The organism is Caballeronia sp. Sq4a (assembly GCF_023170545.1).
Taxonomy (GTDB): Bacteria; Pseudomonadota; Gammaproteobacteria; order Burkholderiales; family Burkholderiaceae; genus Caballeronia.
The window spans coordinates 57,317-114,987 of the sequence record NZ_CP084251.1 but is presented as its reverse complement, the minus strand read 5'-3'; the positions used below and the strand labels follow the sequence as shown (position 1 = coordinate 114,987).

Annotated in this window: 44 protein-coding genes, 2 pseudogenes and 1 CRISPR repeat array (2 of these 47 running past the window's edge); of the genes and pseudogenes, 16 read left to right on the top strand and 30 right to left on the bottom strand. The window is 64.2% G+C overall.

Going from position 1 to position 57,671, the window contains the following annotated elements; genetic code table 11:
- The 11 genes from LDZ24_RS14505 to LDZ24_RS14455 form a co-directional block, all read right to left on the bottom strand.
- Positions 1–60, bottom strand: partial view of an FAD-dependent oxidoreductase gene (locus LDZ24_RS14505; RefSeq protein ID WP_248322933.1) — the 5' end (the start) only. 1,734 nt of this gene lie to the left of the window's left edge; only the first 60 of its 1,794 coding nucleotides appear in the window; the start codon lies at positions 58–60; the stop codon falls past the left edge of the window.
- A complete protein-coding gene (locus tag LDZ24_RS14500) occupies positions 57–1,169 on the bottom strand; it encodes a DedA family protein/thiosulfate sulfurtransferase GlpE (protein ID WP_248323302.1) in 1,113 nt (370 codons plus the stop codon). The genes LDZ24_RS14505 and LDZ24_RS14500 overlap by 4 nt, the downstream gene beginning before the upstream one ends.
- A gap of 380 nt (positions 1,170–1,549) precedes the next feature.
- A complete protein-coding gene (denD, locus tag LDZ24_RS14495; protein ID WP_248322932.1) occupies positions 1,550–2,515 on the bottom strand; it encodes a D-erythronate dehydrogenase in 966 nt (321 codons plus the stop codon).
- A 37-nt stretch (positions 2,516–2,552) separates the two neighbouring features.
- On the bottom strand, positions 2,553–3,341 hold the full coding sequence (otnI, locus tag LDZ24_RS14490) for a 2-oxo-tetronate isomerase (protein ID WP_248322930.1): 789 nt from the start codon (positions 3,339–3,341) through the stop codon (positions 2,553–2,555).
- 52 nt (positions 3,342–3,393) lie between these two features.
- Positions 3,394–4,287 (bottom strand): L-threonate dehydrogenase, encoded by an 894-nt coding sequence (ltnD, locus tag LDZ24_RS14485; RefSeq protein ID WP_248322928.1) that lies wholly within the window; start codon positions 4,285–4,287, stop codon positions 3,394–3,396.
- A gap of 27 nt (positions 4,288–4,314) precedes the next feature.
- The gene (locus tag LDZ24_RS14480) at positions 4,315–5,019 is read right to left on the bottom strand and encodes a FadR/GntR family transcriptional regulator (RefSeq protein WP_248323301.1); all 705 of its coding nucleotides are present in this window, start codon (positions 5,017–5,019) and stop codon (positions 4,315–4,317) included.
- A 101-nt stretch (positions 5,020–5,120) separates the two neighbouring features.
- A complete protein-coding gene (locus tag LDZ24_RS14475; protein ID WP_248322927.1) occupies positions 5,121–5,459 on the bottom strand; it encodes a thioredoxin family protein in 339 nt (112 codons plus the stop codon).
- 212 nt (positions 5,460–5,671) lie between these two features.
- A complete protein-coding gene (locus LDZ24_RS14470) occupies positions 5,672–6,199 on the bottom strand; it encodes a chromate transporter (RefSeq protein WP_248322926.1) in 528 nt (175 codons plus the stop codon).
- Entirely contained in the window at positions 6,196–6,741 is a 546-nt protein-coding gene (locus LDZ24_RS14465; RefSeq protein WP_248322925.1) for a chromate transporter, read from the bottom strand. The genes LDZ24_RS14470 and LDZ24_RS14465 overlap by 4 nt, the downstream gene beginning before the upstream one ends.
- Before the next feature lie 80 nt (positions 6,742–6,821).
- The gene (gene panE / locus LDZ24_RS14460) at positions 6,822–7,760 is read right to left on the bottom strand and encodes a 2-dehydropantoate 2-reductase (RefSeq protein ID WP_248322924.1); all 939 of its coding nucleotides are present in this window, start codon (positions 7,758–7,760) and stop codon (positions 6,822–6,824) included.
- Positions 7,761–7,799: 39 nt separating this feature from the next.
- Positions 7,800–8,141: a hypothetical protein gene (locus LDZ24_RS14455; RefSeq protein ID WP_206469091.1), complete on the bottom strand. Its 342-nt coding sequence runs from the start codon at positions 8,139–8,141 to the stop codon at positions 7,800–7,802.
- A 284-nt stretch (positions 8,142–8,425) separates the two neighbouring features.
- Here LDZ24_RS14455 and gndA point away from each other — a divergent pair, with 284 nt between their 5' ends.
- From gndA to LDZ24_RS14430, 5 genes are all read left to right on the top strand, one after another.
- Positions 8,426–9,832: an NADP-dependent phosphogluconate dehydrogenase gene (gndA, locus tag LDZ24_RS14450; RefSeq protein WP_248322923.1), complete on the top strand. Its 1,407-nt coding sequence runs from the start codon at positions 8,426–8,428 to the stop codon at positions 9,830–9,832.
- 450 nt (positions 9,833–10,282) lie between these two features.
- Positions 10,283–12,116: a CRISPR direct-repeat array (repeat unit 28 nt; unit sequence GTTCGCTGCCGCGTAGGCAGCTTAGAAA).
- Between the two features lie 209 nt (positions 12,117–12,325).
- Positions 12,326–13,318 (top strand): type I-F CRISPR-associated endonuclease Cas1f, encoded by a 993-nt coding sequence (gene cas1f / locus LDZ24_RS14445; RefSeq protein WP_248322922.1) that lies wholly within the window; start codon positions 12,326–12,328, stop codon positions 13,316–13,318.
- The gene (gene cas3f / locus LDZ24_RS14440; RefSeq protein ID WP_248322921.1) at positions 13,315–16,836 is read left to right on the top strand and encodes a type I-F CRISPR-associated helicase Cas3f; all 3,522 of its coding nucleotides are present in this window, start codon (positions 13,315–13,317) and stop codon (positions 16,834–16,836) included. The genes cas1f and cas3f overlap by 4 nt, the downstream gene beginning before the upstream one ends.
- Before the next feature lie 90 nt (positions 16,837–16,926).
- Complete coding sequence (locus tag LDZ24_RS14435) at positions 16,927–17,088, top strand: hypothetical protein (RefSeq protein WP_248322920.1); 162 nt, start codon at positions 16,927–16,929, stop codon at positions 17,086–17,088.
- Between the two features lie 101 nt (positions 17,089–17,189).
- Complete coding sequence (locus LDZ24_RS14430) at positions 17,190–18,203, top strand: IS110 family transposase (RefSeq protein WP_248322919.1); 1,014 nt, start codon at positions 17,190–17,192, stop codon at positions 18,201–18,203.
- Between the two features lie 1,575 nt (positions 18,204–19,778).
- Here LDZ24_RS14430 and LDZ24_RS14425 read toward each other — a convergent pair.
- Positions 19,779–19,991, bottom strand: a pseudogene (locus LDZ24_RS14425) (transposase); the annotation flags it as partial.
- Between the two features lie 262 nt (positions 19,992–20,253).
- Between LDZ24_RS14425 and LDZ24_RS14420 the strand changes: the two are divergent.
- On the top strand, positions 20,254–21,474 hold the full coding sequence (locus LDZ24_RS14420; protein WP_371747457.1) for an IS110 family transposase: 1,221 nt from the start codon (positions 20,254–20,256) through the stop codon (positions 21,472–21,474).
- 82 nt (positions 21,475–21,556) lie between these two features.
- Here the strand turns inward: LDZ24_RS14420 and LDZ24_RS14415 are convergent.
- From LDZ24_RS14415 to LDZ24_RS14385, 7 genes and pseudogenes are all read right to left on the bottom strand, one after another.
- A pseudogene (locus tag LDZ24_RS14415) lies at positions 21,557–21,889 on the bottom strand (transposase); the annotation flags it as partial.
- Positions 21,890–21,912: 23 nt separating this feature from the next.
- Positions 21,913–23,079: a Gfo/Idh/MocA family protein gene (locus LDZ24_RS14410; RefSeq protein ID WP_248322917.1), complete on the bottom strand. Its 1,167-nt coding sequence runs from the start codon at positions 23,077–23,079 to the stop codon at positions 21,913–21,915.
- On the bottom strand, positions 23,076–24,137 hold the full coding sequence (locus tag LDZ24_RS14405; RefSeq protein WP_248322916.1) for a sugar phosphate isomerase/epimerase: 1,062 nt from the start codon (positions 24,135–24,137) through the stop codon (positions 23,076–23,078). Before LDZ24_RS14405 ends, LDZ24_RS14410 begins: the two co-directional genes overlap by 4 nt.
- A 55-nt stretch (positions 24,138–24,192) precedes the next feature.
- The gene (locus tag LDZ24_RS14400; protein WP_248322915.1) at positions 24,193–25,155 is read right to left on the bottom strand and encodes a substrate-binding domain-containing protein; all 963 of its coding nucleotides are present in this window, start codon (positions 25,153–25,155) and stop codon (positions 24,193–24,195) included.
- A 31-nt stretch (positions 25,156–25,186) separates the two neighbouring features.
- Positions 25,187–26,203: an ABC transporter permease gene (locus tag LDZ24_RS14395; protein WP_175940872.1), complete on the bottom strand. Its 1,017-nt coding sequence runs from the start codon at positions 26,201–26,203 to the stop codon at positions 25,187–25,189.
- Positions 26,184–27,671 carry a sugar ABC transporter ATP-binding protein gene (locus LDZ24_RS14390; RefSeq protein ID WP_248322914.1) on the bottom strand — a complete coding sequence of 496 codons (1,488 nt, stop codon included), beginning with the start codon at positions 27,669–27,671 and terminating at the stop codon, positions 26,184–26,186. The genes LDZ24_RS14395 and LDZ24_RS14390 overlap by 20 nt, the downstream gene beginning before the upstream one ends.
- 2 nt (positions 27,672–27,673) lie before the next feature.
- Positions 27,674–28,693, bottom strand: coding sequence for a LacI family DNA-binding transcriptional regulator (locus tag LDZ24_RS14385; RefSeq protein WP_248322913.1), 1,020 nt, complete (start codon positions 28,691–28,693; stop codon positions 27,674–27,676).
- 199 nt (positions 28,694–28,892) lie between these two features.
- Between LDZ24_RS14385 and LDZ24_RS14380 the strand changes: the two genes are divergently transcribed.
- Positions 28,893–29,312, top strand: a complete 420-nt coding sequence (locus tag LDZ24_RS14380) for a YciI family protein (RefSeq protein WP_248322912.1) — start codon at positions 28,893–28,895, stop codon at positions 29,310–29,312.
- Here LDZ24_RS14380 and LDZ24_RS14375 read toward each other — a convergent pair.
- Complete coding sequence (locus LDZ24_RS14375) at positions 29,309–30,016, bottom strand: SDR family oxidoreductase (RefSeq protein ID WP_248322911.1); 708 nt, start codon at positions 30,014–30,016, stop codon at positions 29,309–29,311. The two genes, LDZ24_RS14380 and LDZ24_RS14375, sit on opposite strands and share 4 nt — an antisense overlap.
- A 77-nt stretch (positions 30,017–30,093) precedes the next feature.
- Positions 30,094–30,522: a MarR family winged helix-turn-helix transcriptional regulator gene (locus tag LDZ24_RS14370; protein WP_248322910.1), complete on the bottom strand. Its 429-nt coding sequence runs from the start codon at positions 30,520–30,522 to the stop codon at positions 30,094–30,096.
- Between the two features lie 361 nt (positions 30,523–30,883).
- Between LDZ24_RS14370 and LDZ24_RS14365 the strand changes: the two genes are divergently transcribed.
- Positions 30,884–32,044 carry a branched-chain amino acid ABC transporter substrate-binding protein gene (locus LDZ24_RS14365; protein ID WP_248322909.1) on the top strand — a complete coding sequence of 387 codons (1,161 nt, stop codon included), beginning with the start codon at positions 30,884–30,886 and terminating at the stop codon, positions 32,042–32,044.
- Between the two features lie 3 nt (positions 32,045–32,047).
- Here LDZ24_RS14365 and LDZ24_RS14360 read toward each other — a convergent pair whose 3' ends face one another.
- Positions 32,048–32,986: a LysR substrate-binding domain-containing protein gene (locus tag LDZ24_RS14360; RefSeq protein WP_248322908.1), complete on the bottom strand. Its 939-nt coding sequence runs from the start codon at positions 32,984–32,986 to the stop codon at positions 32,048–32,050.
- Between the two features lie 93 nt (positions 32,987–33,079).
- On the opposite strand from LDZ24_RS14360, the gene LDZ24_RS14355 reads away from it, so the two are divergent.
- From LDZ24_RS14355 to LDZ24_RS14345, 3 genes are all read left to right on the top strand, one after another.
- Positions 33,080–34,234, top strand: a complete 1,155-nt coding sequence (locus LDZ24_RS14355) for a methionine aminotransferase (protein ID WP_248322907.1) — start codon at positions 33,080–33,082, stop codon at positions 34,232–34,234.
- A 24-nt stretch (positions 34,235–34,258) separates the two neighbouring features.
- Positions 34,259–35,041 carry an ABC transporter substrate-binding protein gene (locus tag LDZ24_RS14350; RefSeq protein ID WP_248322906.1) on the top strand — a complete coding sequence of 261 codons (783 nt, stop codon included), beginning with the start codon at positions 34,259–34,261 and terminating at the stop codon, positions 35,039–35,041.
- Positions 35,042–35,144: 103 nt separating this feature from the next.
- A complete protein-coding gene (locus LDZ24_RS14345) occupies positions 35,145–36,713 on the top strand; it encodes a DHA2 family efflux MFS transporter permease subunit (RefSeq protein WP_248322905.1) in 1,569 nt (522 codons plus the stop codon).
- A 20-nt stretch (positions 36,714–36,733) separates the two neighbouring features.
- Here the strand turns inward: LDZ24_RS14345 and LDZ24_RS14340 are convergent, their stop codons facing one another.
- From LDZ24_RS14340 to LDZ24_RS14330, 3 genes are all read right to left on the bottom strand, one after another.
- Positions 36,734–37,171, bottom strand: coding sequence for a DUF29 domain-containing protein (locus LDZ24_RS14340; RefSeq protein WP_248322904.1), 438 nt, complete (start codon positions 37,169–37,171; stop codon positions 36,734–36,736).
- A 92-nt stretch (positions 37,172–37,263) separates the two neighbouring features.
- Complete coding sequence (locus tag LDZ24_RS14335; RefSeq protein ID WP_248322903.1) at positions 37,264–40,926, bottom strand: DUF748 domain-containing protein; 3,663 nt, start codon at positions 40,924–40,926, stop codon at positions 37,264–37,266.
- Positions 40,927–41,060: 134 nt separating this feature from the next.
- On the bottom strand, positions 41,061–42,527 hold the full coding sequence (locus tag LDZ24_RS14330) for a DUF1254 domain-containing protein (protein ID WP_248322902.1): 1,467 nt from the start codon (positions 42,525–42,527) through the stop codon (positions 41,061–41,063).
- 265 nt (positions 42,528–42,792) lie between these two features.
- Between LDZ24_RS14330 and LDZ24_RS14325 the strand changes: the two genes are divergently transcribed.
- From LDZ24_RS14325 to purU, 5 genes are all read left to right on the top strand, one after another.
- Positions 42,793–43,443 carry an FMN-binding negative transcriptional regulator gene (locus tag LDZ24_RS14325; protein ID WP_248322901.1) on the top strand — a complete coding sequence of 217 codons (651 nt, stop codon included), beginning with the start codon at positions 42,793–42,795 and terminating at the stop codon, positions 43,441–43,443.
- 148 nt (positions 43,444–43,591) lie between these two features.
- Positions 43,592–45,832, top strand: coding sequence for a heavy metal translocating P-type ATPase (locus tag LDZ24_RS14320; RefSeq protein WP_371747456.1), 2,241 nt, complete (start codon positions 43,592–43,594; stop codon positions 45,830–45,832).
- Positions 45,833–46,765: 933 nt separating this feature from the next.
- On the top strand, positions 46,766–49,834 hold the full coding sequence (locus LDZ24_RS14315) for an acetoacetate--CoA ligase (RefSeq protein WP_256465405.1): 3,069 nt from the start codon (positions 46,766–46,768) through the stop codon (positions 49,832–49,834).
- Positions 49,835–50,042: 208 nt separating this feature from the next.
- Positions 50,043–51,362 (top strand): hypothetical protein, encoded by a 1,320-nt coding sequence (locus LDZ24_RS14310; RefSeq protein ID WP_248322898.1) that lies wholly within the window; start codon positions 50,043–50,045, stop codon positions 51,360–51,362.
- A 117-nt stretch (positions 51,363–51,479) separates the two neighbouring features.
- Positions 51,480–52,355, top strand: a complete 876-nt coding sequence (purU, locus tag LDZ24_RS14305) for a formyltetrahydrofolate deformylase (protein WP_175940856.1) — start codon at positions 51,480–51,482, stop codon at positions 52,353–52,355.
- Between the two features lie 71 nt (positions 52,356–52,426).
- Here the strand turns inward: purU and LDZ24_RS14300 are convergent, their stop codons facing one another.
- From LDZ24_RS14300 to LDZ24_RS14280, 5 genes are all read right to left on the bottom strand, one after another.
- Positions 52,427–53,281: a glycine betaine ABC transporter substrate-binding protein gene (locus LDZ24_RS14300; RefSeq protein ID WP_175940855.1), complete on the bottom strand. Its 855-nt coding sequence runs from the start codon at positions 53,279–53,281 to the stop codon at positions 52,427–52,429.
- 100 nt (positions 53,282–53,381) lie between these two features.
- Positions 53,382–54,572 (bottom strand): hybrid-cluster NAD(P)-dependent oxidoreductase, encoded by a 1,191-nt coding sequence (locus tag LDZ24_RS14295; protein ID WP_248323300.1) that lies wholly within the window; start codon positions 54,570–54,572, stop codon positions 53,382–53,384.
- A 23-nt stretch (positions 54,573–54,595) separates the two neighbouring features.
- Complete coding sequence (locus tag LDZ24_RS14290) at positions 54,596–55,891, bottom strand: SRPBCC family protein (protein ID WP_248322897.1); 1,296 nt, start codon at positions 55,889–55,891, stop codon at positions 54,596–54,598.
- A 62-nt stretch (positions 55,892–55,953) separates the two neighbouring features.
- Complete coding sequence (locus LDZ24_RS14285) at positions 55,954–56,712, bottom strand: electron transfer flavoprotein subunit beta/FixA family protein (protein WP_248322896.1); 759 nt, start codon at positions 56,710–56,712, stop codon at positions 55,954–55,956.
- On the bottom strand, positions 56,709–57,671 hold the 3' portion of the coding sequence (locus tag LDZ24_RS14280; protein WP_248322895.1) for an electron transfer flavoprotein subunit alpha/FixB family protein. Its footprint extends 204 nt past the window's final position; the window shows 963 of its 1,167 coding nt (coding positions 205–1,167); its start codon lies beyond the right edge, outside the window — the gene reads right to left on this strand; its stop codon occupies positions 56,709–56,711. The genes LDZ24_RS14285 and LDZ24_RS14280 overlap by 4 nt, the downstream gene beginning before the upstream one ends.

Here is a 57,671-nt window from a genome sequence, read left to right as displayed (position 1 = left end):
ACTCCACGCCACGACATTCGGCATCTGCGTGGCGTGATCGCTGTTCGGGGTGGTGCTCATGCGTGATCTCCGTGAGGTAAGCCGGGTTCATGCAGGGGCGCCGACGTTATGTTGGCGGATGGTGTGTTGGGCGACGCCGCATCTCGCACCATCGGCAGCGAGCACGTATTGGCCATTTGCTCCGCTTCTTCCGGCGTCGCCGCGACGATTTCGCCGAACTCCGTCAGCTTCGCCACTTCGAAGCCGGCGAGTCGCCATGCGTCGAGGCCGCCCGTGAGCGGAAGGACATCGCGAAAGCCCGCGTTGCGCAGCGTCTTCGCCATCCATGCGGCGGACACTTCGTTCGGGCACGAGCAATAGATGACGAGCTTGCGGTCTTTGTCGTAGTTCTCGATGATCTTCTGCAACTCGCGCTCGTCCGCGAACAGCGCGCCCGGAATCACGTACGGGTCGAGCATGCGCTTTTCCGCCGAGCGGATATCGAAGATGACGGGCAGCGGGTCGCCGTGCATCAGCGCGTAGAGATCGTCCACCGAAATGCGCGCTTTCTCCAGCGTCGCCATGAGCGCGCGGCGGCGCCACCAGCGGTACGTCACGTAGACGGCGAGCAGCACCGCGACCACGATCACCGCTTGCCGCCCGAGCCGCGAGATCATCGCGAAGACCATTTCCAGTTCCGCCGCGAACACCACGCCGACGGAGAGGCCGACCGCGCTCCACAACGCGACGCCCGCGCCGTCGTGCAGGACGAAGCTGCGCAGCCGCACGCCCATCGCGCCCGCGAGCGGCACCGACACGAGCGACAGGCCGGGGATGAACTTCGCGACAAGCAGAATGCGCACGCCCCAGCGTCCGAAGAAGCGTTCGGTCTTCTTCACGCAGGTATCGCGCGAGAGCGACAGCTTGCAGATGGTCTTGAGCGTGCGGTCGCCGTACTTGCGCCCGCCCTGAAACCAGACGAGATCGCCGAGCACGCCGCCCAGCACGGCGACGGCCAGAACGCCCGCGAGCGGCGGCCAGAACGCTCCGCCGTTCACAGCCATGAGCGCGGTGGATGCGCCGACGATGATCATCGTCGGCATGGCGGGCACGGGCAGCCCGAGCGCGGAGCCCATGACGTTGATGAAAACGATCGCCGGGCCGAAACGATCGACTAGCTGGTGGAGCAACATGGGATCTCCCGCGTGCGCGATGGCGTTCTGACGTGACCGAAGCGCTTGCCGCGAGCGCGGCGAAGGCGGCAATCCGGCCGCGAGCGAGGGAGAAACGGGCGTGCGACGCCCGTGATCCACTGCGGCCTTCGTCACACTGAAGAGAGGAGTGTAGCGCGGAAATAAGGATGTAAGCGTGACACGTGCGCGGCATGCCGGGCGCGATGGCGTTAGCTATCCGCTCCTTGAATTGGCTGCGAGTGTTTGCGCTTCTGGCGCTAAACGCTGCGCGGGTTTGCGCGAGCTTCGCGCGACGAGGGCGGCGAAGACGTCGGCGGCGGCATCACCCGATAGTTCTGCCGCGCCGCTTCCGCACGAGCTCTCGCCGACTTGCGCGGCTACCCGCGCATTTCCTCGATATAAGCGCGAATCACGTCAGCGAACGACCGGTCGCCCGTCAGTCCCAGTTGCTTGGCGCGCGACGTATCCCACGCGCCCGGCCAGCTTGCGACGATCTTCGCGATGCGCTCGTCGCGCTGCCAGTCGATGCGCGACACGACCTCGTCGCCCGCCGCTTCGCGCAGCGCCGCGACCATCTCGTTCACGCTCACCGACAACCCCGGCAGATTGATGATCGGCCGCATGCCGAACTCGGCGCGCTCAATCGCGCAGCCGGCGATCAACGCATCGACGGCGCTCTTCGGCGAGAGCAGCCACAGCCGCGTGTCGCCGTCCACCGGACACACCGAGCGTTCGCCGTTCAGCGGCTCGCGAATGATGCCGCTCGCGAACGACGACGCCGCCGCGTTCGGCTTGCCCGGCCGCACGCTGATGGTCGGCAGCCGCAGCACGCGGCCATCCACGAAGCCGCGCCGCGAGTAATCGCAGAGCAGCAGTTCGGCAATGGCCTTCTGCGTTCCATACGACGTTTGCGGGTTCAGCGCCGTGTCGTCCTGCACGATGTCCGGCAGCACGCCGCCATACACCGCGACCGAACTCGTGAACACGACGCGCGGCGCGTGCCCCGACGCGCGGCACACTTCGAGCAGCGTGCGCGATGCGTCCAGATTGATGCGCATGCCGAGATCGAACTCCGCTTCGGCCTGACCGGAGACGATGGCCGCGAGATGAAAGATGGCGCGCGTCTCGCCGTCGATGCAGCGTTCCAGCACCGCGCGCTCCGCGATGTCGCCGGTTTCGGCGCGCACGCGCGGGTCGGCGAGCAGCTGCGCGTCGGCGGGACGCGCCACGTCGAGCAGCAGCAGTTCGGTGACCGGCTGGCCGTCGAGCGTGCCGCGTTCCAGCAACCGCTTGGCGAGCCGCTGGCCGAGAAAGCCCGCGCCGCCCGTGATCAGGATTTTCATGTCGTCGCTCCAGAAGGCATCACACGCATCACACGCATCACAGATAGGGCTTCAGCCAGCCGAGACCTTCGGACGTACCCGCTTTCGGCCGGTATTCGCAGCCGATCCATCCGTCGTAGCCGAGCGAATCGATCAGTTCGAAGAGATACGGATAGTTGAGCTCGCCGATATCCGGCTCGTTGCGGTCCGGCACGCCCGCAATCTGAATGTGCCCGATGCCGGCGTTCGGCCGCTTCATGTCGCGCTTGAGCTTCACGGCGATATCGCCTTCGACGATCTGGCAGTGATAGATGTCGAACTGCACTTGCAGATTCGGCGCGCCGATTTCATCGCAAATGACTTGCGCCTCGTCCTGTCGATTCAAGAAGAAGCCGGGGATATCGCGCGTGTTGATCGGCTCGATCACGATACCGACGCCCGCCGACTGCGCCGCTTTCGCCGCGTATTCGAGATTGCGCAGATAAACGGCGCCGTGCTCGTCGCGCGGCTGATCCGGCGCGATAAGGCCGGCCATCACATGCAGCTTCTTGTTGCCGAGCGCGGCCGTGTATTCGAGCGCCTTGTCGATGCTTTGCCGGAACTCGTCCTCGCGCCCCGGCAGCGATGCGATGCCGCGTTCGCCCGCCGCCCAGTCGCCGGGCGGCGCGTTGAAAAGCGCCTGCGTGAGGCCGTTGTCGGTCAGGCGCGCCTTGATGTCGGCGGCGGGAAAGTCGTACGGAAACAGGAATTCGACCGCCTTGAAGCCGTCTTTCGCGGCGGCGGCGAAGCGGTCGAGGAACGCGTGTTCGGGATACATCATCGTCAGATTCGCGGCGAAGCGGGGCATCGCGTGTTCTCCTTCAGTGTCTTCGTGGCGGCTCGGCTTACTGCATCAGGCGTCACTTCGCCCCTTTCGGAAGCTCGATGCCGGGAAAGATCTTGATGACCGAGGAATCGTCCTCGCCGCCGTACCCGGCCGTCGACGCCATCATGAACATCTGATGCGCGGCCGCAGAAAGCGGCAGCGGAAACTTCGTGGTGCGCGCCGTATCGAGCACGAGACCCAGGTCTTTCACGAAAATATCGACGGCGGAAAGCGGCGTGGTGTCGCCCGCGAGGATATGCGGCACGCGGTTCTCGAACATCCACGAATTGCCCGCGCTGTGCGTGATGACATCATAGAGCGCCTCCGGATCGACCCCTTCGCGCAAGCCGAGCGCCATCGCTTCGGCGGCCGCCGCGATATGCACGCCCGCGAGCAGTTGATTGATGATCTTGACCTTCGAGCCCGCGCCGTGCGCGTCGCCCAGCCGATACACCTTGCCGGCCATCGCGTCGAGCACGTCTTCGCAGGCGGCATAGGCGGCGGCGGGGCCGGAAGTCATCATCGTCATTTCGCCGGATGCGGCTTTCGCCGCGCCGCCGGACACGGGCGAGTCGAGCATCAGCACGCCTTTTTGCGCGATGCGCTCGCCCAGCTGCACCGCGAACGCGGGCGCGACGGTCGCGCAGGCCAGCACGACGCTGCCCGGCTTCATCGCGTCGACGGCCCCGGACTCGCCAAACAGCACCGCTTCCGTCTGCGCCGCGTTGACGACGAGCGTCACGACGACGTCGCACTTGCCGCCCAACTCCGCCGGCGACGCGCACGCGATGCCGCCTTCCGCCGCGAAGGCGTCGAGCACGTCGCGGCGCACGTCGCACGCATGGACGGCGAATCCCGCCCGCAAGAGCGAGCGCGCGACGCCCATTCCCATCGCGCCCAGCCCGATGACTCCGACGTTTCTCGACATGGCGTTCCTCTGGTTTGATGTGAAGTGTTAGCGAATGCCCGCTTCCGCGAGACGGCGCGCGGCGTTGATCAGATGCGTCTGCGCGGCGTCGCGCGCGGCCACGGCGTCGCCCGCGCGAATGGCATCGGCGATCGCGGCATGCTCCTCGCGCACCTGCCGCGAGAAGTCCTCGCGCAGCGCTTCGTTGCGGCGCGTGACGACCGTGCCGGCCTCCAGATACTGATTGAGAAAAGCGAGCGTCTTCAGAAAATACGGATTGCCGGTCGCGTTCGCGATCTCGCGATGAAACGCCACGTCTTCGGCCACGCCGTCGCGTCCTTCGCGCACGGCTTCGTCGATACGGCCGAGCGCCGCGTCGATAGCCTGCAAATGCGCGTCCGTGCGATGCATCGCGGCTTCGGATGCCACTTCGGCTTCGATGGCGCGACGCAGCGCGAGAATCTGCACGACCGCGCCCGGCTCGACGGCCTGCGCGTAGTCGATGCGCAGCGGTCGGATGCCCGCGCGCTCCACGATGAACACGCCGCTGCCCTGCCGCGGCTCGACCATGCCTTCGTTCTTCAGACGCGAGACGGCTTCGCGGATCACCGTGCGGCTCACGCCGAACTCTTGCGCGAGCACGGCTTCGCTCGGCAGCTTGCCGCTCGCGGCGAAGCTGCCGTTCTCGATCAGCGTCTGCAATTGCTGCGCGACCGTGTCCGATAACGCGCGAGGCGGAATCTTTTCGAACAGGCGCGGCGTGGACGGGTGTAAAGTCATCGGGTCATCATACAAGTCAGGCGCGGCGCTGTCTTGCTGGCGATAACCCTGAGCGCGCTAAGCAGCACGAGCGGTCATTCGGCGAACGGCTCGTCGATGAGCGCGAGCGCGTCGCGAATTTCTCCGACGTCGCCCGGACGGACGAGCCGCGCGACTTCCTTGCCTTCGAGCATGAAGATGAGCGTCGGCCACAGCTTCACGCGGAAGGATCGGCCGAGCGGCCGGCCGCTGCCATCCTCGATCTTGATGTGATGCACGCCGCGATGCGCCTGAAACGCCTGCGCGATCAACGGCTGAGCGGCGCGGCAGAAGCCGCACCAGTCCGTGCCGAACTCGACGACGGTCGGCGCAGTCATCGCGTCGATTTCGCTGCGTTCGGGCGCGGTCTTCGCGTATTCGGTGGTCATGGTCATGGCGCGTTCCTCGTGTTTGCATCGGCTTGAGAGTCAGCAGGAAGCCTGCCAGGTTGGCGTTCAGCCGGTTCGTGGCCGAAGCGCGGCAGCTAGTCATTCGTCGGTTACTGCCCCGAGCCGGACATCAGCGCGGCGTTAGCCGTTAGCGCCCTCTTGCCTTGCTCGTTTGCTTCCGAAGAACCGACAGTCTCAATCAATTCGCCGTTGTTCGGTCACTGCCCGAAGCCCGACAGCCCGATCAGCGCGCCGCCCGCGAGCAGCCACAGCGGATGCAGCTTCGTCTTGTAAGCGAGCACCGCGACCGCCGCCGTGATGCCGACGAGCACCGCCGCGCGGTCCGACGCCTCCGCAATCAACAGCGCGCTCGCCGCGACGAGTCCGACGGTAATCGGCACGAGCCCGAGCTGCACATAGCGCCGCCACGGGCGGTCCTTGAACCGCTCCCACGCGTGCAGCGCGAGAATCGTCACGAGCGACGACGGCCCGAATTTCGCGAGCGACGTCACCAGCACGCCCGGCCATCCCGCGACATGCCAGCCGATCAGCGTGACGACCATCATGTTCGGCCCCGGCGCGGCCTGCGCGAGCGCGAAGAGCGCGGAGAAATCCGCCTTCGTCATCCAGTGATGCACCTGCACGACCTGCCGCTGCATCTCCGGCAGGATGGTGTTGCCGCCGCCGAACGCGAGCAAGGACAACTGGCTGAAGATGGCCGCGAGCGAGAGGAGATCGTCTTTCATCGGCGCACCTTCCACGCGATCAGCACGGAAATGGGCGTGAGCACGAGCATCGACGGAAGAAGCGGCGTGCGCAGCAACGCGATGCCAGCGAACATCACGAGCGCGACGGCGGCGGCCTCCGGCTTCTTGCGCAGCGGCCAGAGCAGCTTCACGGCCATCGCGATCAGAAGTCCCGCCGCGGCCGCCGCGAGCCCCGCGAAGAGATGCGCGACGCGCGGGTCCTGATGCGTGCGTTGATAGATGACGCCGAGCCCGATCACGATCAGCGACGGCCCGACGAGCAGACCGAGCAGACCGGCAATCGCGCCCGGCACGCCGCGAAAGCGCATGCCGATAGCCACGGACAGATTGATGACGTTGCCGCCCGGCAGGAACTGACAGAGGCCGAGCAAATCGGTGAAGGCTTCGGCGTCGAGCCACTTGCGCCGCTCGACGATCTCGCGTCGCGCGAGCGGCAGCGCGCCGCCGAACGCCGTGAGGCCGAGCGTCAGAAAGCCTAAGAAAAGTTCGGGAATCGTGGGACGGGCGGAATCCGGTGGCATGGCGCGGTGAGGGGCAAAAAGCGGCAAAAGCCGAGACGTACAGCGTCGGGCCGCGCGGCAGAAGCGGCCCGCGCGCGGGTTCATGCCTGAGAAGCGCGCGCCCGCCTTGCTTCATATGCCTTCAGATGCGCATACGCCGTTGCCAGCACGGACGACGACACATCCACCGCCGACTTTCGCCGCGCGAGCAGATCGCCGACGATATGGTCCGCTTCGATCGGCGCGTTATTCTCGATATCGCGCAGCATCGAGGCCGTCATCTGCGAACCGCGCTCAGAGAAGAACGCACGCCCACGCGCGAGCACGGCATCGCCGGGTGCGTGGCCGTTGTCGGCGGCAATACCGCGGCATTCGTCGAACAGCCTTCGCAGCAGCTCTTCGCCGCCCGGCGCGGCCACGATGTCGCCGATCGGCGCGCGCATCAGACACGTGCCGCTCGCGAGCGTCGCGAGAAAGACCCACTTGTCCCACATCGACTGGAGGACGTTCTCGCTCACATTCAGTTCGAAGCGCGCGCCGCCGAGTTGCTGCGCGATGGCGTCGATGCGCGGCGTCCGGCCGCCCGCGCGCTCGCCGACGGTCATCGACTGCATGTTGTTCAGATGCAGGATCGTGCCTTCCGAATCGAGCGTCGCGGCAATCACGCATTGGCCGCCGAGCACGCTCGCGGCTTCAAAGCGCGCGTCGAGCGCATCGAGGTGCGCCATGCCGTTCAGGAGCGGCAGAATGGCCGTGTTCGGACCGACGGCGGGCGCGAAGGAATTGATCGCGCCTTGCAGATCGTAGGCTTTGCAACTCAGCAGAATGAGATCGAAAGGCTGATCGATATCCTGCGCGAGAACGATGGGCGGATTCGCGAACGTCAGATCGCCTTCAGGGCTTCGCACGTTCAGGCCGCTTTCGCGCAGCCGCTCGGCGCGGCGTTTGCGCACGAGGAAGGTCACGTCCCTGCCCGCTTCCAGTAGCCGGGCGCCGAAATAACCGCCGATCGCCCCCGCGCCTACGACCAGAATCCGCATGTCTCGCTCCTTATCGCAATAGTTGTTGGATCTTCGCTTTTACGCCTGCCAAACCCCGTAACCCGCTTCGCGCAAGCCGATCGCCAGTTCCACTTCCATGTCGCGCGCGCCGTCGTAGGGCATCGGGTTGTACATCTCGTACAGATGCGGCAAGAGCCGCAGCCCGAATTCGCGCACATAACGATTCGACTGGATGCCCGCCTTGTGCTTGTCGAAACGCACGTCCGGGTCCACGCCCGTCATGCCGACATACACGAACGGCTTGCCGAGCACGTAATCCGGATTCGCACGACGAAAGCGCGCCTCGTTCCAGACGGCGTCCGAGAGTTCGACGACATAAACCGAATAGTGATGCGCTCGCGTGCGCCGGGAAAGCGCCATGATTCGTTGATTGCGTGGCTCTTGGCGTGTTGCGCCGATGGCGGGCGTCCATTCTATGCCGGCGAACCGCGCCGCGCACGACCGCGCACGCTGCCGGATAACGCCCGAAGTGGTAAATTCGGGCGGTCTGCGCTCGCGCACCGGCCGGGCGGCGGCGCAATCCTTCGCCGGTCGGACATGAGGACGACCCCTCCCGCGCGAAGCCCGCATTCAATCGACACGTTTCTTTCCCGAAGCGACACGCGCCACGAGCCGCGATCGCTTCGGTCATTCGGAGATCAAGCATGAGCAAACAAGCTATCGGCGTGGTGGGTCTCGCCGTCATGGGCAGCAATCTGGCCTTGAATATAGAGAGCCGCGGGCACGCTGTGTCGGTCTACAACCGCAGCCGCGCCAGAACCGACGAACTGATTGCCGAACACCCCGACAAGAAGCTCGTGCCCACGTACACGCTCGAAGAGTTCGTGCAGTCGCTCGAAACGCCGCGCCGCATTCTGATGATGGTGAAAGCCGGCGCCGGCACCGACGACACCATCGCGGCGCTGCGTCCGCTGCTGGAGAAGGGCGACATTCTCATCGACGGCGGCAACACGCATTTCACCGACACCATCCGCCGCAATCAGGACCTCGCGAAGTCGGGCCTGCATTTCATCGGCACGGGCGTGTCGGGCGGCGAGGAAGGCGCGCTGAAAGGGCCGTCGATCATGCCGGGCGGACAGAAGGAAGCGTACGAACTAGTCGCGCCGATCCTCACTGAAATTGCCGCGAAAGCGCCGGACGGCGAGCCGTGCGTCGCGTACATGGGACCGGACGGCGCGGGCCACTTTGTGAAGATGGTGCACAACGGCATCGAGTACGGCGACATGCAGCTGATCGCCGAAAGCTACGACGTGCTGAAGCGCGTCGCGGGGCTATCGAACGAAGAGTTGGGCAAGGTCTATGTCGAGTGGAATCAGGGCGAGCTGGATAGCTATCTGATCGAGATCACGTCGAAGATCTTCTCGAAGAAGGACGAGGAAACCGGCAAGGACCTCGTCGATGTCATTCTGGATCGCGCCGCGCAAAAGGGCACGGGCAAGTGGACGAGCCAGAACGCGCTGGATCTGGGCGCGCCGCTCCCGCTGATTACCGAAGCGGTGTTCGCGCGCGTGCTGTCGTCGTTGAAGGATCAGCGCGTGGCGGCGAGCAAGGTGCTGTCGGGGCCGTCGCCGAAGTTCGACGGCGATCGCGCGGCGTTCATCGAGTCGGTGCGGCGTGCGCTGTATCTGTCGAAGATCGTTTCTTATGCGCAGGGCTTCGCGCAGTTGCGCGCGGCGTCGGAAGAGTACAACTGGAATCTGCAATACGGCGAGATCGCGAAGATTTTCCGTGCGGGCTGCATTATCCGCGCGCGGTTCTTGCAGAAGATCACCGATGCTTATGCGACGAATAGGGATCTCGCGAATCTGCTGCTCGATCCGTATTTCAGCGATATTGCCGCGAAGTATCAGGACGCATTGCGCGATGTCGTCGTCGCGGCGGTAAAGGCGGGTATTCCGGTGCCGGCTTTCTCATCGGCGATTGCTTATTTCGATGCCTATCGGTCGGAGCGGCTACCGGCGAATCTCGTGCAGGCGCAGCGGGATTTCTTCGGCGCGCATACGTTCGAACGGACAGATAAGGCGGGGAGTTTTCACGCGAATTGGGCGTGATTGTGCGTTGATGGCGTTAGGTGTGACGGGCGGTTTGGGTTGCATTGACTGGTGAAAAAGCCCCGGCTTCGGCCGGGGTTTTTTCGTTTGTGGCTTCGTGCTGCGGCTGCCCTCGCGCCATTCCGAGCACGCATCGCAGGTTGTGCTGTCAACGGCGCGAGCTCGACATGGACTTCTACGGCGCGCTTGTCGACTCCGCCACAGTTGAGCGTCCGGCGACACGCTTTGATACGCAGTCGGTCACTGCGGATGTGCAAGTCTGTGGCGTCGATCGGTAGAATCGCGGGAACGGGTGCAGAGGAGTCTGCCGACTGCGAACTACCCTTTTTTTGTTGGGCTGATTCGAGCCTTTCGATTCAAGGGTTTGCGACGATGCCGGTTTTTTGGGTATCTGAGTCTGGCAACGGGCGAATCCCTTGCGGATCAATAGTTTGGTGTCTTTTGTGTCTAGTTCGCTGCCGCGTAGGCAGCTTAGAAATCCAGCGCCGCGATTCGCTCCTCCAGCCCCTTGTTCGCTGCCGCGTAGGCAGCTTAGAAATGCTGCGCCGTCGACACGCCGCTATGACGAATGTTCGCTGCCGCGTAGGCAGCTTAGAAAGTATCGATCACGCAGTCGTGGTGGCGAAATTTGTTCGCTGCCGCGTAGGCAGCTTAGAAAGTCGCCGCGCTTGATTGCGGAGCCGTCCGGTAGTTCGCTGCCGCGTAGGCAGCTTAGAAAGACTGGAAACAAAATTCAGACGAAAGGCTTTTGTTCGCTGCCGCGTAGGCAGCTTAGAAATTATCAAAGACAGTAGCCGCGCCGACACTAGCGTTCGCTGCCGCGTAGGCAGCTTAGAAAAATCGGGCATGCGATCGGCCCCATCGTCTGGCGTTCGCTGCCGCGTAGGCAGCTTAGAAAACGCGCACTCGGGAACCGTGTCGACGGGAACGGTTCGCTGCCGCGTAGGCAGCTTAGAAAGACGAATTCCATCTCGCTCTTGAAGAACGCGACGTTCGCTGCCGCGTAGGCAGCTTAGAAACCGACGAGGCGATCGAGCATGACCGCTCGCACGTTCGCTGCCGCGTAGGCAGCTTAGAAATCAGATCGCGCGCAATTACTTCCGTCCCCGCGAGTTCGCTGCCGCGTAGGCAGCTTAGAAAGAGCAGGGTCTTCGGCGAGCTCGGCGGCTTTAGTTCGCTGCCGCGTAGGCAACTTAGAAACGGGTGTGCTGGCAGGCGACTCGACGAACCCGGTTCGCTGCCGCGTAGGCAGCTTAGAAAAAGTGGAAAGGAAGGCCGGTACGGCGATCTGGGTTCGCTGCCGCGTAGGCAGCTTAGAAAGAGGACGAGCTTGAGCGTATCACCGGCTACAAGTTCGCTGCCGCGTAGGCAGCTTAGAAATTCCAGCGCTACGAGGGCGATGGCGAGGTCTACGTTCGCTGCCGCGTAGGCAGCGCAGAAAGTCACAGTCGTGAGCGGAATGAGCCTGATCTTGTTCGCTGCCGCGTAGGCAGCTTAGAAAGTCCAGTGGTCAGGAACCGGGTCGGGTGTTTTTGTTCGCTGCCGCGTAGGCAGCTTAGAAATGTCCCGCCAGTACGTCGAGGCAGAGCTTGAAGTTCGCTGCCGCGTAGGCAGCTTAGAAATTGTCCGAGGGTGACGCCATCCGCGCCATAGGGTTCGCTGCCGCGTAGGCAGCTTAGAAATATCTCTCGGTTTGCTCACGGATATGCCAACAGTTCGCTGCCGCGTAGGCAGCTTAGAAAAGGCGAACGTCGACCTCTCGACTGCGACGAGCGTTCGCTGCCGCGTAGGCAACTTAGAAAATGCCCGGTCATTTGAACGCGCGTCAGCCATGAGTTCGCTGCCGCGCAGGCAGCTTAGAAAACGTGCCGCCCTCGATCTCGACGGCGAGCCGCGTTCGCTGCCGCGTAGGCAGCTCAGAAATTGTCTTCGCCCAGCCCAGAGAGCACTTTCTCGTTCGCTGCCGCGTAGGCAGCTTAGAAATGGAGGCGACCGGCTGGGACAGGTCGATGCTGGTTCGCTGCCGCGTAGGCAGCTTAGAAACATCAAATTCGCCGCGCCGCGCATCTGCGGGAGTTCGCTGCCGCGTAGGCAGCTTAGAAAGTGGCAGTAGGTCGAATGCTGTTGCAGTCACGGTTCGCTGCCGCGTAGGCAGCTTAGAAATCTCGCAATAACAGTCTGTCCAATCACGCCACAGTTCGCTGCCGCGTAGGTAGCTTAGAAAGGCGAGATTCGAAAAGTTATTGCCGATGGCCGGTTCGCTGCCGCGTAGGCAGCTTAGAAAACGCGCGGCACGGACACGAGATCGACGGTTCCATCCGCTGCCGCCAGGCAGCTAGAAACCACCCGGAAAGACCATAAACAAACCCTCGACCCTCGCCCTCCTTGCGCCAGCGCAAAATTGACGATTTCCGAGTACGACAATCGATTACCCCTCTGCTAGAGTCGATCCCACAACGACCAATCAGACTCTTCACAAGCATTCGAGGCAGCATGGAATCGATACGGACTACGGACCTTAAGACCATCCTGCATTCAAAACGCGCCAATCTGTACTACTTGGAACATTGTCGCCTACTCGTGAAGGGTGGACGCGTCGAATACGTGACTGACGCGGGTAAGAAAAGCCTCTATTGGAATATCCCGATCGCCAATACAACCAGTATCCTGCTCGGAACAGGCACGTCCGTCACGCAGGCGGCCATGCGCGAGCTCGCCAAGGCGGGAGTGCTGGTGGGCTTTTGCGGCGGTGGCGGCACGCCGCTCTTCAGCGCGAACGAGACTGACGTCGAAGTGGCGTGGATGTCGCCTCAAAGCGAATACCGGCCGACCGAGTATCTTCAGGCATGGGTTCGCTTCTGGTTCGACGATGCGCTGCGCCTAGCCGCCGCCAAGCAGTTGCAGACAAAGCGGCTCGAACGACTCCAGCAGGCGTGGGCCGCACGCCCGTTGCGAGAGACTGGATTCTCCGTCGACGTCGACCGTTTGCAGGCGCTCGTCCGGCAGGCTGTCGACCAGATCGCGCATGCACCGGACTCTACCGCGCTGCTCACCGTCGAAGCTCGCCTGACCAAGGCTCTCTTCAAGCTCGCGGTGGACACCGTCGGCTACGGGGAATTCACTCGCGCGAAACGTGGCAGCGGCACCGATGCCGCCAATCGTTTCCTCGATCACGGCAACTATCTCGGCTACGGCCTCGGCGCCACGGCAACCTGGGTTCTGGGCCTGCCCCACGGACTCGCCGCGTTGCACGGCAAAACGCGACGCGGTGCGCTCGTGTTCGATGCGGCCGATTTGATCAAGGATGCCGTGATACTGCCGCAGGCATTTTTGTCGGCTATGCTCGGCGACGACGAGCAGCAGTTCCGCCGGCAATGCATCGAGGCGCTCACGCGCGACGAGTCACTGGACTTCATCATCGACACGCTGAAAGCCATCGCCATCGAAACTGCTGCTCGCGCCAAGCCACCCGTTGTCCTCCCATGAACGTGCTGTTCGTCTCGCAATGCACCAAGCGCGCGCTCACTGAGACACGGCGCGTTCTCGACCAGTTCGCCGAACGGCGCGGCGACCGCACTTGGCAGACGCCAATCACGCAAGCGGGACTCGATACGGTACGCAAGCTGTTGCGCCAAAACGCGCGCAAGAACACGGCCGTCGCTTGCCATTGGATACGCGGGCGTGACCACAGCGAGCTTCTGTGGATCGTCGGTGATGCACCACAATTCAATGCCGAAGGCGCAGTGCCGACGAACGTCACCTCGAACGACGTGTTGCGTGTCGACGATGAAACCGCGTGGCACCGGCTACCCGCGATGTCGGCACTGACCGCACTAGCCGCTCTGCTGCATGACCTGGGAAAATCCACGCGGGCCTTTCAGGACCGATTGCGCAATCCCGGCATGAGGCAGCGCAATCACTACCGTCATGAATGGGTATCCGTGCGCTTGTTCCAGGCGTTCGTCGGCGACGCGAAAGACGATGCAGACTGGCTGCGTCGCCTGGCATCGTGTACCGATGCGTCCACCGATGTGCAGGCGTTCGAAGCGCAGTGGCTCGATCACCAAGGCGGCCGTTTGATGCGCGACGGACGCGATGAGCCGCAAGCGAGCGCTCGCTTGCCGTTCGCCACCATGCCGCCTTTGGCGCAGGCCGTGGCATGGCTGGTCATGACGCATCACCGCATGCCGTGCAAACCGGTCAGAAGAGAAGACGGCAACGTGGACGCCGATCTCGAGGAGCCGGAGCACCGCTGGCGCCGTTTTGGAGCCAACCTCAGATCGGTGCATCAGCATGAACTGCTCGGTTTACTCGGTGAAGTTGACGCGGACTGGAATGAGCCTCGCGAAGAGGTAAGCGAGGCCATCCTGAAGGCGCATTGGTCGTTTCCCTTCGGCCTTCCGGTCGCCACTTCATCCTGGCGAAAACAAGCGGCGCGCTACGCACGCAAGCTCCTGGAGCTGCCGAAATCGGGCAATTCCACCGCGCTAGACGATCCGTTCGTGATGCATGTTTCGCGGTTATGCCTGATGCTCGCGGATCACCATTATTCGAGCATTGAGGACGAAGCGCGTCGCAAGCCGTATCTCAATCCAGACTATCCGCTGTACGCGAATACGCGCCGTCAAACGCGCTCCGACCAGTTGCCGCGTCTGGCGTTCAATCAAACCCTAGGTGAGCACCTGCTCGGTGTGCAAGCACACGCCTCGCTTGTGGCGCGTTCGCTGCCGACACTGGCGCGCTGCCTGCCGGCGCTTCAGAACCATCCCGGTCTTAAGAAGCGAAACTCCGACCCACTCTTCCAATGGCAGGACAAAGCAAGCGATCTCGCTGCCGGTGTGCGATTACGCGCGGCCGAGCACGGTGCGTTCGTCGTCAACATGGCATCGACGGGCTGCGGCAAAACAATCGGCAACGCACGGATCATGAACGCGCTTGCCGACCCACAGTTTGGCATGCGCTGTGCGTTTGCAATCGGCCTGCGTACGCTCACGTTGCAAACGGGGCGCAGCTTCCAGCGTGATCTCGCGCTGAACGACGAACAACTAGCCATGAAGGTGGGCGGAGCGGCGAGCCACGCCTTATTCGATTACCGGGAGCGCCGGGCTGAATCGACCGGATCTGCATCCGCTCAGGACTTGCTCGACGAAGGCGGGCAGGTGCTCTTCGAGGGCAACGACCGCCATCCCCTTCTACAGCGACTAGTCGATGATCCGCGCATGCGTTCGCTCATCGCGGCCCCGTTGCTCGTCTGCACCGTCGATCATCTGACGCCCGCCACCGAAAGCCTGCGCGGAGGGCGCCAGATCGCACCGATGCTGCGGCTGATGACTGGCGATCTGGTTCTCGACGAGCCGGACGATTTCGACATGGACGACCTTCCCGCGCTGACGCGACTCGTGCATTGGGCAGGGCTTCTGGGTTCGCGCGTGCTGTTGTCTTCAGCTACCTTGCCGCCGGCGCTGGTGCAAGGGCTGTATCTCGCCTATCTGGATGGTCGACGTCACTATCAACGTAATCGCGGCGAACGGCCCGACGAACCGCCACGTGTCCCCTGTCTCTGGGTCGACGAGTTCGCGCAATCGCATGCCGACTGCGCTAGTGGCGACGAATTCGCAGCAGTGCATGATGCGTTCGTGCAAAAGCGCTGCCTACATCTGGCCAAGGCGGAAGTCCGCCGACGAGTCCAACTGATAAAAGTGCCGGTGCAGGAATGGAAAGCGATGCGCAAGCACAAGCGCCGCGAAGCGTTCGCATCGCTTGCACTCGAGCGCGCCTGGATGCTGCACCAGGACGCGCAGAACCACACCGTCGACGCCGCGACGGGCAAGCGTGTGAGTTTCGGCCTGATCCGAATGGCCAATATCGACACGCTAGTCGACGTCGCACTGGCGATGTATCGGCAGGGCTCTCCAGCGCAGGGCGTGCGCGTGCACCTCTGCGTGTATCACTCACAGTTCCCGCTCCTCGCGCGCTCGCATATCGAACAGCAGTTGGACGCCGTGTTCGATCGCCGCCCGAGTGCGAACGCGAGACATTCATCGGTGCAGCACCCTTCCGTGCGCGCTTTGCTAGAAGCGCACGATGAGCCGCATCACATGTTCGTGGTCCTTGCGTCGCCGGTCTGCGAAGTGGGTCGTGACTGGGATGCGGATTGGGCGATTGCCGAACCGTCGTCGATGCGGTCGTTCATTCAGCTCGCTGGGCGTGTGCGACGCCATCGGTCGGGGTCCGTTGAGCGGGCGAATATCGCGCTATTCGAAACGAACTTGCGGTACTTCGAGCGGCGCAGCGAAGCGGACCCCGTCTTCTCCAAGCCTGGCTTTGAGATGAACAGACGCACCGAGGATCGAGGTGACCAAGTAAAAGACTCCCAGGAGTTTTTCCATTTGGAGTCGCATCAGTTGAGCAGCTTGCTGGATCTACCTCCTTCCGACAATGATTGGCCTATCGATGCGCAGCCCCGCATTCAGCAGCCGAAGACGCTGCATCCGCGTTCCCGCCTGGCCGACCTAGAGCACGCCCGCATGCGTGACACGATGTTGCCGCGCGACGAAACCAGCCGACTCTGCACACCCGTGTCCCGCGATGCCACACGGCATTGGTACAGTCGGGAAGGTCGGCAGACGCGAATCTGGCTGACCGGTGTACTGCCGCAGTTGCAGCGATTTCGCCGAGAGTCTCAGCCACGGGAAGACGTCGTGTTGCTGCCCACGGAGGACGAGGACGAGATGCGTCTGCATCGTGTCATCGATCAGTCGAAGGTCAAGAAAGCTCTATTCGTCGATGTTCGCGACCTTCTAAGCCCGATACCGGACTCGCGCCTGAGCGGTCCGGGCATTGCACCTTGGTTCCATGTCGACCTAATCGACCTGCTGCGGCAATGGGCCGTCACCCAAGGTCAAAGTCTTCTAGACAGCGCCAAGCGTATGGCGACCGTCAGCTTGCCTGCGTCGGAAGACGGCTGGAGATACCACCCGACATTGGGCTTCAAGAAGAAGTAAGGAAGCGCTGCCTGTGCGGCAGAAATCATCAACGTTGAAAGGTTGACTTTTCTCAGCTGCCCGTTCGGCAGAGCAAGCGTATATCTGAACATGGCCTTGCTGGCCGAGCAGAAGAAGGAGTTCTTGCGCGCGGCTGCAGAGCGGGCGCGCGGGTTCGGCGCTGCGGGCTACGCCCTCCGCGCCGCACTCAGCGCAAATGGATCAACTGAAACCACCGGCATCCGGTTTCTGCACAACTTGATAATCATCTGAAAGGCCTCCTGCTGGACCCTTGCCCGTGACCAGCGCAGACAAGGATCCAGCAGGCTCTACAGTTGAACTGCACTGGTCAACTGAGACCCTGGGAGGCTGACATGAAGTATAGCGGCATTGATTTGCACTCGAACAACGCCGTGGTCGCCGTGACCGACGACGAAGACCGGGTGCTGTACTGCAAGCGACTGCCCAACGATCTACGAACGATCGTGGCAATCCTGACACCTTATCGCGACGAATTGCAAGGGGTAGTCGTGGAATCGACTTTCAACTGGTACTGGCTGGTGGATGGACTGATGGCGGCTGGCTTCGAGGTTCATCTCGCCCACACGCCTGCCATCAAGCAGTATGAAGGCCTCAAGTACGCGGGCGACGAACGCGACGCCGTCTTTTTGGCGCATATCTTTCGCCTTGGCCTGCTCCCAGAAGGTTATATCTATCCGAGTGAGGAACGAGGGCTACGCGACCTTGCCCGCAAGCGTCTGCAGCTGGTCCAGCAACGGACGCTGCAGATACTTAGCGTCGAAAGCCTTCTTGCCCGACAGGCGAATCTGCGCATGAAGAGCGAGCAAGTGCAGAATTTGGACCGTTCCGCTACGAGTGCCCTCGGCTTGTCCCCGCATGTCGAGCGGGCGTTGCTCGCGAGTCTTTCCGTCATGCACGTACTTACGACTGAGATCTCCGCGCTCGAGCACATCCTTTATCGCGAAGCGAAACTCCGCCCCCAGTTCGAGGTCCTGAAGACAGCCCCCGGGATTGGTAATGTACTGGCCACGACGATCATGCTCGAGACCGGTACCATCGGGCGATTCGCCAATGTCGGGCAATTCAGTTCCTATTGCCGATGCGTCGAAAGCAAACGTATTTCGAACGGTAAAAGCAAGGGCCATGGCAACGCCCGCAATGGCAACCGATACCTGAACTGGGCATTCATTGAAGCGGCAGCAGCTGCACTTCGCAGTTGTCCTCAAGCCAGGCGGTTCTATGAGCGGAAAAAGGCCAAGCACCTACCCGCGCTGGCCATGAAGGCTCTTGCCCACAAGCTCGCCCGCGCGGCGTACTACATGATGCGAGATGGCACGGCATTCGAAATCCGACGATGCTTTGGATAGAACTGGCTGGAGGGAATGAGCTCGATGTGTGCGTTGGTGCGAAGCCACAACCTTGATTGGGCCGCTCCCTCCCGCCACTCGGTAGCGCAGCAATTGCTGAGACGCACGGACCCTGAGCCATGCAAGCCTGGTGCTCGTTTCTGGGCAACCACGAATCTCGACCCTGGACAGAGGTCTGGCACCGATGGTTCTCTGGGACTCGAAAGAGCCAAGAGCGAAGCGCCAATTCATCGGCGTTCGCTTAGATCCCGATGGGTGACTGGCGCGGTTCAGCACTGCAGCCAGCTAGACGAGGAACCGCCCGCGTGGTCGGCCCTGCGCACCAGACTAATGAAGGCGCACCGTGCACTCTGCGCCTGACCGTCTGCGCGCCCTTGACATCGGCCTTTCAATGGGTGACGCACACAACTCCGGTGGATGGCGTCTAGGGCTAAAACACCCTGGAAGCGTATCACTTACAAAACGACACAATGCGAATTAACAGCCTCAAGAGCGCGGGAAGGCTCGCCGCAGTCAGTGCGCTAATGTGCGCGCTTACGGCTGGCAGAGGGTGGTGTAGAGAATCCGTGGCGACGCCAACCTTAAGGGTAGAAGGGTCCATAGTCTTTATTAAGACTCCCGCAGGAAAAGACCAGAAATTGGTCTTCGACTATGCGATATCCGAATCCGACATAGCTGTACAAAGCCTTTCGTTCGGACGGTTCGCAGATTTGAAGGTTCTTGACACTGAAGGCGCAAATCAGAAGTCATACAAAGTCTTCGTGTACCATCTCAACACTGGGCTTTATGTCTTGAATTCGGAGCTCAGTAATATTCCTTGCTTAGAAGTCGATCAGGAGCGAAAGCAATTGATCGGAGCATGCTTTCACGAGAGCGCGTGCGAAAACTGGACGGAGCGGTACACATTCTCTCCACCCGAGAAGCTATCGCTCATACAACGGAGCGGGACATATTGCGACGCAGCAGGGAAAGGTTACGAATACATCGAGACGTATAACGACGGGAAAAGAGTCTCTTATGTTGTGAGGCCGGCCCGGTAAGGGGTCACCGGAGAGCCGGCAAGAACACTTCAAGATGACTCACGGTCATTTCGTAGAGAATGACGATTGAAAGTCATAGGCTTAGTTGCGCACTCAGTGTACCGAATGGTTAATTTGATCAAGATAGCGGTGGTTATTGTCCTTGGCGGATTGACTCGGGTGGCGCTGTCGTTATTCTACTCGCGAATCATTCAATTGCTGCACGTCACACACCGGACAGCGTATTGGTTTCTGACAGAACAAGAGCTTCAATACGCGGTGAAAAAATCGTCATCGATGCGCCTCGCGACAAGCGAGTTATCAGCTCGCCGCCTTCCGCCCAGCGAGCGTTACTGGCCGCAACGGAGATCGTGTTCCCCGAAGCGTCGTCGCGTCACTTGGAGGAAAGGCGGGCAGGCGGCTCGTAGAGGCAGAGTTGTTCGCTGCCACGTAGGGATGCGTAGAAAACTCGCTTGGAGATAGTCGTTCACGAAGCGACGGTCGACCGTCCCCGGACCTGTCCGAAATCCTGTGTGCCGAGGCCGATTAAGCCATCTCAGTTGATGGCGCAGGTGAATCGCTCGCCAAACAGAATGGCGAACTGACTGACGGCTTGCCGCCAGGTGATAGGCGGCATCTTCCAATCCTTCTCGATGTTGCGCAAGGCCAGATAAAGCAATTTGCTGGCGGCTTCATCGCTTGGGAAGTGGCCCCGGTTCTTGACGATCTTGCGCAACTGCATGTGCATGCTCTCGATCGCGTTTGTAACCGGCATGATATAGCCGGTGCCTCGCGCTCCCGCGCCGTGCAGTTTTTAGGCGTATGGTGTGACCATCCGGGACAGGGGCACCGGGGAGCACTTCGGGTGGGCAGGCCGTTCTTATACGATGAGCCGCGAGCTCGTGTTTGTAGTTGGCCGCCCCTGCGACCCGCCCGGTTGCGCTGCGAGCGCGAATCCGTAGTTGTCGTGCTGTCCCACCGGCTCCCGACGCTTGTGTATGAATGGGAGAACGGTTATGCGAATCGTAGGGTTGGATGTTTCGCGCTCCGTGGCCGAGATCGCGTACCTCGAGGACGGCGTGTTAAATGCCGGCGGGCGTGCCGGGCTAAAACGCGACGAACTAGAGCGCTTTGCCGCAAACTTGCGAAGTACCGATCATGTGGTGCTTGAAGCGACGGGCAATACCGCTGCCATCGTCAACGTGCTGCGTCCCCACGTCGCGCGTGTCGCGATTGCGAATCCACTGCTGGTACGGCTGATCGCCGAGGCACGCGTGAAGACGGACAAGATCGATGCCGCGGTGCTGGCACAGTTGTACGCGAGCCACTTTCTGCCGGAAGTCTGGATGCCCGACGAGAATACCCTGGCGCTGCGCCGTCAGGTCTCGCGCCGCTCACAACTCGTGCGGCAACGCACCCGACTGAAGAACGAAGTCCATGCGGTGCTCGCTGCGCACCTGATCGAGCGGTGTCCCGCTACTGATCTGTTTGGCCTGAAGGGACGAGCCTGGCTCAGCGCCCAGCCGCTGCCGATGGATGAGCGCCTGGGCGTCGAGCAACGTTTGCGGGAATTGGACCGTCTTGGTGAGGATCTACGCGAGGTAGACCAGGCCCTGGCGCAAGCCAGTATCGGCGACGAGCGGCTGCGCAGGCTGCTGAGCATTGCCGGTGTCAATACCACGGTGGCAATCGGCCTGCTGTCGGCAATCGGCACCATCGAACGATTTCCCAATCCGGAGAAGCTGGTGAGCTACTTCGGGCTGAACCCGTCCGTTTATCAGTCGGGACCGATGCCCGCCAGACACGGCCACATTACCAAGCGGGGACGTTCCTACGCGCGCGCATTGCTCGTCGAGGCCGCTTGGGGCGCGGCACAGACGCCCGGCCCTCTGCGTGCGTTCTTCCTGCGCGTGCGCGACCGGCGCGGCCAGCAGATTGCCATCGTCGCGACGGCGCGCAAATTGGCCATCATCGTGTGGCACGTGCTAACACGCAATGAGCCGTTCGCGTGGGATCGTCCAGCCCTGACTGCACACAAGCTGCGCGCCTTGGAGTTGCAGTCGGGGATGCCAGCACAACACGGCTCGCGCAGAGGCTCAGCCGCAGCATACAGCCTCAAGAACGTACGCGAGCAGGAACGCGCTGTCGCCGAACAGGCCGAGCGCGTTTATCAACGGCTATTCTCAAGATGGAAGCAAGCGCGTCCCAAGGGACACGAGGCGCCGCTGGTGTGGCCGCGAACACGGACTTGATAGAAACGACGTGTGGGGGCTTGTCGATTTCATCCGTCGTGTAGACGATTCGACGCACCTCGGGCGGATAGGCGAAGAAGGGATACTTGCCCACCAGTTGCGGCTCAAACGTTGCCTGCCGGTCACGCGGAATGTCCAGCTTCAGTTCGCCGTTGGGTGTCAGCACCGTCTTCGGGCTGGTGCCGTTGCGGTGATTGCCAGGCGTGCCTTGCTCGGCCTCGGCTTGCAGGTGGTGACTCAACTCCGCTGCAAGCATGCGCTCGGCCAACTGCTTCTTGAGTTGGCCGGCCAGACCCGATTCGCCCAGAACCGACTCGGCATCCTTGCCTTGAATCTGCGCGAGCAATTGGTCAATTAGCTCATCGGGAAACAGCTTCGGGGTCTTGCTCTTCTTGGTCACGGATGCTTCGGTCATAGGACGCTATTTCCTCTATCGTCTCATGACCTCGGCACACAGGAAATCTGACAGGTTCCCGTCCCCCCTCTACCCCACCCCCACCCACTCCCCCTCCCCGCACTACTCCTCAACACCCCCTCCACGAACCTCAACCCCGCGACCCCATCCTCAACAGTCGTAAGCCACTCATCGCCCTGAATATTCCCGCGCGCGATACACCCCGCCGCATCCGCATAAACCTGCGCGAACGCTTCGATATATCCTTCTGGATGCCCCGCCGGCACGCGCGTCGCATGCTGCGCTTCCGCGCTTTGCACACGCCCGCGCGTGATCCGCTGCGACGCGCCTCCAACCGGCGTGAACCACAGTTCGTTCGGCGCTTGCTGGTCGAACATCAAACCGGCCTTCGTGCCGTACACGCGCAGCCGCAACGCGTTCTCCTCGCCCGCCGCGACCTGACTCGCCCACAGCATGCCGCGCGCGCCGTTCGCATAACGCAGCATCGCCTGCACGTGATCGTCGACGCGTCGTCCCGGCACGAACGTCGTCACTTCCGCCGATAACGCCGAAGGCCGCATGCCCGTCACATACTCCGCCAACTGATACGCATGCGTGCCGATATCGCCGAGGCAACCCGCCGGGCCAGCGAGCGCCGGATCGGTGCGCCACGCGGCCTGCCGGTTCGCCTGCGTCTCGACGGGCATCGACAGCCAGTCCTGCGCATACTCCACCTGCACGACGCGGATATCGCCGAGCGCGCCGCTCCGCACCAGCGCGCGCGCATGGCGCACGAGCGGATAGCCGGTGTACGTGTACGTCACCGCGAACACGCGATTCTTCTCCCGCGCGAGCTTCGCCAGCGCCTCACCTTCATCGAGCGATACCGCGAGTGGCTTGTCGCAGATCACGTGGATGCCGGCTTCCAGAAACGCCGTCGCGATCGGCGCGTGCAAATGATTCGGCGTGACGATCGCGACCGCTTCGATGCCATCGGCGCGACTTGCTTCGACACGCGCCATCTCGCGATAATCGTCGTAGCTGCGCGGCAATCCGATGGCCGCCGCGCTCGCCGCCGCGCGCTGCGGATCGGACGACAACGCGCCCGCCAGCAACTCATAACGGTCATCCAGCCGCGCCGCCATGCGATGCACCGCGCCGATAAACGCGCCCTCGCCGCCTCCGACCATGCCGAGCCGCACGCGCCTCATCGCTTTTCTCCAATCCCGAGTACGTCGCGCATTTGTTCACGGCTCGCGCCGCTGCCGGCGAAGTCGTCGAACGCATGCTCGGCCACGCGGATAATGTGATCGCGAATGAACGTCGCGCCTTCCCGCGCGCCGTCTTCCGGATGCTTCAACGCGCATTCCCATTCCAGCACGGCCCAGCCGGGAAAGTCGTATTGCGCCATCTTCGAGAAGATCGCCTTGAAGTCGATCTGGCCGTCGCCGAGCGACCGGAAACGCCCCGCGCGCTCGACCCATCCAGAATAGCCGCCGTACACGCCTTGCCGCCCATTCGGCCGGAACTCCGCGTCCTTCACATGGAACGCCTTGATGCGCGCGTGATAAATGTCGATGAACGCGAGATAGTCCAGTTGCTGCAGGACGAAGTGACTCGGATCATAGAGGATATTCGCGCGCGGATGATCGTCCACGGCCGCGAGAAAGCGCTCGAACGTCACGCCGTCGTGCAGGTCTTCGCCGGGATGCAGCTCGTAGCACACGTCGATGCCCGCGCGGTCGAACTCATCGAGAATCGGGCTCCAGCGCGTGGCCAATTCATCGAACGCGACTTCGACGAGACCCGCCGGGCGCTGCGGCCACGGATAAACGTACGGCCACGCGAGCGCGCCGGAGAACGTGACGTGCGCATTCAGGCCCAGCCGCTTCGATGCCGCCGCCGCCTGCTTCAACTGCGATATCGCCCATTCGGTGCGCGCTTGCGGATTGCCGCGCACATGCGGCGCGGCGAAGCCGTCGAAGAGCGTGTCGTAGGCCGGATGCACGGCGACCAGCTGCCCTTGCAAATGCGTCGACAATTCGGTGATGACAACGCCCGCATCCTCGACCGTGCGGCGGATCTCGTCGCAATAGGCATCGCTCGATGCGGCTTTCTCGAGGTCGATCAGGCGCGGATCGGCGGGCACCTGAATGCCCTTGTAACCGAGTCCCGCCGCCCACGACGCAAGACTGGCGAGCGTGTCGAACGGCGCTTCTCCGCCCATGAATTGCGCGAGAAAAATCGCCGGGCCCTTGATGGTCTTCATCTTTCGCCTCGTTAGAAACGCCGGTCAGCGCCATTCAGCGTGACCGGCTGTGCACTCAGAACGGCGAGTTCGGGAAGTAGAACTGCTTTGCGTTGTCCTTCGTGATGAGCACCGAAGGAATGATGGTCGTCGGCGGCAGCTTGTCGCCCTTCAGGCGCGCTTCGGCCGTGAGCTTGATCGCGTCATAGATGAACTTCGGCGAGTACGACACGTCCGCCTTCACGCGCTGGTCGCCGTCCATGATGCGCTTGACCGCTTCCTTCGATCCTGCGCCGCCGAACACTTCCTTGATATCCGTGCGGTGCGCCTGATCGATCGCCTTCAGCACGCCGATCATCATGTCGTCGTCGGCGGCCCAGACGGCGTCGATGTGCTTGAAGCGGGTCAGATAGTCCTGCATCACCTTGAACGCGTCGTCGCGGTTCCAGTTCGCGTACTTGGCATCCAGAATCTTGATGTCCGGATGCTGTTTCATCACGCCTTCGAAAGCGGTCCAGCGTTCGTTGTCGAGCGTCGTCGGAATGCCGCGCAACGCGACGATATCGCCCTTGCCGTTCAGCGTCTTCGCCAGATATTCGGCGGGCAGCTTGCCGAACGCGGTGTTGTCGCCAGCAACATACGCGTCTTGCGCGCTCGTGTCGGTGAGGCCACGATCGACCACGGTCACGTACACGCCCTTCTTCTTCACCTGCGCGACAGGCTGCGTGAGCGAGGCCGATTCGAACGGGAAGATCACGAGCGCGTTGATCTTGTTGACCGTCACGAGGTCCTGCAACTGATTGGCCTGCTCGGGCGCGCCGGACGCCGTCTTCACGATGATCTTGAGATCGGGATGCGCCTTCTCCAGTTCCTTCTTGGCCTCGTTCGCCCACCAGACGATGCCGCCCGTGAAGCCGTGCGTGGCGGTCGGGATGGCGACGCCGAGCACGACCTTGTCGGCGGCGAAGGCGGACGATGCCGTGGCGAACGCGCTCGCCGCGAGCGTCAGCGCGCCGAGCGCGCGAAGCAGTTTTTTCATGACGATGTCTCCTGTTATTCGAAGTAGAAAGTTACCGACGGCCACGCTGCAAGAAGGCTACGAAAATGATCACGGCGCCCTGCACCGCCGCGTTCAGATACACGCTGATGATGCTCGTGAGATTCAGGATGTTGTTGATGACCGAAAGCAGGATCGCGCCGATGACCGTGCCGATCACGCGCCCTTCGCCGCCCTTGAGCGCCGTGCCGCCGACCACCACTGCGGCGATCGCTTCGAGTTCCCACAAGAGGCCGGTCGTCGGCGTAGCTGACCCCAAGCGCGGCACGTAGAGCACGGTCGCCACGGCCACGCACAGTCCGAGCAGCACGTAGGTCGCGATCTTCACGTTATCCACGCGAATGGCCGCGTAGCGCGCGACCTGTTCGTTCGAGCCGATGGCTTGCACGTGCCGCCCGAACACCGTGCGGTTCAACACGAGCGCGCCGCCCGCCGCGACGATCGCGAAGATCCAGATGGGCACGGGCACGCCGAAAAGGCTCGCGTAATACACGGGGCCGTAGAGATCGACGAGCGAATTGTCGAGCGTGAGCGCGCCGCCGTCCGCGAGCCACGTCAGCAGCGCGCGAAAGACGCCGAGCGTGCCGAGCGTCACGATGAACGGCTCGATACGCCCTTTGGTCACGAGCAGTCCGTGCGCGAATCCGAACAGCGCGCCGAGCACGAGCGCGAGCACGATGCCGAGCGCGACGATCAAAAGCGGCGGCAGCGCATGCCCGTGCACGCCCTGAAGCAGGCCGTTCATCATGAAGATCATGCTGCCCGCGATGAGCGCGGCCATCGACCCGACGGACAAGTCGATGCCGCCCGAGATGATGACGAAGGTCATGCCCACCGCGATGATGCCGATGAACGACGTGCGCGTGAGCACGTTCATCGCGTTGTCGAAGGTGGCGAAGTCGCCGTTCAGCAGCGTGCCGCCGATGCACAGCGCGATGAGCCCGATCAGCGGCCCGACGCCGAGCAGAAACCGCGCGACGGCGGTGAGGCGGCTTTCTTGCGCGGTGTCTTCAGTGTGTGCCGGTCGCATGCGCGATCAACCTCTCTTCGGTCAGAAGGTCCATGCCGAGCGTCGCGACGAGTTCGCCCGCGCGCATCACCGCGACGCGATGGCACAGCCCGATCAGTTCGATCAGCTCGGAAGAAATGACGATCACCGCGCGGCCCTCGGCGGCGAGGCGGTGAATCAGAAAATAGATGTCGCGTTTCGCGCCGACATCGACGCCGCGCGTGGGTTCGTCGAGCACGACCACGCGCGGATCGGGATGCAGGAACTTCGCGAGCGCGAGCTTCTGTTGATTTCCGCCCGAGAGCATGCGGGCGCGGCCGCGCGTGTTGCCGGTGCGAATGCCGAAGTCCTTGACCGCGAGCGTCAGCGCGTCGCGCTCGGCGCGTGCATCGATGAGCGGGCGCGCGTAGCGTTCCAGCGTCATCATCGTGAGGTTGTCCTTGAGCGACATGTCTACATGCAGGCCGCGTCCCTTCCGGTCTTCGCTCAAGTACGTGATGCCGTGGCGCATCGCGTCGCGCGGGTTCTTGAGCTTCACGGTCTCGCCTTCGATGGCGATGCGCCCCGCCGCGAGCGGACGCAAGCCGACGAGCGCCTCGAACAGTTCCGTGCGTCCCGCGCCGACGAGCCCCGCGAAGCCGAGCACTTCGCCCTGGCGCACGGAAAAGCTCACGCCTTCGGCCCATCCGGGCACGGACGCGCCTTCCACCTGAAACGCCAGCGGCGCGTCGGCGGCGAGCGCGGGCTTTTCAGGAAACATGTCCGAAACTTCGCGGCCTACCATCAGGTTCGCCATTTCGCGGCGCGTGAGGTCGGCGGTCGGCGCGCGCGCGACGAAGCGGCCGTCGCGCATCACGATCACTTCGTCGGTCACGCGTTCCACTTCGTCGAGTTTGTGCGAGATATAGACGATCGTCGTGCCCGCCTCCTTCAGGCGCGCCATCAGCGCGAAGAGGCGCTGCGTTTCCGAGGGCGTCAGCGTGGCGGTCGGCTCGTCCATGATGAGCAGGCGCGTGTCGCGCAGCATGGCCTTCGCGATCTCGACAAGCTGCTTCTCCGCGACGATCAACTCGCGCACCTTCGTGTCCGGATTCTTGTGCAGGCCGACTTCGCCTAGCGCGGCGCGGGCGTCCTCGCGCATGGCGGGTTCATCGAGAAAGAAGCCTTTGCGCAGCTCGTGGCCGAGAAACATGTTCTGCGTGATGCTCAGATGATCCGCGAGATTCAGTTCCTGGTGAATGAGCACGATGCCCGCGCGCTCGGCGTCGCGCGAACTCGCGAAGGCGGCGGGCGTGCCGTCGATCAGCACGTCGCCGGCGCTCGCGCGCTCGTAGCCCGCGAGGATTTTCATGAGCGTGGACTTGCCCGCGCCGTTTTCGCCGAGCAAGCCGTAGATGCGCCCCGGCGCGAGATCGAAGCTCACGCCGTGGAGCACGCGCACCGGGCCGAAGTTCTTCTCGACTGCGTCGAAGCGCACGGCAAGGGTCATTGTCAGGCGCTCCTTCTTTGTATCAGTCGATGCGGCAGCAACACGCCCGGCACCTCCGCGCGCGGATCGCGCAGGCGCTTGAGCAAGAGTTCCGCCGCCGTCTCGCCGAGCGCGCGCATCGGCTGCGCGACGGTCGTAAGCGGCGGCACGGCGTGGGCGGCCACCGCGATGTCATCGAAGCCGACGACCGCGACATCTTCCGGCACGCTCAGCCCCGCGCTGCGCAGGCCGTTCAGCACGCCGATAGCGAGCGTGTCCGACACGGCGAAAATGGCGGTCGGCCGGTCGCGCCCGAGCGACGCGAGCTGCCGGGCGGCGCGCTCGCCGGCGTCGTAATCGAGGCTGTCCAGTTCGACTTGCCACGCCGGATTGGCGACGATGCCCGCGGCTTGCAGCGCATCGCGATACCCCGCGAGACGCTGTCGGCCATACAGATAGCCTTCGCCCGAGTTGATCAGCGCGATGCGCTCGTGGCCCTTGTCCAACAGATAACGCACGACATCGCCTGCGGCAAGATGGTTGTCGATGCCCACGTAAGGCACGCGCGCGGCCGGATCGAATTCGCAGCACGCCACCCACGGCAGCGTCGACGCCTGCTCGACGAGTGCCTTCTGCACGGCGGCAGGGTCGAGACAGATCGCGCCGTCCGCGCGACGCCCGCGTAGCAGGTCGAAGTAGCTGCGCTCGCGCAAGGGATCGGCGCCCGTGTCGCAGAGAAGCATGAAGTAGCCGTTCTGGCGCGCGACTGTGTCGATGCCGCGCACGATGGCCGCATAGAACGGGTTGCCGAAGTCGGGGACCATCGTGAGAAGCAGGCGGCTTTCGGCCGTGCGCAGATTGCGCGCAAGCTCGTTCACGCGATAGCCGCTCGCCGCGACCGCCTCGCGCACTTTCTCGCGCGTGGCCTCGCGCACGTTGCTGTGGCTATTGAGCACGCGCGACACTGTGGCGACGGACACGCCGGCACGCCGCGCAACGTCGGCAATCGATACTTCCTCAGGAGGACGCACGGGATCGGACATGCTGCGCGCCGGGGCGGCGAACGAAATGTAATGGATTACATTATTCGACGGTGTTCGTCCGGAAGGCAACCCGAATCGGATAGGGATAAACGCCTAAGCGAAAATTCGACGGCTCGTGTCGATCGCATGGCGGCGTGCGCGTCGTAAGGTGTGAGCGCGCGGAACTGCGCGTTTGTCGACCTCGAACAGGAGCACTACCATGCGATTCATGATGCTGATGATCCCGCGCGGCTACGAAAGCGCGGAGCCGGGCGCGATGCCGAGCGCTGAAGCCGTCGCCGCGATGATGAAGTATAACGAAGAGTTGCAGAAGGCCGGCGTGCTGCTGGCGCTCGACGGACTGCATCCGCCGTCGATGGGCGCGCGCGTCACGTTCGAAAGCGGCAAGCCGCGCGTGACCGACGGACCGTTCGCCGAGGCGAAGGAAGTGCTCGGCGGCTACTGGATGATTCAGGTGAAGTCGCGCGAAGAGGCGATCGAATGGGCGAAGCGGTGCCCCGCTTCGGCAAACGAGATCATCGAAGTGCGGCAAGTGCAGGAGTTCGGCGACTTCCCGCCCGACGTGCAGGAAGCCGCCGCCGGCTTCGAAGAAATGCAGAAGGCGCAGAAGCCGGCTTAACCGGGAATGCCGGTGATATAAATCGGCTTCGCGGTCGACAGCGACTGCTTGACGCCGCGGCCGGTGTCATCCACGAGCACTTCTTCTTCGTCGCGCTCGACAGCCGCGAGCACTTGCTCGACCACGCTCGCGGGCGAGATCTTCGGCGCGGTGACTTCGGCGACCATGTCGGTGTCGATGTAGCCCGGATGCACGCCGACCACGAGCGTGCCTTGTTCGCGCAACTCGCCGCGCAGCGCGTTGGTCACGGCCCACGCCGCCGACTTCGACGCGCTGTAAGCGCCGGCGTCCGGCAGCGCGACCCAGCTCAGCACGGACAGCACGTTGATGACCGCGCCGCCGCCGTTCTTCTTGAGCTTGGGCGCGAACGCCTGCGTCACGGCGAGCAAACCGATCACATTGACCTCGAAGAGATCGCGCATGTCTTGCGTCGATGCCGGATTCACCAGCGCACCGCGCGCCAACGCCCCCGCGTTGTTGACGACGATCTGCACGTCTGTGTACTTGGCCGCGGCTTCAGCGATGTCGGCGGGCTTCGTGACGTCGAGGCGGATGGCTTCGACGCCTTCGATATCCAAGCTGCCCGGATCGCGCGCCGCCGCATAAACCTTGGCGGCGCCCGCCTGCAACAGCGACTTCGCGAACTGCTTGCCGAGACCGCGGTTCGCGCCGGTGACGAGTACGACCTTTCCCTTGATCTGCATGACTGCTCCTGTTAGTGCATATGCACTATAGCCGACATAAAAAAGGCACGCGGCCCTGCGTGCCCGGTTTGCTGGACTCAATCCATCGCGGTGATCTGAAACAGCATCTGACGCAGCGACTTCGCGCGCTTCTCGCCGTATTTCTGCTCGAATTCGGCCTGCGCCGTCCGCCACTTCTCGACGCCCTGCGCGAGCAGCGCCTTGCCCGCCGCCGTCAACGTGAGACCGACCGCGCGCGAATTCGGCGACTGCTGATCCGCCTGCACCATGCCGTCGCGCTGAAGCGGCTTGAGCGCGCGCACGAGCGTCGTGCGGTCCATGACCATGGCATCCGCGAGTTCGACCATCTGCACGCCGGGCTTGCGCGCAATCGACGCGAGCAGCGTGAATTGCGCCGAAGTTAGGCCGACTTCGCCCATGTGCCGCTCGTAGAGTTGCGACACATAACGCGCGGCCTGCCGGATGGCGAAGCAGTTGCAGTCGAGAGGAGATGAGTGCGTTGACATGACTCGCAGCTTATATGTGTATATGCACTCGTGTCAAATGGCGCGTTTTCATCGGCGCGATAGGCCAAGCGCATGACGCGGCACGAATCGTCGTGCGCCCAAGCTCGGCGAAACGCGTGGCGCCGTGCCGCGTCTGGAGAAGCGCCCTGCCGCGCCTGTGCCGAAATCCGCAGTCGCCGCGCGACGAATCGACAAGACGCGGCCAATTTGGCTTCCTACATTGCGCTTGTCCGCCACCATGCGGGTCCGGATGCGACTTTCGCCGCGACGAGGGCAACTCCGTCTTGCGGGCGGGTAATTGGTCATGTTCCATGCAGTAGCCGCGTTCCTGGATTGCCAAACCACAAAAGGAGAGGAAACCATGCGTATCCGTACGAGCGTCAAACCCTTGGCATGGCTGGTGGCGTGCGCGAGCGCCGCACTCGCCGCCGCGCCCATGACCGCCGCCGCCGAAGACGTCACGGTCAAGATCGGCTTCGCCGCGCCGCTCACGGGCGCGAACGCGGGCTACGGAAAGGATCTCCAGAACGGCGTGCAGCTCGCGCTCGACGAGGCGAACGCCAAGAAGATCAGCATCGGCGGCAAGACGGCGAAGTTCGAGATTCAGGCGGAAGACGATCAGGCGGACCCTCGCGTCGGCGTGCAGGCGGCGCAGAAGCTCGTGGATGACGGCGTGGCCGTGGTCGTCGGTCATTTCAATTCGGGCACGACGCTGCCCGCTTCGCCCATCTACAACAACGCCGGCATTCCGATGATCGATCCGGCCGCGACGAATCCGACCATCACCACGCGCGGTCTCGAAAACGTGTTCACGGTGATTTCCAGCGACGCGCAGAACGCGGGCAATGCCGGCGCGTACGCGGTCACGACGACGAAAGCGAAGCGCATCGCGATCATCGACGACCGCACGGCCTTCGGTCAGGGCGAAGCCGACGAGTTCGAGAAAGCGGTGAAGGCGAAAGGCGGCAATATCGTCGGTCGCGAATTCAGCGACAACCAGACCGTCGATTTCAGCGCGCAACTCACGCGCATCAAGTCCCTCAACGCGGACCTGATCTTCTTCGGCGGACTGGACCGGCAAGCGGCGGCGGTCGTCAAGCGCATGAAGCAGCTCGGCGTCAACGCGCAGTTCGTAGGCGGCGGCGGCGTGATGGACGCCGATTTCCTGAAGCTCGCGGGCGACGCTGCCGAAGGCGCGCAGGCGTGGGAATACGGCAGCCCGCTCGACAAGCTGCCGCAAGGCAAGGCGTTCAGCGACAAGTTCCAAAAGCGTTTCGGCGTCGCGATTCTGTCGTACGCGCCGTTCGGCTACGACGCGGCGTGGGCGGCCATCCACGCAATGGAGAAGGCGAAATCCGCGGATCCGAAGGTGTATCGCCCGGTGCTGAAGAAGATTTCGTTCGAGGGCATCACGGGTCCCATTGCCTTCGACGACAACGGCGCGCTGAAAAACGCGTCATCGACGCTGTATCAGGTGAAGAACGGGCAGTGGGAAACCGTCGTCACCAAGCACGGCATGTAGGCGCTATTGAAGACGCAGGTTGTCGCGCGTGGCCGCGGCTTCGCCGTTCAGCCACTGCGCGAACTGCTGCAGCGTGGGCGACGGCGCCGGCCGCTCCGGATAGACGAGGTAGTAGGCCGCGCCGCTCGGCACGCGCAACGCGAATGGCGCGATCACGCGCTTCGCGCGCAGGTCTTCTTCGATCAGCGAAACATCGCCGATGGTGACGCCCAGGCCCTGCATCGCCGACGAGATCGCGAGGTCGAGCGTGTCGAAATGTTGCGCCTTCGCGGACGGCAAGCCGTCGTAGCCGTACGCGCCGAGCCACAAGAGCCAGTCGCGGCGATCGCGCGTCGGGTGCAGCAGCGTCTGGCCCGCGAGGTCGTCCGGCGTCGGCTCCGCGTTGCCGCGCGGTTTCCACAGTTCGGGCGCGCAGACCGGCGTGAGCACTTCATCGAACAGATGATGCACCGTCAGGCCCTTGCCCGACGGCTTCGCGGACGTCGGGCTGAAGACGATGGCGGCGTCGAACTGTTCCGCATTGAATTCGACGCCGTGCGACACCGACGCCGTCACTTCCACCACCTGCTCCGGCCGCTCGTTCTGCAGCCGGATCACGCGCGGCAGCACCCAGCGCATCGCGCAGGTCGGACACTTGACGCGCAAGGTCCCGGAGGCGCTGCCGCCCTTGGCGAGCGCGTCGCCAATCTGCGCGAACGCCTGCTGCAAGGGCGCGATGAGCAGCGCGCCGTGATGCGTCAGCGCGAGCCCGCGCGCCTGCCGCACGAAAAGCGCATAGCCGAGGTGCGCCTCCAGTCCCGCGATCTGCCGGCTGACCGCGCCCTGCGTCACGTTGAGCGCATCGGCGGCGCGCGTGAAATTCAGCTTCTGGGCGACCACGAGGAAAGTCTTGAGAACGTCGAGCGAGGGCAGCGGTTTCATCGGGTTAACGAAAGGAGCCATGAGCGGCGCACATGGCTAGTATGACAAAGTTTCGATTGTCGGCCGTTTATTGCCGCGGTTGAATCGTCGCACTGTCTATTGGAGCGAGCCGTCGTGCACAGCGCCTGTATTCCCGAATCGAAGCTGCCGAAAGTCGGCACCACCATTTTCACGGTCATCGGCCAGCTTGCCGAAGAGCATCACGCGCTGAACCTGTCGCAAGGCGCGCCGAATTTCGCGTGCGATCCGAGGCTCGTCGAAGGCGTCACGCGAGCCATGCAGGCAGGACATAACCAGTATTCGCCGATGTCCGGCGTGCTGGCGCTGCGCGAGGCCATCGCGCTGAAGACGCAGAAAGTCTACGGCGCGCAGTACGATCCGGGCACGGAAGTGACCGTGGTCGCGAGCGCGAGCGAAGGGCTGTACGCGAGCATCAGCGCGCTCGTGCATCCCGGCGACGAGGTGATCTACTTCGAGCCGTCGTTCGACAGCTACGCGCCGATCGTGCAGCTTCAGGGCGCGACGCCGATCGCGATCAAGCTGTCGCCGGAGAATTTCCGCATCGACTGGGACGAAGTCGCCGCCGCCATCACGCCGAAGACGCGCATGATTCTCGTCAACACGCCGCACAATCCGACGGGCAGCGCCTTCACGCCCGCCGACATCGAGCGGCTCACGGCGCTCACGCGCGATACGAAAATCGTCGTGCTGTCGGACGAAGTGTACGAACACGTCGTGTTCGACGGCGCGCCGCATCATGGCATGGCGCGCTATCCGGCGCTCGCCGAACGCAGCGTGATCGTGTCGTCGTTCGGCAAGTCGTATCACGTGACGGGCTGGCGCGTCGGCTATTGCCTCGCGCCCGCCGCGCTGACCGCCGAGATCCGCAAGATTCACCAGTTCATGACCTTCTCCGCCGACACGCCGATGCAAATGGCGTTCGCTGAGGCGCTCGCCGACGAATCGAGCTATCTGAACCTCGGGCCGTTCTATCAGCACAAGCGCGACGTGCTCGCCCGCGCGCTCGCCGGCTCGCGTTTCGAACTGTTGCCGAGCGCAGGCAGCTTCTTCATGCTCGCCCGTTACAGCGCCATCTCGGACGCGCCCGACAGCGATTTCGTGCTGCGGCTGATCCGCGAGGCGCGCGTCGCGACCATTCCGCTGTCCGCGTTCTACACGGACGGCACCGACAATCGCCTGATTCGCCTGTCGTTCGCGAAGGACGACGATACGCTCATCGAAGGCGCGCGCCGCCTTTGCCAGATCTAGCCCTTTGATTTCCCGGAGACCACGATGAAGAACAACCACCTCGCCGCCGCGCTTTTCGTCGCGTGCTCGCTCGCGAGCGGCGCGGCGCTCGCCGCCGACACCCTGCGCTTCGGCGTCGAAGCGCAATACCCGCCGTTCGAATCGAAATCGGCGACGGGCGAACTGCAAGGACTCGATATCGACGTGGGCAACGCCGTCTGCGCCGCCGCGAAGATGCAGTGCAAATGGGTCGAAACGTCGTTCGACGGTCTCATCCCCGCGCTGCAGGGCCGCAAGTTCGACGCGATCAATTCCGCGATGAACGCCACCGAGCAGCGCCGCCAGGCGATCGACTTCACGACGGTCGTGTATCGCGTGCCGACGCAACTCATCGCGAAGACCGGCAGCGGGATCGAACCGACCGCGGCGGCGCTGAAAGGCAAGAGCGTGGGCGTGCTGCAAGGCTCCATTCAGGAGACGTTCGCCAAGGCGCACTGGGAGAATGAAGGCGTGAAGATCGTGCCGTATCAGGACCAGAATCAGGTCTATGCGGACCTCAAGTCTGGCCGTCTCGATGCGACGCTCGTGCTCGCGCCCGCCGGACAAAGCGGCTTCCTCTCGAAGCCCGACGGCGAAGGCTTCTCGTTCGCCGGCGCGCCGGTGCGCGACGACAAGATTCTCGGCAGCGGCATCGCGTACGGCATCCGCAAGGGCGACGATGCGCTGAAGGCCAAGCTCGACGCGGCCATCGCGAAGGTGAAGGCGGACGGCACCATCGACAAGTACGCGAAGAAGTATCTCGGCAACATCGACATTTCATCGAAGTAAGCTGCGGGCGGCGGCTCTGCAGCTTTTTTGAAGCGCAGGCACACTGGCGGATTCGTTGACATCGGCCGCGACCTGAACGTCGCGGCGCTTCGCCAGGAGATGCATGAGCACGCCGCCGCCAACCACCGCCGCACCGCCTCCGCCGCCGCTCAAGGGCGGCCAGCTCGTGCTCGCCACCTTCGCCGTGGCGCTCGCGACCTTCATGAACGTGCTGGATTCGTCGATCGCCAACGTCGCGATTCCGACGATCTCCGGCAACCTCGGCGTGTCAGTGAACGAAGGCACGTGGGTCATCACGGTGTTCGCGGCGTCGAACGCCGTTTCCATTCCGCTGACCGGCTGGCTGACGCAACGGCTCGGGCAGATCCGGCTTTTCGTCGGCGCGATTCTCATGTTCGTGCTGTCGTCGTGGCTTTGTGGGCTCGCGCCGAATTTGCCGGTGCTGCTGATTGCCCGCGTGCTGCAAGGCGCGGTGGCCGGGCCGCTGATTCCGCTTTCGCAGGCCATTCTGCTCGGCTCGTATCCGAAAGAGAAAGCGTCGATGGCGCTCTCGCTCTGGGCGATGACCGCGACCGTCGGGCCGATTGCGGGCCCCGCGCTCGGCGGCTGGATCACCGACAGCTATTCGTGGTCGTGGATCTTCTACATCAACATACCGGTGGGCATCTTCGCGGCGGGCGTGACGTGGTTCATCTACCGCACGCGTGAATCGCCGACGCGCAAGGCGCCGATCGACGTGATCGGGCTCGCGCTGCTCGTCGCGTGGGTGGCGTCGCTGCAGATCATGCTCGACAAGGGACGCGACCTCGACTGGTTCTCGTCGCCGGTGATCGTGGTGCTGGCGATCGTCGCGGCCATTTCGTTCGCGTTCTTCGTGGTGTGGGAACTGACGGAGGCGAATCCGGTGGTCGATTTGCGGCTCTTCACCGGGCGCAATTTCTTCGGCGGCACGGTGGCGATTTCGGTGGCGTACGGCGTGTTCTTCGGCAACCTCGTGCTGTTGCCGCAGTGGATGCAGCAGTACCTGAACTACCGCTCCGTCGATGCCGGCCTCGTTACCGCGCCGCTCGGCGTCTTCGCCGTGATACTCGCGCCCATCATGGGCAAGATCCTGCCGCGCAGCGACGCCCGCGTGATCGCGACGATGGCGTTCATCGGCTTTGCGTTCGTGTTCTGGCTGCGCTCGAAATACGTGATCGAGATCGACACATTCCACCTCGTGCTGCCGACGCTGCTTCAGGGCATTCCGATGGCGATGTTCTTCGTGCCGCTGACGGCCATCGTGCTGTCGGGCCTGCCGCCTTCGAAGATTCCGGCGGCGGCCGGTTTATCGAACTTCGCGCGGGTGTTTTGCGGCGCGGTGGGCACGTCGCTCGCCGGCAATGCGTGGGACGACCGCATCGCGCTGCATCACGAGCGGCTCACCGAGCAGGCGAACGCCTTCAACCCGACGTTCTGGCAGGCGCTCGGCGCGTCGCAATCGACGCTCGATATCAGCGAAGCGCAGGCGCGCGGCATGTTCAACTTCACCGTGAATTCGCAGGCCGCGATGATGGGCCTCAACGATATCTTCCTGATCTCGGCGGTGATCTTCATTTTGATCATCCCGCTCATTTGGATCACCAAGGTGGCGAAGGGCGGTGGCGGTGGGGCCGCGGCGGGGGCGCATTAGAGCGGGGGGCGGGCCTCCGCTCAGTCAGGGTAGAACTCCGGATCGAGGACCTGCGCCATCGGCCAGGGGCAGGTCTCGGGAAGGACGGCCACGCTGATGCCCGTCTCGTTCGCCGCCTGCTGGCGCGCGTCGCCCCACATATCGCTAATCCAGTCCTCATCGGAAAGCATGGGTTTCATGCTCGGCGTCTTATTCAGACGCCGCTCGATCGCCGTGCGCTGAATCCGCAATGTGGTTCGCCAACTCGCCCCGCGTCGCTCAGGCTGAACCTGCCACTTCAACAAATGCGCGAGCAACACCGACATCCGGCTCGCCAGTTCGCGTTGTTCGCTCTTGCCCACGTCCTCGATTTCCTCTGCGATATGCTCGATATCGATGGCCGTGAGCTTCCCTGCACGCAGCAGCGCGGCCTGTTCCCTGGCCCACGCGACGACGTCCTGCTCGTAAGGCGTTCCCATCGGCTGACTCCCGTCTTCTTTCGAATCTCCGGTTTGGCTCATCGTAATTCGCCCCTCGCTATTCTTCGAGATCGTCCGTTCGGCTAACGCCGCTATTTCAGGCCCAGATCGACGCGGCTTCCCGCGCCTTTATCGTCGATGCCGTCGGCGGTCAGCTTCGGCGCGACCACAAAAATGCGGCTGCTGTCGATCTTGCCGTCGAAATATTCCTGCACCGCCTGCGCCCGCCGTTGCGCGAGGTCGCGCAACGACGCTTCGTCGACCGGCGCGTTCTGCAGCAGCGCAGCCTTCATGTCGGCATCCGGCACAGTCTTGGTCAAACCGATCATATTGCGCGGCTTCTTGAAATCGGCCGACTTGTAGACCTTCGTCAGGTACTTGTCGTAGTCGTCGCCGGACACCTTCACGCTCGCCCAGTCGACGTTTTCGCCATTGCCCGACATGTCGCGCACCTTCGCGCGTTTCACCTGCGCGTCGAGCCACGCGCTGCGCAAGCCCGGTTCGTCCACCTTCGGATCGACGCGGCCAGTCACGTCCAGCCGGATCGACGGCTTGTCCGCGAGCGCCTTCGCGATCGTGTCGAGTTTCTTCTGCGCGGCATCGGTGAGCGTGGCCGACCCGGCGTCGAATTCGACGTAGTTCAGCTCCTCTCCGTTGCCGCCGAACGCATGTGCCAGCAGCGAGAACGGCGCGGTGACGGCCTTCTGCACGAGGTTCAGAATGGCCTGCCACACGAGCCCGCCGACCGAAAATTCCGGATTCGACAGCGAGCCCGAAATCGGAATGTTCACGTCGATTTCGCCGCGCGAGTTCTTCAAGAGCGATACGGCGAGCCGCACCGGCAGCTTCGTCGCGCTCGGATTGTCGATGTGATCGCCGAACGTCAACTGGTCGATGAACAGGTGGTTGTTCGCGGTCAGCTTGTCGTCGGCGAGCATGTAGTGCAGATCGACGTTCAGCTTGCCCTTGGTGATCGGGTAGCCCACGTACTTCGCCGAATACGGCGTGAGGTTGGTCAACTCCACGTCGTGCGCGCTCGCGGTCAGATCGAGCGCCGGCTTCGCGATGAGCGGATTCACCTGCCCCTTGATCGACACCGGCCCGTTCGCCGCCAGCTTCGCGGTGACATCGACGGGCGCGGGCGTCGTGGATTGCGTGCCGAACGCGCCGATGGTCCCGTTGATCGCCACGAGATTCGCCGTGTAGTTCGGCTTGATGAAGTTGTCCGTGTACGTGACGCGGCCGTTCTGCAGAACGAGCTCGCCGAAGCGCAGGTTCAGCGGCGGCCCGGACTTCGCCGTGTCGGCGGGCGCGCTCGCGGCAACCGGCGCCGAGGCTGACGCAGACGCCGCCGGCTGCGTCACCGATTGCGCCGCTGCGTGATCGCTCGCCACGACGTTCTTCAGGTTCAGCTTGCCCTGCGCATCCAGCAGCACGCGCCCGTAGAAATTGGCGAACGTGACCCGCGCCGCCTCCACGTCCGTGCCGCGCTCGCCGTAGCTCGCCTTCAGATTCGTGAGACCCAGCAGCTTCCAGCCAGCGAAGCGGTCGGACGTCGCCTTGTCGATCATGCGCACGTCGGTGAGCGACGCGTCGCCCTTGTACGACGCCGCGAGCGTCTTGCCGCTGCCCGACATCGCGACGTCGCCGTTCGCGTTGAGCGCCGCGCTCGCCACTTCGACGTTGAGCTTGTCGCCGAAATACGGCTCGAACGCGGACACATCCACCTGATCGCCCTTCACATGCAGCGCGACCTTGAGCGGACTGAGCGTGACATTGCCATTCACGGCGAGCGCGCCGCGGCCGTTGAGCGTGAGCTTGCCGTCGAGGGGAAGCGGCTTTGTCATGTCGTCGCTGAACTGCCTGACATCGACCGACAGCGGCGCGACGCTCAACTTCACCGGCCGCGCGGGCGTTTCGTCAGTGAACGTGGCCGATGCGCCGTCCAGCCGGATCTGATCGATCTGATAGCGCCACGCCGGACCGGCCTGCTGCGCCTTCTGCACCTTGCGCGTTGCCGTTTGCTCGGGCGCGGCCTCGTGCGGTCCCGCGAGCGCCGCCAGATCGATGCTGCCGTCCTTGCGGCGCGTCGCCTCGAGGGCGAGGCCGCTCACCCGCACGCTGCCGAGCGCGGCCGTGCGCGCGGCCACGTCGACCTTGCTGATCTTCGCGACGGCCGAGCCGAGCTTGATCGGCGCCGCACCCGCCGCGTTCGACGGCACGAGCGTGAGACCAGCGACCGTGACATCGCCCGAGCCGACCTGCGCGCCCGCATCGGGCTTCGACCAGTCGACCGACACCGGCAGATTCGCGCTCACGGTGCCCGCGACGACGCGCGCCGCCACCATGTTCGCGATGTACGGCTGCAGCGGCGGCAACGCCAACGCATCGAGCGCGAGCTTTGCGTCCGCCGTGTGGGCGGCGAGCGTGACGTTGCCCGACGCGGCGAGCGTGCCGCCCTTGTCCGACGCCGTCTTGAGCGTGTAGCGCGCGGGCGTCTTGCCGAGCGTGGAGAAGCCGTCGAGCGTGACGGCGAGGTTCGTCAGCGCGGCTTCGACGTGCTGCTTCAGCAGATCATCCGCATACGCGAGGCGCCCGCCGTCGATGGCGAGATGGCCGATCGCGAGGTCGAGCGGCGGTGACTTGCTGTCCGCGGGCTTCGCGGGTTCAGACTTCGAAGGCGACGCGAGCTTCGTCACGTTGTACACGCCCGAGGCGTCGCGCGTGATATGCGCATCCGGCCCGGACAACGTGATTTCGTCGAAGTGATAGATGCTGCGCAGCGGCTGCATATCCGCGATCTTGACGTGCAGCGCGCGAGCGGCGATGAGCGGCGCGTTCGCGCGGTCGGTCACGGCGGCGTCGGCGAGATCGGCGGTGCCGTCGATGCGGATGGTCGGCACGTCGCCCGCAATCGCGAAACGCACGTTGAGATCGGTCGAAAGCCGGCCGCTCTTGACCGCGACGGGCAGCGAGGCGGGCGCGTACGACGCCAATTGCGGCACGTCCAGCCCGTCGAGCGTCAGCGCAATCTCGGACTCGCGCGACTGCGCGAACGGCTTCGTGCGGCCCTTCAGCACGAGCGGCGAGCCGTCGATGCGCGCCTGCAAAAGCGGCGTGACGAAGATATCCGTGGCGGACGGCAACGTCGCGATGAACGGAATGCCGAGCGCGAAGCGGTCGATGGTGTGCTTGGTCTTCGTGAGCCTGTCGTCGAAAACGATGCGCCCGTTCTCGATCCGAATGTTCGACACCGAAAACCGCGCGGGCTTGTCCGAGGGCGGCGACGAAGGCTTCGAGAACTTCGCGATCAGATCGGAGAAATTGAAATGCTCGGCGTCGTACCGGACGATGTTGATGCGCGGCGAGTCGATCTTCAGTTCATCGACGACCGGCGCGAGCCGGAACAGCGACGTCCACGACGTGCGCACCACGAGCCGCGACACATCCACGAAGCCCGGCGCGTTCGCGCCTTGAGCGCGGGATTCGCCGATATGCACGTCATCGGCTTCGAAATCGAGCGTATAGGGATTGAGCGCGATGCGCCGGATGCTCACCGGGCGGTCGAGCTGTGTCGAAAGCTGCTGTTCGGCGACGTGCCGGATGACCGGCGGCGCGACGAAGAACCCGAGCAGCCCGATGACCACCAGCGCGACGACGAACCCGATGGCGATGCGCCGCGTGCGGGGCGCGTGGACCACGCCGCGCAAGGTCTGCCCGGCCGTGGTGAACGTTGACTTCGTGGTGCTTGACATGCGATGCGCGGCGACGCGATGCGCGCATCGGCGCGGCGCGATCTCGCCGTCTCGGAAGGAGGATGCCCGAGTATACGACGATGCGCCGCGCCAACGTTGTCAAAACTCTTCGATAACGCCGCGCAAAAAAGACGCTACTGCCGCTGCACGGGCGGCGGCGCCCACGTGCCGTCGCTCGCCTGCGGCTTCGGCGCATAGAGGCGCATGGCGAGCTGGAACTCGCCCGCGGGCGCGGGCAGCCAGTTCGACGCTCGCGCCTTGCCCGGCGACTCCGACGACACGATCACGTCGATCGAGCCGTCGCGATTCTTCTTCAGGCGGTCGCGGTCGGAAAGCGACAGGCGCGGCACTTTGGCATCGGCGAGCGCGCCGTCTTTCGTATAGGCTGTGAGCGTCCAGAAGCCGCGCACCGGCGGAAGCTGATTCGGCTCGAAGTGCAGCACGTAGTCGTTCGCGCCGTTCAGCGCGTGGCCGTCGCTGTCGACCGATGCAACCGGCTTCGCTTCGCCGTCTTTCGTGCTCGTCGCCGTCTGCCGCCGCGCGAGGTAGGCGCGCAGCGTGTAGTCGGTGCCGTAGTTGCCGACGCCGTCGCCGAACCACGTCCAGCCGTTCTTCGTGATGGCGTTGGGCGGCACGGTCGAGAGCCGCTCGCGCGCCTCGGCGATGCCCGCGTCGAGCACCGGCGCGTCCGTCGTCTTGAACTGCACCGGCTCGCCGGGTTTCACGCCGATGGCGGCGAGACGGCTCATCGCGGGCGTGTCGGCAGTGGCGGGCGGGTTGTCGTCGAGCGACCGGGCAAGGCGCGCGAAGAAGGCCCTTGCGTCGAGCGATTCGGCCTGCGCGCCGGGCGATGCCGTCGCCGGCGCGGCGGGCAGCGGCGGCACCGCGGGCTGCTGCCCGCTGCTGCCGCCGGGCCACGCGCCGGTGACGGCAGGCGTCGCATCGGCAACGGAGCCTTTCGCGGGCGTGAGCGGCTCGATACGCATCGCGGTTTGCAGCTTGCGAGCCTCGCGCACGTCGCGCGGGCCGTTCACGCGCACGCGCACGGAGAGCCACACGTAGCGCGTGCGGCATTCGACGCGCGTGGCATCCGCGGGCAGCGTGCCGCTGAAGCCCGCCGGCACGAACGCGATCGACTGCATCTTCGGATACGGCGTGGTATCGGCGCTCGAATAGAGCGCGTTGGTCCACGCGTCGAAGGCGCGCGCGTCCAGATATCGCCCGCGCGGCGCGGCGGGCAGCGAGACGATCACCGGATCGGCCGACACATCCAGCCATGCGGTCGAGTCGAGCGTACCGACGCTCGGCCAGCCCGCCGCACCGACGGGCGGCAGCGCGCTCGCGTGCCGGAACGTGTTGAGCGGCGCGCGGCCGGACTGCGCCGCGTTGCCGCTCGCGCGCTCGCGGGCGATGTCCGAGGCAACGAGCGGAAAGCCGAACGTGTACGCGTCCGCCACCTGGTCCTTTACCCAGCCGGTGCTGGCTTTGGCTTCGGGCGGCTTGTTCGCCGCGCAGCCGGACAGGAGGCTCACTCCGGCAATGCTTGCGCCTAGACAGAAAGCGGCGTTGAGCGGGAAGGTCCAGCGTCGTGGTAGGTTCATTCGAATGGGAGTCCGGTTCTTGTTTCGCATGGGTTGACGCAACTTCCGGCGCGCAAACCGATGCTGCCGCCTTAACGTTTGCGCCTTTGTTACGGGCGCGGAAACTATCTCGAAATTCGGGTTTTAACGTATCCGCTGATGATAGGCAAGGAGCCGTTGCCAAAACTGTCATCAGGCGCTGACGAAGGAAGCAAACCGCATGCGCCGGCATCGCGTAACATCGGGTTTCCTGCTGTTCTTCATGTCACCGTCACAGAGCCGACCGATGTATCTGCCCGCCCATTTCGAAGAAAACCGCGCCGACGTGCTTCACGCGCTGATCGCCGCGAACCCGTTCGGCGCGCTCGTCACGCACGGTCCGAACGGGCTGGACGCAAATCATGTTCCGTTCGAACTGGACGCGAATGCGGGCGAGCACGGCGTTCTGCGGGCGCATGTGGCGCGGGCCAATCCGGTCTGGAAGGAAGTCGCGCCGGGCGAGAACGTACTCGTGATCTTTCAGGGCGAAGCCGGGTATATCTCGCCGAACTTCTATCCAAGCAAGCAGGACACGCATCGGCAGGTGCCGACCTGGAACTACTTCGTCGTGCATGCGCACGGCCGCATCACCGTGCGCGACGACGAAGCGTACGTGCGCGGCGTCGTCGCGCGGCTCACGCGCAAGATGGAGGCGGCCGAGCCCGCGCCGTGGAAGCTGGGCGACGCGCCGCGCGATTACATCGACGAGTTGCTGGGCGCGATCGTCGGCATCGAGATCGAGGTGACGCGGCTCGTCGGCAAGGCCAAGCTCTCGCAGAACAAGGCCGACGCCGACCGCTTGGGCGCGGTCGCGGGTCTGCGTCAGCGCGGCGGCGACGCGGCGCACGCGCTCGCCGACGTCATGTCCGCCACGCTGAACGATCCGCCGCGCGGCTGAGAACCGCGCTTGACCTTCCAGTCATGGGAAGGTCGATACTGGATGCATGAGAACGGGAATTGCGTCCGTTCAGCCAGATCCGGAGCGTTTCACCATGTCATCGGCTTCAACTCAATCGGAACGGACCGCCGAATTCGCCGTCGGCGGCATGACGTGCGCGTCGTGCGTCGCGCGCGTCGAAAAGATGCTCAAGCGCGTGCCGGGCGTGGATACCGTCGCCGTCAATCTCGCGACCGAGCGTGCCACCGTGCACGCGAGCGACGCCGTCACCGACGACCAACTGCTCGCTGCCATCACGAAAGCCGGCTACGAAGCCACGCGCATCGTGCCCGACGCGCCGCCCGCCGCCGACGCATTGCACACGCGCGACCGGGAACTCGCGGCGGTCATCGGCAGCGCGGTGCTCTCCGTGCCACTTCTTGCGCCGATGGTTGCGCCGATGCTCGGCCTCGACCTCTCGCCGTGGCTGCAACTGGCGCTCGCGAGCGTCGTGCAGTTCGGCTTCGGATGGCGTTTCTACGTCGGCGGCTATCGCGCCGTGCGGGCGCTTTCGGGCAACATGGATCTGCTCGTCGCGTTGGGGACGTCGGCGGCATGGGGCGTGTCCGTCTATCAGATGTTCGCGCACGGCCACGCGCATCTGTATTTTGAGGCTTCGGCGGTGGTCATCACGCTGGTGCGCTTCGGCAAGTGGCTGGAGGCGCGCGCGAAGCGTCAGACGACCGACGCGATCCGCGCGCTCAACGCGCTTCGCCCGGACAAGGCGCGCATCCGCGATGCCGCAGATCCCGCGCGGGAACGCGAAATCGCGCTCGCGGACGTGCGGATCGGCGATATCGCCATCGTGCGGCCGGGCGAGCGCGTGCCGGTGGACGGCATCGTGCGCGAGGGCCGCACGCATATCGACGAATCGCTGATTACCGGCGAAAGCCTGCCGGTCGCCAAGGAACCGGGCGCGCGCGCGACAGGCGGCTCGATCAACGGTGAAGGCGTGATCGCCATCGAAACCACCGCCGTCGGCGCGGAGACGACGCTCGCGCGCATCATCCGGCTCGTCGAATCCGCGCAGGCGGAGAAGGCGCCGATCCAGCGGCTCGTCGATCGCGTGTCGGCCGTGTTCGTGCCGGCGATTCTCGGCATCGCGCTCGTGACGCTCGCCGGCTGGCTGCTGCACGGCGCGAGCGGCGAGACGGCTTTGCTCAATGCGGTCGCAGTCCTGGTGATCGCATGCCCGTGCGCGCTCGGCCTGGCGACGCCGACCGCGATCATGGCCGGCACGGGCGTGGCGGCGCGTCAGGGCATCCTCATCAAGGACGCCGAGGCGCTCGAGCGCGCGCATGCTATCGATATCGTCGCGTTCGACAAGACCGGCACGCTCACCGTCGGGCGGCCGGCGCTCGTCGCGTTCGACGCCGCGCCGGGCCAGCATCGCGACGAGGCGCTCGCGCTCGCGGCGGCCGTGCAGCGCATGAGCGAGCATCCGCTCGCGAAGGCAGTGGCCGCTGCCGCAGGCGATGCCAACGCGACGCGGCGCTTCGAAGCGAGCGCCGCGCGCGCAGTCGCGGGGCGTGGCGTGCAAGCGAACGTCGCCACGGCCGGGCACGCTGCCGCGCCGCGACGCATCGCGATCGGCAGCGGACGCTGGCTGCAAGAATCGAACGCGGCGGTGCCCGACGCCCTCGCCGAGCGTGCCCGCCAACTCGAAGCGCAGGGCAACACGATCTCGTGGCTGTTCGAGCCGGAGCGCGGCGCGGTGCTCGCGCTGCTCGCGTTCGGCGACACCGTGAAGCCCGCCGCGCGCGCCGCCATCGAACGGCTGTCGCAGATGGGCGTGACGAGCGCGCTCGTGACCGGCGACAACGCGGGCAGCGCGCATGCCGTCGCGCGGGCGCTCGGCATCGCGCAGGAGCGGGTGTTCGCGCAGACGCTGCCGGCCGACAAGGCGCGGGTCGTCGCGCAACTGAAGGCGTCGGCGAAAGGCGTCGTGGCGATGGCGGGCGACGGCATCAACGACGCGCCCGCGCTCGCCGCCGCCGACATCGGCATTGCGATGGCGAGCGGCACGGACGTCGCGATCGAAGCGGCGGGCATCACGCTCATGCGCGGTGATCCCGCGCTCGTGGCCGATGCCATCGACATCTCGCGGCGCACGTATCGCAAGATCCGCCAGAATCTGTTCTGGGCGTTCGTCTATAACCTGATCGGCATTCCGCTCGCGGCGCTCGGCATGCTCGATCCGATGTACGCCGGCGCGGCGATGGCGTTTTCGAGCGTGAGCGTCGTGACCAACGCGTTGCTGCTCAGGACCTGGCGCGCTCGGGCCGGACACGCGGGCGCTGAAACGGCCGATGCCGGGCGGGACGGCAAGCCGGTTGCGCGGGCTGCGTAACACGCCTTATTCAAGGCGGCGGGATAGCGACGATTCCGCCGCCGCGAGAGGCGGCTTTCCGGGCCGCGTCGGAACGTGCTTTCATGCGCTTCTTGCCACGCGCATGACGTTCCGCTCGCGGTATTGCCCGCCGCGAACGCCATGCCGATGTCGCCGGTCTTCGTGCCCGAGTAGTTCGCGGCGGCGGATGGCGACGATGCACGCGTCGCGAGAGGCGGCTTTCAGCGGCCGCGCCCGCAACGCGCCTGCATGCTCTACTTGCAACGCGCATGGCGCTCCGCGCTCGCGGTATTGCGCGCCGGGAACGCCATGCCTATATCGCCGGTGTGCGTGCCCGAGTAGTTCGCGGCCGCCAAATGGCGACGATGCCGCCGTCGCGAGCAGCGGCTTTCCGGGGCGCGTCGGGACGCGCTTGCATGCGCTTCTTGCCCCGCGCTTGGCGCTCCGGGCTCGCGGTATTGCCGCCGCGCTAACGCCATGCCGATGTCGCCCGTCTTCGTGCCCAAGTAGTCCGCGGCGGCCAGATGGCGACAATGCCGCCGCCGCGAGAAGCGGCTTTCAGCGCAGCGCATGCGCTTCTTGCGCCGCGCAGCGATAACCAGCGCCCAGCCCGGTGCGCGAATTCACCACGCTGCCACATGGCAGTGATCAACGCGCACCGTGGCAAGCATTTTGAAATCCGAAATGTTTCTCATCCTGCCCGAGGCAACGTCGCGACGAGAAAGCACTCTGCACCCACCGCTCGATAGACGGAAAAACACGGATGCCCGTTTGTGCGTGGTCGCACATTGCGGCGATTTCGCTCGCGGTACTCTGGCTTCACACACCTGACCGGCGGCGAGGCGCTGTATTGGAAACTGAGAGATTTTCGGAGCCCGACGCTGAACACATAAGCATTCAATCACGCAGCGCAGATCACAGGTCCGTCGCACCATGCAACGTCATAACGCTATGCGCGAGCGTGCGCGTATGGGCTCGCGCCCGTCCCTGTTCCAGCCAGACGCGGAGCGCATCGCGCGCTCCAGCATGACCCGCTTTACCGAAGGCTTCGAAGCACTGACGGGCGAGCATTTCGCCGATTACCCGTCGTTGCACGCCTACAGCGCCCGCGAATTCCGCCGTTTCTGGCAATACTTTCTGCAATCCGCGCAAGGGCTGGAATGGTCGGGCAACGCGGACCCGGTTTGCATCGGCGACCGCTGCGAGACCGCGCGCTTCTTCCCGCATGTGCAGTTGAACTATGCCGAGAATCTGCTGAACGCGGGCATTGCGCCCGACGACGCTCCCGCGCTCGCTTCCTGTTATGCCGATGGCGGCCGCGTTGCCTACACGCGCGGCGAACTGCGCGACCGCGTCATGCGGCTTGCGCACGCGTTGCGCGAATTGGGGCTCGCGCCGGGCGATCGCGTCGTCGCGATCATGCGCAACGACGCCGACGCGATCACCGCCGCGCTCGCCGTCACCGCGCTCGGCGCGACGCTCTCCACGGCCGCGCCCGAGAATGGCGTGCAATCCATCGTCGACCGCTTCGCGCCGCTCGCGCCGCGCATGTTGATCGCGCATACCATGCCGCGTTCGTTCGATACGGCCGGCTCGCTCAGCGCGCACGTCGCGGCGGTCGCGGCCGAACTGCCGTCGCTCACGGACATCGTGTGTCTCGACGACGTGCCGCTGCCGACCGGCATCGGCACGCGTCAGCACGTATTGCACGACCTGATCGTGCAAGGCGACGCGGCGCAATTCGCGTGGCAGCGGTTCGCGTTCGCGCATCCGCTCTTCATCATGTTTTCGTCGGGCACCACGGGCAAGCCGAAATGCATCGTGCACGGCGCAGGCGGGACGCTCATCGAGCATGTGAAGGAGCACCGGTTGCATAGCGACCTCGGCCCCGGCGACAAGCTCTTCTTCTTCACGAGCTGCTCGTGGATGATGTGGAACTGGCAGTTGTCGGCGCTCGCATCGGGCGTGCAGATCGTGACCTACGACGGCCCGGTCGCGGCGGTGGATACGCTCTGGCGCATCGTGGCGAACGAGCGCGTCACGGTGTTCGGCACCAGTCCCGCTTATCTGAAGATGAGCGAGGACGCGGGCCTCGAACCGGGCGCGCAGTTCGACCTGTCCGCGCTGCGCGCGATGATGTCGACCGGCGCCGTGCTTTTCGATTCGCAGTTCCACTGGGTGCATCGGCATGTGAAGCCGTTGCAGCTACAGTCGATCTCGGGCGGCACCGATATCCTCGGCTGCTTCGTGCTGGGCAATCCGAATCTGCCCGTGTTCGCGGGCGAGGCTCAGTGCAAGAGCCTCGGCCTCGACGTGCAGGCGTTCGATCATGGCGCGCCGACGGCGCTGCCCGGCGAGCTCGTCTGCACGAATCCGTTTCCGTCGCGGCCGCTCGGTTTCTTCGGCGACGACGAGGGCGCGCGCTTTCACAGCGCGTATTTCTCGCAGAACGAAGGCGTCTGGACGCACGGCGATGTCATCGAATTCGCGCCCGAAGGCTCCGCGCGTCTGCATGGCCGCAGCGACGGCGTGCTCAATGTTCGCGGCATCAACGTGAGTCCCGGCGAGATCTATCGCATCCTGAGCGACATTCCCGAGGTTTGTCAGGCGATGTCCGTCGCGCAAACCGGCGAGCGCGCGGGCGAGAGCGGCCAGCGAATCGTGCTGCTGCTCGTGCTGCGGCCCGGCGCGCATCTGAACGCGACGCTCGCCGTGCGCATGCGACGCGAGATCATGCGGCAAGGCTCTGCCGCGCTCGTGCCCGACGTGATCGTGCAGGTCGACGGCCTGCCGGTCACGCACAACGGCAAGCCGTCGGAGGCCGCCGCCCGCGATGCCGTCAACGGCCTGCCGGCGCGTAACGTGTCGTCGCTCGCGAATCCCGGCTGTCTCGATGGCATCCGCGAGCACCCGCTGCTTGCGCGGCAGACGGGCGAACTGCCCGCGCCGGGGCAATCGGCGGAGAGTGTCGAAGCGTATCTATGCGCGCTGTGGGAGCGGTACTTCAACTTTGCGCCGATCGGCCGGGAAGACAACTTCTTCGAGCTCGGCGGACACTCGCTGCTGGCGGCCCGCATGCTCGCCGACATTCGGCGGACGACCGGTCGCACCCTGCCGATCGCCACGTTGATCGTCGCGCCAACGATTGCGCGGCTCGCCGGCGCAATCGTTTCCGACCAGGGCACGAGCGCCGCCAACTCGACGCTCGTGCAAATGCGGGCGGGCCGCGGCCGGCCGCTCTTCATGGTCCATAGCATCACGGGATCGGCCATGGAGTGCCTGACGCTCGCGGCTACGCTCCAAAGCGAGCGGCCCATTTACGGGCTGCAGGCGCAAGGACTGGATGGCGATGAAACGCCGCAGCGCAGCGTCGAGGACATGGCGCGCGCTTACGTGCTGCGTATGCGCGGCGTGCAGCCGACCGGGCCGTACGCGCTCGTCGGCTATTCGTTCGGCGGACTCGTTGCGCTGGAGATCGCACAGCAGCTCGTGAAGGCGGGCGAGCAGATCGAGATGCTCTGTCTGCTCGATACCTACGTGCACGAACGTTGTCTGCCGCTTTCGGCGTGGGCGCGTTATCAGGCCGCCATGCTCGCCTATCGCATGCGGGAGTTCCGCTCGCTCGATGCGCGCTCCCGCGTGCGCTACGTGCGCGGCAAGGCGCTCGCGCTGACGGACCACGTCCGCATGCGGCTCGGCAAGACGGCGCAGCGGCCCGGCCCGGAGACGCGCAGCCTGCCGCCGCCGCTGATGCTCGTGCGCGAATCCATGCGCGTCGCGATGACGACCTACAAGCCGCGCCGTTATCTCGGCGGCCCGATCGTCTACGTGCGCGCGTCGATCATGCAGGACGATCGCGGCGATCCGCTGCCGGTGTGGCAGCGCGTCGCGAAGCAGGGCCTGCGCATCATGCAGGTGGAAGGACGGCATCACGATCTCGTCGTGGAGCCGCATCTGGCAACGGTCGCGATGGCGCTCGCGCAGGTGTTGTCGAATATGTGAGCCGTCGACGGCCGCGCGTGGCACTTCACGCGGCCTGAAAACCCGGCCGTGTCTCGACCGGGGCCCTCCTCTGTGCGCGCTCGGCGCGTCCATCGAATTTCTTCGATTTCAGACATGCCCGATACCGCTCGGCGCGCGGGCTGCGCATACTCCGAAAACTGTAAAAAATCGCAATCACGCAACGTCCGCATTGTTTCCTGTACGACCTATGACTACCCGCTGCCTGAGCTTTCTCCGAGTCGACGCACCCGCCGTTCTCGTCAATCACAAGCACTATTGCGCGCAACTAGGCTACGAGCACGAAACCGTCTCGCTGGTCGGGATCGAATCCAGAGCGCAACGTCTTTTGCTGAAGTACGAAACGGTGCTGCATCACCTTCGGCAGATGCCCGAACATGCGCTGCTCGTCTGCTTCGGCGAAGACTGCCTCGTGTTGAACATGCATCCGGTCGAGCCCATGGCCGATGGCCGTCAGCATCTTCTGCCCGCGCTCGGCGGCAACACCGGCAAGGAACAGACGGCGCTGCAAGTCTGGCGCAATACGCAGCCCATCCGCGATTTCATCGTTCATTGCATCGAGCAGTGCAAGATCTGCGGCGCGACCGACGACGAGATCCAGCTTCTCTCCCCGCTCGACTACATCGAGCCGCACGGCGAGCGCGGCGGCATCATGTGCGCCATGTTCTGCAATCCGCGCTACGAACCGGTCTGGGCGAACCACGCCAATCTGTGGGCTATCGTCATGGCCGAACAGGAGATGTACGGGTTCATCCACGCGTCGTTCCGCAACGCGCTCGCCGAGCACATCAACGATTGCCAGCAGAAAGGCGCGCGGCTTCTCGACTTCTCGCGACACGCGGCGTACCTGCCCGCCGAGCCCTTCAGCGTCTTCAATCCCGGCCGGCCGATCGCGCTCGTGACTTATTACACGGCGAACGTGCGCAACTACGGCGCGGTCGCGGAGCAGAACATGCGGCGCTATTGCGAGCGCCACGGCTACACGCTCTACGTCTATCGCGACACGCCCGCCGACGCCGATCCCGGCAGCACCGGCACCTGGCTCAAGCCGTGGTTCCTGCGCAAGCACCTGCCGCATCACGAATGGATGATCTGGATCGATGCCGACATTCTCTTCGTCAACCAGAAGAAGCCGCTCGAACCGCTGCTCGCTGATCGCGACATTCTCGCCGCGCACGACATCGGTCCGTGGGTCATCAACGCGGGCGTGCTCGGCTTCAGGCGCACGCCGGACAACGCGGCATTCGTCGACGAAATCTATCGCCACGTGAGCGCTGCGCCGGATAAGTCGAGCACGTACGCGAACGGCGGCGATCAGACGATCATCGCCAATTTGCTGCGCGACCGGCTCGGCTGGACGCTCGCGACCGGCCACGACTGCGTGAGTCTCAATACGCCGTGGTATTTCCAGCAGCCGTCGAGCCTCATGGTGCATTTCGTCGCCATTGCATCGACGCTGCGCGCCATGATGATGTGCGCGCAAGAACGCGTGAGCCTGCAAGCGGGCTGACGCTTTCATACCAGCGCGACGGCGTAACGCTTCTATCGCGCGCGCCACTCCGTTTGCTCTACTAGCGAGACGCTCGCCCCATTCCGGGCGACGCCTTCTCTCGAACGTGGAGCACGCATGTCAGCGCAACCTCGCCTCAATCAACTGGTGCTCACCGTCGCGTGCCCGAGCGCGGCGGGTCAGGTAGCCGCGATCGTCGGCTTTCTGGAGCATCACCACGGCTATATCGACGAACTCAGCGTCTTCGACGACGACCTGAGCGAACGCTTCTTCGTGCGCTGCGTCTTTCATGCCGCGCGCCGCGACGACACGCTGGACCTCGCGATGCTGCAACGCGAATTCGCGCCCATCGCCACGCGTTTTTCGATGACGTGGGCCATGCACGATCTCGCTGTGCGGCCGAAAGTGCTCATCATGGTGTCGAAGCTCGAACACTGCCTCGCGGACCTGCTGTTCCGCTGGCGCATGGGCGAGCTCAAGATGGATATCGTGGGCATCGCATCCAACCACACGGATCTCGCGCCGCTCGCCGCGCAGCACGGCCTGCCGTTTCATCATCTGCCGATCACGGCCGACACCAAGCCGCAGCAGGAAGCGCGCGTGCTCGATCTCTTCGACACATCGGGCGCCGAGTTGCTGATTCTCGCGCGCTACATGCAGATTCTCTCGGCCGACACCAGCCGCAAGCTCGCGGGCCGCGCGATCAACATCCATCACTCGTTTCTGCCCGGCTTCAAGGGCGCGAAGCCGTACCATCAGGCGCATGCACGCGGCGTGAAACTCATCGGCGCGACCGCGCATTTCGTCACCGACGATCTCGACGAAGGCCCGATCATCGAGCAGGAAGTGGAGCGCGTCGATCACGCGTATAGCCCGGAGCGTCTGCTCGCGACCGGGCGCGATGTGGAATGCATCACGCTTGCGCGTGCCGTGAAGGCGTTCGTCGAGCGGCGCGTGTTCATCAACGGTGAGCGGACCGTCGTGCTGCGCTAGTGGCCTGAAATGCGCCTGAAACGCAAAAGCGCCGCTCACGAGCGGCGCTTTTGCTTGAGTCGCGGCGAAGCTTACTTCACCCAGCTATCCACGCGATCGCCGTGTGCGCTGATCCATGCGTCCGCGGCGGCGGCCGGCTTCTCGCCGTTCTGCGTCGCGAGCATCACGCTGTCGATTTCGCCCGGCTTCCACTGGAACTTCTTCAGGAACGCGACGACAGGCGGCGCCTTCTTTTCCAGTTCGGGATTGACGACGTTATCGACATGCTCGGCCTCGCCGAAGACCTTCTTCGGATCTTCGAGGAATTTGAGCTTGTACTTTGCGAACATCCAGTGCGGCTTCCAGCCGGTCACGATGATCGGCTTGTTGGCGGCTTCCGAGCGCGCAAGCTCGGCCGTCATCGCGCTGCCGGAACTCGGCATGAGCCGGTAGTCGAGGTTGTATGCCTTGATCGCTTCGCTCGTCTTTTGCATGACGCCCGCGCCCGCGTCGATGCCGACGATGCGCGAATCGAACTCCGCCTTCTTCGCTTCGAGGTCGGACAGGCTCGATACGTCCGCGTTTTCCGGCACGATCAGGCCGATCTTCGCGTCATTGAAGTTCGGTCCGAGATTCACGACCTTCGACTTGAAGTTGTTCCAGTAAGCGCCGTGCGTGACCGGCAGCCATGCGGACAGCGTCGCGTCGAGGTCGCCGCGCGCCACGCCTTGCCACATCACGCCCGCCGCGACCGGCACCAGTTGCACCTGATAGCCGAGCCGCTTTTCGATGATGCGCGCCGCCACGTTCGACGTCGCCACGCTATCGTCCCATCCTTCGACGTAGCCGATCTTGATGGTCGGTTTCTCATCGGCGCCCGCACCCATGCTCGCGGCAAGGGCCGCGCTCATCGCGCCCAGCACGAACAGTCTTCTCATCGCTTTCATTGCTTTCCCCTTTGCGGCCCCACGCCGTGTATGCAGAATCGCCAGCCAGAATTGCCAGGTAACGCGCTTTTACGACACGCAGTTGTCCAGAAACGACGCGTTATTTATCGACGACGAGATCGGTGAGCGGCGTGCTGCAACACAGCAGCACCATGCCCTGATCGATCTCGCGCTGACGGATGCCGCCCGCATGTTTCATCGATACTTCGCCGGAAACGAGCTTCACCTTGCACGTGCCGCACATGCCCTGCGTGCACGACGACGGCAGGCGCACGCCCGCTTTCTTCGCGGCGTCGAGCACATGCTGCGTGCTCCCGCATTCGATCTCGCGCCGGCTCTTGGCAAAGCTCACCTTGAACGTGGTGTCGACGGGCGCGGGCGCGAAGCCGCTCGAATCATCGCGCGCTTCGATGGTCTCGGCGTGCGCGGCGATCGCATCGCCGACATGCGCGCTCGCCAATTGCGAGGCCACGTCCGCGATGGTCTCGAACGAGAAGCTCTCCTCGTGATAGTGCGTGCGATCGAAGCCACCTTCTTCGAGCAGATCGCGCACCGCTTTCATATACGGCGCGGGACCGCACGTGAAGATTTCGCGTTCGAGGAAGTCCGGCGCGATCAGCTTCAGCAGCGGCAAGCTCAAAAAGCCCGTAATCCCAGGCCAATTCGTGCGCGCGCCGACACGCTCGCACACGAACGCCGTGCGGAAGTTCGCATGATTCGACGCGATGAGATCCAGTTCGCGCGCGAAGATGATGTCGTCCGGCGTGCGCGCGCTATGCACGAAGACGATATCGGCATCGTCGCCCAGTTCGTGATGCGCGCGGCTCATCGACATGAGCGGCGTAATGCCCGATCCCGCCGAGAGAAACAGGAACTTGCGCGCCGGATGCCGCGCGCAGGTGAACTCGCCCGACGGTCCGAGCACGCGCACGCGCGATCCCGCGACGACGTTGTCATGCAGCCAGTTCGACACCTTGCCGCCCGGCACGCGCTTCACCGTAATCGAAATGGTGTGCGGGCGCGTGGGCGCGGACGAGATCGTATAGCAGCGGTTCACCGGCTCGCCGTCGATGTCGAGTTCCAGCGTGATGAACTGTCCCGGCTCGAAGACGAATGAGCGTTCATCGGGTGCACGGAAGAAAAAGCTCTTCACGTCGTGCGTTTCCTGCCGGACGTGACAGCAGACGAGCGTATCGTCGGTGTCGCTGTTCCAGCGCGCGGGCAGCGCGCCCCAGAACCTCGGTTGAGTCACGCGGCTTGGAGTCGGCTCGAACGTCGCCTGATCGCGCATCATGATGTGCCTCTTTAACGCGCCTAGCGCATGAAGGAAACGACTTTCTCGCCATGCGACGCGAGCTTCTCGTCGGGCGCGTTCGCATAGTCGCCGAGCCGCCCGATGTACCACTCGGAGAACTTCTCGACGAGCCCTTCGGTATAGGGCGAATACGGGCCCGGCTCGTAGGCGCTGCTCACCGCGCCGAGTTGCGAGTACTCGACGAGCGTGCGGTCCTGATCGTTCGTCGCGCGCCACACGGCGGTGAGGTTATCGACGTCGTAGTCGACGCCTTCCTGCGCATCCTTGTGCACGAGCCACTTCGTTCGCACGAGCGTTTCGCCTGCGGACAGCGGAATTACGCAGAACGTCACGATGTGATCGCTCATGAAGTGATGCCACGAGTTCGGCTGCGTCCAGAACGACAAGCCGCCCAGGTCCGCGCGCGCGAAGCCGCCCAACAGCTTCTTGGATGCAACTTTCGCATCGAGCGTCTGCGATTCGCCGTCGCGATCGAGCGGCAGGCGCTGCGTGCGAAAGCCCGTGACGAGATCGGAGAGACGATCGATCTCCGCGGACGGCAGATTCATCGCTTCCCACTGCTTCGTGCGTTCGACGACCGTGCGCTCGAACGCCGCCATGCCTTCCTCGTTCGCGGGCGAGCGTTGATAGCCGAAGCCGTATTCATAGAGCGAAATGGTCAGCTCCGGATGATTCGCGACGCAGTGATAGCACTCGCGATTGTTCTCCATCGTGAGCTTCCAGTTGCCCTTCTCCACGATATCGATGCTCGCCGCGATCTTGCAATCCTTCAGGCCATGCGGAAGCAGATACGGCTCCATGGCCGCGCGCATCACGGCGAAATCAGCGGGCGGTTCATCGGCGAGACAGATGAAGATCAAGCCTGCGAGATTCTCGACATGCACCTTCTTCAGGCTGTGCTTGCAGCGGTCGAACTGATCGCCCATGTGCTCCGCGAACATGAGATCGCCGTTGAGGCTATACGTCCAGCTGTGATACGGGCACACGATATTGCCGAGCGAGCCTTTCTCCTCGTTGCACAGCCGCGCGCCGCGATGACGGCACACGTTATGGAACGCGCGAATCTGCATGTCGTCGTCGCGCACGATTAGGATCGAATCGGCGCCGATCTCGACTGTCGTGTAGTCACCGGGCTCGGGCACGTCCGGCTCTACAGCGACCTGAATCCAGTGCCGCTTGAAGATGGCGTCCATATCGAGCGCGTGAATCTCTTCGCTCGTATAGAACGGCGCTTCGAGCGTGTAGCCCTTCTTGCGGCGTTCGATCATTGCGCGAACGTCTGCCGATACTTTCATCGTGTGCTCCTGCATCGCTTTGGCCCCGCTTTGGCCCGTTTATCGTCTGCTGCGCGTCGAAATCAGTAATCGACCAGTTGATGCTCCCGCAAATACGCGAGAATCACTTGTGCTTTTTCGACGGAACTCCCTTCAATTACGACGCTGCCGCCACGGCTCTCCGTCGTGGTCGCGGAGAGCATGCGCGCGTGACCGCTGCGCTTCTCCGGCGCGGCGAGGCGCTTGGGTTTCGCTGCGATAGGGCCGAGCGTCCACGCCTTGCCCTCGATGTCCACCGGCGCATTCGATGCCACCGGCACGACCTGTCCCTCGCGCATGCGCGCATACGCATAACGCGGCGCGGCATTGGCGAGCGGATGCACGGCGATGAGCGCAGGCAGTTGCACACGCACGCGCCGGCGCAGGCCCTTGGGCATGAACTGGCGCACCTCGACACCTTCCTTCGTCACGCTCAAATCGACCGCCGACCCGACGAGCGCGATGTTCAACGCATTCGCCAGCCTGTACGGCAACGTGCCGCTATCGAACGCGCCTTCTGCGCGCGTGCCCGTCAGCACGAGGTCATAGCCCGCAATGCGCTGTGCGAGCGCGGCGCTCGCATCGCCCTCGGTGTTCAGCACTTCGACGCGCGGCGCGCCGAGTGCGAGATATTCCGCAAGCGCGGGATTCGAGGGATCGCCCGCGTGCAACACGTCGAGTTGAGCGCCTTGATGTTTCGCGATATCGAACGCGATGGTCAGCGCGGCGGCGTCGTTGCGGCTATAGCGCGCGACACCGCTTACCGGATGGCGTCCCACGGAAACGAGTACGGCGATCTTCATGCGAACACTCCTTCGGCGAGCGGCGCGCCGAGCACGATGGACGCTCCGTTGCCACGCGATGCCCGCGCTGCCGCGGCTGCATCGGTAAGCGCCTTGATCGTCTCGTGCGTATCCGCGACGACCGTGAGATTCGCGCGCTTCGCAATGGGCGCGCTTGCATCGGAATTAACCGCGATGACGTGACGGCAATCCTTGATGCCTTGCAGATGCTGCACCGCGCCCGAGATGCCGAACGCGATGTACACGCTCGCCTGCACCGTCTTGCCCGTTGCGCCGATTTGCTTGTCGCGCGTGAACTTGCCGTCATCCACCGCGACACGGCTCGCGCCTATCGCAGCGCCGAGCGTGCTGGCGAGCGCCTCGAACGCGGCAACGTCGGAGACGCCATTGCCCGCCGACACGATGAAATCCGCCTCTTCCAGCGCGATCTGCGCGGCGTCCAGCTCCTCGATGCCGAGATCGACATACGTGCTCGCGGTCGATGCAGGGACGATGCCCTCGCTCGCCACGCGTTCGCCCGCGCCGACGAAAGGCAGCTTCGCATCCACCGCATTCGGCGCGAGCATCACGACCTCCGGCAATGCACGCGATGCCCATGCGCGGCCCGCTTGCGCATAACTCGCGGCGTGCGTGGCATCCAGTTCGACGACATGCGTCGCGATGCTCGCACCCGCGAGCGCCGCGTAACGGCGGCCGAGATCGCCATCGCCCGTTGCGTTGTCGGGCATGAAGAGATGCGCGGGCGCGAACGCGGCGGCGCATGCGGCGAGCGCGCGCAGTTCTTCGTCGGGCGCGAAGCGTCGGCTATCGAATGCATCCAGTTCGATGATGCGATCCGCGCCAAGCGATGCCGCGTCGTCGTTGAACGCGCCGAACGCGATCAGCACGACCTCCGTCTCGTCGTCCGCGAGCAGCGCGGCAGCGGCAAGCGCCTGGCGCGCGTGGTCGTCGAACGCGCC

Excerpts from the sequence above, each read along its gene's own strand:
- LDZ24_RS14385 (WP_248322913.1), bottom strand. The coding sequence starts at position 28,693 with ATGTCCGATCCCGTGCGTCCTCCTGAGGAAGTATCGATTGCCGACGTT.
- LDZ24_RS14380 (WP_248322912.1), top strand. The coding sequence starts at position 28,893 with ATGCGATTCATGATGCTGATGATCCCGCGCGGCTACGAAAGCGCGGAG.
- ltnD (WP_248322928.1), bottom strand. The coding sequence starts at position 4,287 with ATGTCGAGAAACGTCGGAGTCATCGGGCTGGGCGCGATGGGAATGGGC.
- LDZ24_RS14400 (WP_248322915.1), bottom strand. The coding sequence starts at position 25,155 with ATGAAAAAACTGCTTCGCGCGCTCGGCGCGCTGACGCTCGCGGCGAGC.
- LDZ24_RS14455 (WP_206469091.1), bottom strand. The coding sequence starts at position 8,141 with ATGGCGCTTTCCCGGCGCACGCGAGCGCATCACTATTCGGTTTATGTC.
- LDZ24_RS14470 (WP_248322926.1), bottom strand. The coding sequence starts at position 6,199 with ATGAAAGACGATCTCCTCTCGCTCGCGGCCATCTTCAGCCAGTTGTCC.
- LDZ24_RS14350 (WP_248322906.1), top strand. The coding sequence starts at position 34,259 with ATGAAGAACAACCACCTCGCCGCCGCGCTTTTCGTCGCGTGCTCGCTC.
- LDZ24_RS14410 (WP_248322917.1), bottom strand. The coding sequence starts at position 23,079 with ATGAGGCGCGTGCGGCTCGGCATGGTCGGAGGCGGCGAGGGCGCGTTT.
- LDZ24_RS14435 (WP_248322920.1), top strand. The coding sequence starts at position 16,927 with ATGGCCTTGCTGGCCGAGCAGAAGAAGGAGTTCTTGCGCGCGGCTGCA.
- LDZ24_RS14395 (WP_175940872.1), bottom strand. The coding sequence starts at position 26,203 with ATGCGACCGGCACACACTGAAGACACCGCGCAAGAAAGCCGCCTCACC.
- LDZ24_RS14335 (WP_248322903.1), bottom strand. The coding sequence starts at position 40,926 with ATGTCAAGCACCACGAAGTCAACGTTCACCACGGCCGGGCAGACCTTG.
- LDZ24_RS14465 (WP_248322925.1), bottom strand. The coding sequence starts at position 6,741 with ATGCCACCGGATTCCGCCCGTCCCACGATTCCCGAACTTTTCTTAGGC.
- LDZ24_RS14390 (WP_248322914.1), bottom strand. The coding sequence starts at position 27,671 with ATGACCCTTGCCGTGCGCTTCGACGCAGTCGAGAAGAACTTCGGCCCG.
- LDZ24_RS14475 (WP_248322927.1), bottom strand. The coding sequence starts at position 5,459 with ATGACCATGACCACCGAATACGCGAAGACCGCGCCCGAACGCAGCGAA.
- LDZ24_RS14300 (WP_175940855.1), bottom strand. The coding sequence starts at position 53,281 with ATGAAAGCGATGAGAAGACTGTTCGTGCTGGGCGCGATGAGCGCGGCC.
- LDZ24_RS14310 (WP_248322898.1), top strand. The coding sequence starts at position 50,043 with ATGACTACCCGCTGCCTGAGCTTTCTCCGAGTCGACGCACCCGCCGTT.
- LDZ24_RS14295 (WP_248323300.1), bottom strand. The coding sequence starts at position 54,572 with ATGCGCGATCAGGCGACGTTCGAGCCGACTCCAAGCCGCGTGACTCAA.
- panE (WP_248322924.1), bottom strand. The coding sequence starts at position 7,760 with ATGCGGATTCTGGTCGTAGGCGCGGGGGCGATCGGCGGTTATTTCGGC.
- otnI (WP_248322930.1), bottom strand. The coding sequence starts at position 3,341 with ATGCCCCGCTTCGCCGCGAATCTGACGATGATGTATCCCGAACACGCG.
- LDZ24_RS14340 (WP_248322904.1), bottom strand. The coding sequence starts at position 37,171 with ATGGGAACGCCTTACGAGCAGGACGTCGTCGCGTGGGCCAGGGAACAG.
- denD (WP_248322932.1), bottom strand. The coding sequence starts at position 2,515 with ATGAAAATCCTGATCACGGGCGGCGCGGGCTTTCTCGGCCAGCGGCTC.
- LDZ24_RS14405 (WP_248322916.1), bottom strand. The coding sequence starts at position 24,137 with ATGAAGACCATCAAGGGCCCGGCGATTTTTCTCGCGCAATTCATGGGC.
- LDZ24_RS14345 (WP_248322905.1), top strand. The coding sequence starts at position 35,145 with ATGAGCACGCCGCCGCCAACCACCGCCGCACCGCCTCCGCCGCCGCTC.
- gndA (WP_248322923.1), top strand. The coding sequence starts at position 8,426 with ATGAGCAAACAAGCTATCGGCGTGGTGGGTCTCGCCGTCATGGGCAGC.
- LDZ24_RS14290 (WP_248322897.1), bottom strand. The coding sequence starts at position 55,891 with ATGAAAGTATCGGCAGACGTTCGCGCAATGATCGAACGCCGCAAGAAG.
- LDZ24_RS14430 (WP_248322919.1), top strand. The coding sequence starts at position 17,190 with ATGAAGTATAGCGGCATTGATTTGCACTCGAACAACGCCGTGGTCGCC.
- LDZ24_RS14320 (WP_371747456.1), top strand. The coding sequence starts at position 43,592 with ATGACGTGCGCGTCGTGCGTCGCGCGCGTCGAAAAGATGCTCAAGCGC.
- LDZ24_RS14325 (WP_248322901.1), top strand. The coding sequence starts at position 42,793 with ATGTATCTGCCCGCCCATTTCGAAGAAAACCGCGCCGACGTGCTTCAC.
- LDZ24_RS14285 (WP_248322896.1), bottom strand. The coding sequence starts at position 56,712 with ATGAAGATCGCCGTACTCGTTTCCGTGGGACGCCATCCGGTAAGCGGT.
- LDZ24_RS14370 (WP_248322910.1), bottom strand. The coding sequence starts at position 30,522 with ATGTCAACGCACTCATCTCCTCTCGACTGCAACTGCTTCGCCATCCGG.
- LDZ24_RS14365 (WP_248322909.1), top strand. The coding sequence starts at position 30,884 with ATGCGTATCCGTACGAGCGTCAAACCCTTGGCATGGCTGGTGGCGTGC.
- purU (WP_175940856.1), top strand. The coding sequence starts at position 51,480 with ATGTCAGCGCAACCTCGCCTCAATCAACTGGTGCTCACCGTCGCGTGC.
- LDZ24_RS14360 (WP_248322908.1), bottom strand. The coding sequence starts at position 32,986 with ATGGCTCCTTTCGTTAACCCGATGAAACCGCTGCCCTCGCTCGACGTT.
- LDZ24_RS14375 (WP_248322911.1), bottom strand. The coding sequence starts at position 30,016 with ATGCAGATCAAGGGAAAGGTCGTACTCGTCACCGGCGCGAACCGCGGT.
- cas1f (WP_248322922.1), top strand. The coding sequence starts at position 12,326 with ATGGAATCGATACGGACTACGGACCTTAAGACCATCCTGCATTCAAAA.
- LDZ24_RS14330 (WP_248322902.1), bottom strand. The coding sequence starts at position 42,527 with ATGAACCTACCACGACGCTGGACCTTCCCGCTCAACGCCGCTTTCTGT.
- cas3f (WP_248322921.1), top strand. The coding sequence starts at position 13,315 with ATGAACGTGCTGTTCGTCTCGCAATGCACCAAGCGCGCGCTCACTGAG.
- LDZ24_RS14315 (WP_256465405.1), top strand. The coding sequence starts at position 46,766 with ATGCAACGTCATAACGCTATGCGCGAGCGTGCGCGTATGGGCTCGCGC.